Origin of the sequence: Cupriavidus neocaledonicus, from assembly GCF_000372525.1 — a bacterium.
Lineage (GTDB): Bacteria > Pseudomonadota > Gammaproteobacteria > Burkholderiales > Burkholderiaceae > Cupriavidus > Cupriavidus neocaledonicus.
Genome location: NZ_AQUR01000103.1, coordinates 1 through 55,189, shown reverse-complemented (window position 1 = coordinate 55,189; position 55,189 = coordinate 1). Strand labels below are relative to the sequence as shown.

53 protein-coding genes and 1 pseudogene (1 of these 54 cut by a window edge) are annotated in these 55,189 nt (G+C 68.9%); 27 read left to right on the top strand and 27 right to left on the bottom strand.

All coding sequences use genetic code 11. The annotated features are described in order from the left end of the window. A protein-coding gene (locus tag A3AG_RS0121570) for a tripartite tricarboxylate transporter substrate binding protein (RefSeq protein WP_018007434.1) crosses the window boundary here: on the top strand, positions 1-323 show its 3' end. It extends 682 nt beyond the left edge of the window; only the last 323 of its 1,005 coding nucleotides appear in the window; its start codon lies off the left edge, out of view; it ends in the stop codon at positions 321-323. Between the two features lie 55 nt (positions 324-378). Here the strand turns inward: A3AG_RS0121570 and A3AG_RS0121565 are convergent, their stop codons facing one another. Then, positions 379-1,440, bottom strand: coding sequence for a VWA domain-containing protein (locus A3AG_RS0121565; protein WP_018007433.1), 1,062 nt, complete (start codon positions 1,438-1,440; stop codon positions 379-381). A 74-nt stretch (positions 1,441-1,514) separates the two neighbouring features. Between A3AG_RS0121565 and A3AG_RS0121560 the strand changes: the two genes are divergently transcribed. From A3AG_RS0121560 to A3AG_RS0121545, 4 genes are read left to right on the top strand one after another with little or no spacing between them, the layout of a single operon-like run. Next, a complete protein-coding gene (locus tag A3AG_RS0121560; RefSeq protein WP_026164372.1) occupies positions 1,515-2,435 on the top strand; it encodes a S1C family serine protease in 921 nt (306 codons plus the stop codon). Positions 2,436-2,446: 11 nt separating this feature from the next. Continuing rightward, positions 2,447-3,457: an AAA family ATPase gene (locus tag A3AG_RS0121555; protein WP_018007431.1), complete on the top strand. Its 1,011-nt coding sequence runs from the start codon at positions 2,447-2,449 to the stop codon at positions 3,455-3,457. Then, positions 3,438-4,454: a DUF58 domain-containing protein gene (locus A3AG_RS0121550; RefSeq protein ID WP_018007430.1), complete on the top strand. Its 1,017-nt coding sequence runs from the start codon at positions 3,438-3,440 to the stop codon at positions 4,452-4,454. Before A3AG_RS0121555 ends, A3AG_RS0121550 begins: the two co-directional genes overlap by 20 nt. Continuing rightward, on the top strand, positions 4,451-5,521 hold the full coding sequence (locus tag A3AG_RS0121545) for a VWA domain-containing protein (protein WP_018007429.1): 1,071 nt from the start codon (positions 4,451-4,453) through the stop codon (positions 5,519-5,521). Before A3AG_RS0121550 ends, A3AG_RS0121545 begins: the two co-directional genes overlap by 4 nt. Positions 5,522-5,539: 18 nt before the next feature. Here A3AG_RS0121545 and A3AG_RS0121540 read toward each other — a convergent pair whose 3' ends face one another. The 9 genes from A3AG_RS0121540 to pdxR form a co-directional block, all read right to left on the bottom strand. Continuing rightward, the gene (locus A3AG_RS0121540) at positions 5,540-6,136 is read right to left on the bottom strand and encodes a hypothetical protein (RefSeq protein WP_018007428.1); all 597 of its coding nucleotides are present in this window, start codon (positions 6,134-6,136) and stop codon (positions 5,540-5,542) included. Positions 6,137-6,263: 127 nt separating this feature from the next. Continuing rightward, positions 6,264-7,277, bottom strand: coding sequence for a transketolase family protein (locus A3AG_RS0121535; protein ID WP_018007427.1), 1,014 nt, complete (start codon positions 7,275-7,277; stop codon positions 6,264-6,266). After that, complete coding sequence (locus A3AG_RS0121530) at positions 7,274-8,119, bottom strand: transketolase (protein WP_018007426.1); 846 nt, start codon at positions 8,117-8,119, stop codon at positions 7,274-7,276. Before A3AG_RS0121530 ends, A3AG_RS0121535 begins: the two co-directional genes overlap by 4 nt. A gap of 50 nt (positions 8,120-8,169) precedes the next feature. Then, on the bottom strand, positions 8,170-9,498 hold the full coding sequence (locus A3AG_RS0121525) for an MFS transporter (protein ID WP_018007425.1): 1,329 nt from the start codon (positions 9,496-9,498) through the stop codon (positions 8,170-8,172). Between the two features lie 82 nt (positions 9,499-9,580). Further along, entirely contained in the window at positions 9,581-10,330 is a 750-nt protein-coding gene (locus A3AG_RS0121520; RefSeq protein WP_018007424.1) for an SDR family NAD(P)-dependent oxidoreductase, read from the bottom strand. 170 nt (positions 10,331-10,500) lie between these two features. Continuing rightward, a complete protein-coding gene (locus tag A3AG_RS0121515) occupies positions 10,501-11,388 on the bottom strand; it encodes a LysR substrate-binding domain-containing protein (RefSeq protein ID WP_018007423.1) in 888 nt (295 codons plus the stop codon). Between the two features lie 136 nt (positions 11,389-11,524). Continuing rightward, positions 11,525-11,848, bottom strand: a complete 324-nt coding sequence (locus tag A3AG_RS0121510) for a hypothetical protein (protein ID WP_018007422.1) — start codon at positions 11,846-11,848, stop codon at positions 11,525-11,527. Between the two features lie 189 nt (positions 11,849-12,037). Continuing rightward, entirely contained in the window at positions 12,038-13,036 is a 999-nt protein-coding gene (locus A3AG_RS0121505; protein ID WP_035849395.1) for a tripartite tricarboxylate transporter substrate binding protein, read from the bottom strand. A gap of 156 nt (positions 13,037-13,192) precedes the next feature. Then, positions 13,193-14,689 carry a MocR-like pyridoxine biosynthesis transcription factor PdxR gene (gene pdxR, locus A3AG_RS0121500; RefSeq protein ID WP_018007420.1) on the bottom strand — a complete coding sequence of 499 codons (1,497 nt, stop codon included), beginning with the start codon at positions 14,687-14,689 and terminating at the stop codon, positions 13,193-13,195. Between the two features lie 82 nt (positions 14,690-14,771). Between pdxR and A3AG_RS0121495 the strand changes: the two genes are divergently transcribed. After that, the gene (locus A3AG_RS0121495) at positions 14,772-15,422 is read left to right on the top strand and encodes an FMN-binding negative transcriptional regulator (protein ID WP_018007419.1); all 651 of its coding nucleotides are present in this window, start codon (positions 14,772-14,774) and stop codon (positions 15,420-15,422) included. Positions 15,423-15,424: 2 nt separating this feature from the next. Beyond that, positions 15,425-16,042 (top strand): LysE family translocator, encoded by a 618-nt coding sequence (locus A3AG_RS0121490; protein ID WP_018007418.1) that lies wholly within the window; start codon positions 15,425-15,427, stop codon positions 16,040-16,042. Positions 16,043-16,066: 24 nt separating this feature from the next. Here the strand turns inward: A3AG_RS0121490 and A3AG_RS0121485 are convergent, their stop codons facing one another. Both A3AG_RS0121485 and A3AG_RS0121480 read right to left on the bottom strand, forming a co-directional pair. Further along, positions 16,067-17,566, bottom strand: a complete 1,500-nt coding sequence (locus tag A3AG_RS0121485) for a M81 family metallopeptidase (RefSeq protein WP_018007417.1) — start codon at positions 17,564-17,566, stop codon at positions 16,067-16,069. A 30-nt stretch (positions 17,567-17,596) separates the two neighbouring features. Then, positions 17,597-18,910: an MFS transporter gene (locus A3AG_RS0121480; RefSeq protein ID WP_018007416.1), complete on the bottom strand. Its 1,314-nt coding sequence runs from the start codon at positions 18,908-18,910 to the stop codon at positions 17,597-17,599. 174 nt (positions 18,911-19,084) lie between these two features. Between A3AG_RS0121480 and A3AG_RS0121475 the strand changes: the two genes are divergently transcribed. Further along, a complete protein-coding gene (locus A3AG_RS0121475) occupies positions 19,085-20,017 on the top strand; it encodes a LysR family transcriptional regulator (protein WP_018007415.1) in 933 nt (310 codons plus the stop codon). A 27-nt stretch (positions 20,018-20,044) separates the two neighbouring features. Here A3AG_RS0121475 and A3AG_RS0121470 read toward each other — a convergent pair whose 3' ends face one another. From A3AG_RS0121470 to A3AG_RS0121455, 4 genes and pseudogenes are all read right to left on the bottom strand, one after another. Next, complete coding sequence (locus tag A3AG_RS0121470) at positions 20,045-21,043, bottom strand: tripartite tricarboxylate transporter substrate binding protein (protein WP_018007414.1); 999 nt, start codon at positions 21,041-21,043, stop codon at positions 20,045-20,047. A 90-nt stretch (positions 21,044-21,133) separates the two neighbouring features. Further along, positions 21,134-22,191 (bottom strand): annotated as a pseudogene (locus A3AG_RS31850) (beta-keto acid cleavage family enzyme). 52 nt (positions 22,192-22,243) lie between these two features. Next, entirely contained in the window at positions 22,244-23,086 is an 843-nt protein-coding gene (locus A3AG_RS0121460; protein ID WP_018007413.1) for a TauD/TfdA dioxygenase family protein, read from the bottom strand. Positions 23,087-23,098: 12 nt separating this feature from the next. Then, positions 23,099-24,079 (bottom strand): quinone oxidoreductase family protein, encoded by a 981-nt coding sequence (locus tag A3AG_RS0121455; RefSeq protein ID WP_018007412.1) that lies wholly within the window; start codon positions 24,077-24,079, stop codon positions 23,099-23,101. Between the two features lie 163 nt (positions 24,080-24,242). Between A3AG_RS0121455 and A3AG_RS0121450 the strand changes: the two genes are divergently transcribed. Beyond that, on the top strand, positions 24,243-25,241 hold the full coding sequence (locus A3AG_RS0121450) for an AraC family transcriptional regulator (RefSeq protein WP_018007411.1): 999 nt from the start codon (positions 24,243-24,245) through the stop codon (positions 25,239-25,241). A 10-nt stretch (positions 25,242-25,251) separates the two neighbouring features. Here A3AG_RS0121450 and A3AG_RS0121445 read toward each other — a convergent pair whose 3' ends face one another. Beyond that, complete coding sequence (locus A3AG_RS0121445) at positions 25,252-25,668, bottom strand: PaaI family thioesterase (RefSeq protein ID WP_026164370.1); 417 nt, start codon at positions 25,666-25,668, stop codon at positions 25,252-25,254. A 242-nt stretch (positions 25,669-25,910) separates the two neighbouring features. Between A3AG_RS0121445 and A3AG_RS0121440 the strand changes: the two genes are divergently transcribed. Further along, a complete protein-coding gene (locus A3AG_RS0121440; RefSeq protein WP_018007409.1) occupies positions 25,911-27,317 on the top strand; it encodes a selenium-binding protein SBP56-related protein in 1,407 nt (468 codons plus the stop codon). Next, the gene (locus A3AG_RS0121435; protein ID WP_026164369.1) at positions 27,314-27,979 is read left to right on the top strand and encodes a hypothetical protein; all 666 of its coding nucleotides are present in this window, start codon (positions 27,314-27,316) and stop codon (positions 27,977-27,979) included. The genes A3AG_RS0121440 and A3AG_RS0121435 overlap by 4 nt, the downstream gene beginning before the upstream one ends. A 9-nt stretch (positions 27,980-27,988) precedes the next feature. Here the strand turns inward: A3AG_RS0121435 and uraD are convergent, their stop codons facing one another. Further along, positions 27,989-28,507: a 2-oxo-4-hydroxy-4-carboxy-5-ureidoimidazoline decarboxylase gene (uraD, locus tag A3AG_RS0121430; protein WP_018007407.1), complete on the bottom strand. Its 519-nt coding sequence runs from the start codon at positions 28,505-28,507 to the stop codon at positions 27,989-27,991. Between the two features lie 123 nt (positions 28,508-28,630). Continuing rightward, positions 28,631-29,575, bottom strand: coding sequence for a LysR family transcriptional regulator (locus A3AG_RS0121425; RefSeq protein WP_026164368.1), 945 nt, complete (start codon positions 29,573-29,575; stop codon positions 28,631-28,633). A gap of 390 nt (positions 29,576-29,965) precedes the next feature. Here A3AG_RS0121425 and A3AG_RS0121420 point away from each other — a divergent pair, with 390 nt between their 5' ends. Genes A3AG_RS0121420 through uraH (A3AG_RS0121410) form a run of 3 tightly spaced genes read left to right on the top strand, consistent with a single transcriptional unit; the run spans position 29,966 to position 32,201 of the window. Then, positions 29,966-31,312, top strand: a complete 1,347-nt coding sequence (locus A3AG_RS0121420; protein ID WP_018007405.1) for an MFS transporter — start codon at positions 29,966-29,968, stop codon at positions 31,310-31,312. A 13-nt stretch (positions 31,313-31,325) separates the two neighbouring features. Beyond that, a complete protein-coding gene (uraH, locus tag A3AG_RS0121415) occupies positions 31,326-31,835 on the top strand; it encodes a hydroxyisourate hydrolase (protein WP_018007404.1) in 510 nt (169 codons plus the stop codon). 30 nt (positions 31,836-31,865) lie between these two features. Next, on the top strand, positions 31,866-32,201 hold the full coding sequence (uraH, locus tag A3AG_RS0121410; RefSeq protein ID WP_012355646.1) for a hydroxyisourate hydrolase: 336 nt from the start codon (positions 31,866-31,868) through the stop codon (positions 32,199-32,201). Between the two features lie 22 nt (positions 32,202-32,223). Here uraH (A3AG_RS0121410) and A3AG_RS0121405 read toward each other — a convergent pair whose 3' ends face one another. Beyond that, positions 32,224-32,670, bottom strand: coding sequence for a winged helix-turn-helix transcriptional regulator (locus A3AG_RS0121405; RefSeq protein ID WP_018007403.1), 447 nt, complete (start codon positions 32,668-32,670; stop codon positions 32,224-32,226). Positions 32,671-32,775: 105 nt separating this feature from the next. Between A3AG_RS0121405 and A3AG_RS0121400 the strand changes: the two genes are divergently transcribed. From A3AG_RS0121400 to A3AG_RS0121370, 7 genes are all read left to right on the top strand, one after another. Next, entirely contained in the window at positions 32,776-34,020 is a 1,245-nt protein-coding gene (locus A3AG_RS0121400; RefSeq protein ID WP_018007402.1) for an MFS transporter, read from the top strand. 120 nt (positions 34,021-34,140) lie between these two features. Then, positions 34,141-34,695, top strand: a complete 555-nt coding sequence (locus A3AG_RS0121395) for a hypothetical protein (RefSeq protein WP_026164366.1) — start codon at positions 34,141-34,143, stop codon at positions 34,693-34,695. A gap of 313 nt (positions 34,696-35,008) precedes the next feature. Then, positions 35,009-36,418, top strand: coding sequence for a hypothetical protein (locus A3AG_RS0121390; protein ID WP_018007400.1), 1,410 nt, complete (start codon positions 35,009-35,011; stop codon positions 36,416-36,418). Positions 36,419-36,549: 131 nt separating this feature from the next. Beyond that, positions 36,550-37,530, top strand: coding sequence for an ABC transporter substrate-binding protein (locus tag A3AG_RS0121385; RefSeq protein ID WP_026164365.1), 981 nt, complete (start codon positions 36,550-36,552; stop codon positions 37,528-37,530). Between the two features lie 248 nt (positions 37,531-37,778). Further along, a complete protein-coding gene (tauA, locus tag A3AG_RS0121380) occupies positions 37,779-38,786 on the top strand; it encodes a taurine ABC transporter substrate-binding protein (RefSeq protein ID WP_018007398.1) in 1,008 nt (335 codons plus the stop codon). Positions 38,787-38,869: 83 nt separating this feature from the next. Continuing rightward, positions 38,870-39,646, top strand: coding sequence for a taurine ABC transporter ATP-binding protein (locus A3AG_RS0121375; RefSeq protein WP_026164364.1), 777 nt, complete (start codon positions 38,870-38,872; stop codon positions 39,644-39,646). Between the two features lie 10 nt (positions 39,647-39,656). Beyond that, positions 39,657-40,532, top strand: a complete 876-nt coding sequence (locus tag A3AG_RS0121370; protein ID WP_018007396.1) for an ABC transporter permease subunit — start codon at positions 39,657-39,659, stop codon at positions 40,530-40,532. A gap of 40 nt (positions 40,533-40,572) precedes the next feature. Here the strand turns inward: A3AG_RS0121370 and A3AG_RS0121365 are convergent, their stop codons facing one another. The 3 genes from A3AG_RS0121365 to A3AG_RS0121355 form a co-directional block, all read right to left on the bottom strand. Beyond that, positions 40,573-44,685, bottom strand: a complete 4,113-nt coding sequence (locus A3AG_RS0121365) for a CheR family methyltransferase (protein WP_018007395.1) — start codon at positions 44,683-44,685, stop codon at positions 40,573-40,575. 41 nt (positions 44,686-44,726) lie between these two features. Then, complete coding sequence (locus A3AG_RS0121360) at positions 44,727-45,695, bottom strand: chemotaxis protein CheB (protein ID WP_018007394.1); 969 nt, start codon at positions 45,693-45,695, stop codon at positions 44,727-44,729. A 102-nt stretch (positions 45,696-45,797) separates the two neighbouring features. After that, the gene (locus A3AG_RS0121355; RefSeq protein WP_018007393.1) at positions 45,798-46,364 is read right to left on the bottom strand and encodes a recombinase family protein; all 567 of its coding nucleotides are present in this window, start codon (positions 46,362-46,364) and stop codon (positions 45,798-45,800) included. Between the two features lie 334 nt (positions 46,365-46,698). On the opposite strand from A3AG_RS0121355, the gene A3AG_RS0121350 reads away from it, so the two are divergent. The 3 genes from A3AG_RS0121350 to A3AG_RS0121340 all read left to right on the top strand — a co-directional run bounded on the left by A3AG_RS0121350 (position 46,699) and on the right by A3AG_RS0121340 (position 48,132). After that, positions 46,699-46,956, top strand: a complete 258-nt coding sequence (locus A3AG_RS0121350; RefSeq protein ID WP_018007392.1) for a hypothetical protein — start codon at positions 46,699-46,701, stop codon at positions 46,954-46,956. 111 nt (positions 46,957-47,067) lie between these two features. Then, entirely contained in the window at positions 47,068-47,295 is a 228-nt protein-coding gene (locus A3AG_RS0121345) for a hypothetical protein (protein ID WP_018007391.1), read from the top strand. A 108-nt stretch (positions 47,296-47,403) separates the two neighbouring features. Then, entirely contained in the window at positions 47,404-48,132 is a 729-nt protein-coding gene (locus A3AG_RS0121340; RefSeq protein WP_018007390.1) for a ProQ/FinO family protein, read from the top strand. A gap of 27 nt (positions 48,133-48,159) precedes the next feature. Here the strand turns inward: A3AG_RS0121340 and A3AG_RS0121335 are convergent, their stop codons facing one another. Both A3AG_RS0121335 and A3AG_RS0121330 read right to left on the bottom strand, forming a co-directional pair. After that, entirely contained in the window at positions 48,160-49,299 is a 1,140-nt protein-coding gene (locus A3AG_RS0121335) for an acyl-CoA dehydrogenase family protein (protein WP_018007389.1), read from the bottom strand. Between the two features lies 1 nt (position 49,300). Next, the gene (locus A3AG_RS0121330) at positions 49,301-50,509 is read right to left on the bottom strand and encodes a CaiB/BaiF CoA transferase family protein (protein WP_051073556.1); all 1,209 of its coding nucleotides are present in this window, start codon (positions 50,507-50,509) and stop codon (positions 49,301-49,303) included. 100 nt (positions 50,510-50,609) lie between these two features. Here A3AG_RS0121330 and A3AG_RS0121325 point away from each other — a divergent pair, with 100 nt between their 5' ends. After that, positions 50,610-51,545: a LysR family transcriptional regulator gene (locus A3AG_RS0121325; RefSeq protein ID WP_018007387.1), complete on the top strand. Its 936-nt coding sequence runs from the start codon at positions 50,610-50,612 to the stop codon at positions 51,543-51,545. A gap of 58 nt (positions 51,546-51,603) precedes the next feature. After that, the gene (locus A3AG_RS0121320; protein ID WP_018007386.1) at positions 51,604-51,837 is read left to right on the top strand and encodes a DUF3820 family protein; all 234 of its coding nucleotides are present in this window, start codon (positions 51,604-51,606) and stop codon (positions 51,835-51,837) included. 9 nt (positions 51,838-51,846) lie between these two features. Here A3AG_RS0121320 and garD read toward each other — a convergent pair whose 3' ends face one another. After that, complete coding sequence (gene garD / locus A3AG_RS0121315; RefSeq protein WP_018007385.1) at positions 51,847-53,412, bottom strand: galactarate dehydratase; 1,566 nt, start codon at positions 53,410-53,412, stop codon at positions 51,847-51,849. Positions 53,413-53,783: 371 nt separating this feature from the next. Here garD and A3AG_RS0121305 point away from each other — a divergent pair, with 371 nt between their 5' ends. Next, positions 53,784-54,839, top strand: a complete 1,056-nt coding sequence (locus tag A3AG_RS0121305) for a cyclase family protein (protein WP_018007383.1) — start codon at positions 53,784-53,786, stop codon at positions 54,837-54,839. A gap of 125 nt (positions 54,840-54,964) precedes the next feature. Here the strand turns inward: A3AG_RS0121305 and A3AG_RS31845 are convergent. Further along, a partial coding sequence (locus tag A3AG_RS31845; protein ID WP_018007382.1) for a transposase occupies positions 54,965-55,189 on the bottom strand: 225 nt, incomplete at its 5' end.

Sequence of the window (55,189 nt, the reverse complement as noted above, 5' to 3'; positions counted from 1 at the left end):
TACGTGCCATCGCTGTTACCACCCCACGCCGCGCGAGCGCGTTGCCCGACATCCCGACGGTTGCGGAGTCCGGCTTGCCCGGCTTCGACATCAGTACCTGGTATGGCTTGTGGGCGCCGCGCGGCACGCCGGCAGCGGTGGTCGAGAAGCTTGCCACGCATGCGGCTGCCGCATTGAAACGGCCCGATGTGCGCCAGCAATACGCGGACATGGGCGCTGAGCCGGTGGGCTCGTCACCCGCCGACTTTGCCCGCTACAACGCTGCTGAGGGCAGGAAATGGGCGGAAATCGTGCGGCGTTCGGGCGCGAAGGCAGACCAGTAGCAATAGCGGCGGCCGTCGCCTCCTCACCTGACTCCGCCATCGCTTGCCACCGCCGTCACCGCCTGAACCACAACATCGACAGCCCGCAAGCCAGCGCCAGCAACACCACCGCCCCTGCGGCGAACAAGGCACCCAACTCGGTTTCCCTGCGCTCCAGCGCAAAGCGCGCGCTGAGCTGGCGGTACACCTGGCTCAGGTCGGCCGCCGAGCCGGCGTGGAAGTATTCGCCGCCGGTGATGCTGGCGACCGCGCGCAGCGCCGGTTCGTCCAGTTGCATGAAGTACGCAAGGCTGGATTCCGGCGCGGCCATGATCTGCTGCGAGCCAAAGCCGACGGTGTAGACGCGCACGCCGCGCTGCGCCGCCATGCGTGCGGCGTCGAGCGGGTCCGGGCCGGTGGTGCGCCGGCCATCGCTGAGCAGGATCACGGCGCCGTGGCGGTATGAGCCCGGCTGCGCCGCCTGCTGGGTCTGTTCGCGCCGGCGCGCGGCATCGGCGGCGGCGGACTCGTCGAGCGAGGTGCCGCGGCCGGCGCGGTCGGAGCGGCTGCCGAACAGGATCACTTCGAGGTCGATGCCGTCTTCGGGAAACAGCACCGCCAGCGCCTGGAACAGGCCGCTGCCGGTGGCGGTGCCGCGCTGCAGCTGGAAGCGCTCGATCGCGTCGAGCATGTCCTGCCGGTTGTCGGTGGGCGGCAGCACCACCGCCGCGGTGCCGGCGAAGGACACGATGCCCAGCCGCACGCTGGCCGGCAGCCCGACCACGAGGTCGCGCGCGGCCTGCTGGGCGGCGCTGATGCGGTTGGGCGGCACGTCGGCGGCCTCCATGCTGCGCGAGGTGTCCATCGCCAGCACCAGGGTCACGGTATCGGCCGGCAGCGTGATGGTGGCGCTGGGGCGCGCGCAGGCCAGCAGCGCGGCGGCCAGCGCGAGAAAAAACAGCAACGGGGGAATGTGGCGCCGCAGGCGTTGGCGCGGGCCGAGCGCGGCGCGCGGCAATGCAAGGCTTGCATACAGCACCGCGGCCTTCTTGCGCCGCGCGAGCAGGTACAGGTAAGCCGCTGCCAGCACCGGAAGCGCAAGCAGCAACCAGAGCATCTGCGGCCAGAGAAACTGCATGCCCTGCTCCTTGGCGCGTGGGTAAGAGGATGGTACTGTATTTTTTAAGGCGGGACGGGACCTCGGGGGCTGCGATGAAACGGGTGACGATCTACGGATGGGTCTCGGGGGCCGTCGCGCTGGTTCTCGCCGCCGGCGTCGGCTCGGCATGGCTGTTGCAGCCCAAGCCGCGCGCGCTGACGCAGAAGGACATCGACGCGGCCGTGCTGCACACGCTCGAGACCAAGCCCCTGCCCTCGCGCACCGCCATGGCGGCCGAGGCGGTGCGCGAATCGGTGGTCGAAATCCGCAATTACCCCGCGCCGGAAAAGGCCCCCGAGGCGGCGTCCGCGCCGCAGGCCGGACGTGATGCCCCGGCCACGCCGCCCGAAGCCCCGCCCTCGGCGCCCCCCGCCCCGGCCGTCCCGCCCCTGCCCAACGAGCGCCCGCCCGGCAACAGCGCGGACAACAAGCCGGAATCCCGCCACATCGGCTCGGGCGTGGTGGTGACGGAGCGCGGCGTGATCCTGACCAGCCTCCACGTGATTGCGGGGGCGCGGCGCCTGGAGCTGACCTTCCACGACGGACACACGTCCGAAGCCACCGTGCTGCAGACGATTCCGGAGAAAGACCTGGCGGTGATCCAGGCCAGGTCGATACCCGACGACCTGCCCGCGGCCACGCTGGGTTCCAGCCGCGACCTGCTGCCCGGCTCCGAGGTGGTCGCGGTGGGCTTTCCGTTCGGCATCGGCCCGTCGGTGTCCGCCGGCGTGGTGTCCGGGCTGGACCGCGAGTTCGTCGCGTCGGACAACAAGCGGACCCTGGACAAGCTGATCCAGTTCGACGCCGCGGTCAATCCGGGCAATTCGGGCGGTCCGCTGGTGAACATGAACGGCGAGGTGGTGGGCATCGTCACCGCCATCCTCAATCCAGGCAACAGCGGCACCTTCATCGGCATCGGCTTCGCCACCACGATCGAAAGTGCCGGTGTATCCATCGGAACTTCTCCTTTCTGACGCGGGGACCTATGAACGACCAAGCCAGGGGCGCCGCCGACAGCGCCAACTTGATGGAACGCCTGCTGTACGAGGTGAAACGCGTGGTGGTCGGGCAGGACCACTTTCTCGAACGCGTGCTGGTGGCCATCCTGTCCGGCGGCCACCTGCTGGTCGAGGGCGTGCCGGGACTGGCCAAGACCCTGACCGTCAACACGCTGGCGCGGACCATGAGCGGCACCTTCAAGCGCATCCAGTTCACGCCGGACCTGTTGCCCGCCGACCTGGTCGGCACGCGCATGTACAACCAGGGCACCGGCGAGTTCTCCACGGTGCGCGGCCCGGTCTTTGCAAACCTGCTGCTGGCCGACGAGATCAACCGCGCGCCGGCCAAGGTGCAGAGCGCGCTGCTGGAAGTGATGCAGGAAAAACAGGTCACCATCGCCGGCGAAAGCCATCGCGTGCCCGCGCCGTTCCTGGTCATGGCGACGCAGAACCCGATCGAGACCGAAGGCACCTACCCGCTGCCCGAGGCGCAGGTCGACCGCTTCATGATGAAGGTGCTGGTGGGCTACCCGTCGGAAGAGGAAGAGGTGGTGATCGTCAACCGCGTCACCGGCCCGCGCATCAACGTCAGCCCGGTGGCCACCCCCGAGCACCTGACCGCGCTGCAGGAGGCCTGCCGCAAGGTGTACGTCGATCCCAGCCTGGTCCAGTACGCGGTGCGCGTGGTCGCGGCCACGCGCAAGCCGGGCGACTACGGCCTCGCTGACCTGGACCGCTACGTGTCGTTCGGCGCCAGCCCGCGCGCCACCATCGGCCTGGTCGAAGGCGCGCGCGCGCTGGCCTACCTGCGCGGCCGCCACTACGCGCTGCCCGAGGACGTCGCCGACCTGGTGCCGGACGTGTTGCGCCATCGCCTGTCGCTCTCGTACGAGGCCATGTCCGACGGCGTCACGGCCGACCAGCTCATCACCCGCATCTCGCAGGCGCTGCCGGTTCCCGAGCGGCCCATGGAATCCCATGTTCGGGCGGCGGACTAGGCGGCGCGAGCCAGGCAGCGCGACCGGCGCCACACCTTGCGCCGCGCCCGCCGTCGCGCTGGCCGGCACCGGCGCGAACCAGACCGACGCCCTGCTGCGGCGCCTGGAATGGACCGTGGTGCGCCGCCTCGACGGGCTGCTGCAAGGCGACTACCGCACGCTGTTCCGCGGCTTCGGCCTCGACCTGGCCGACCTGCGCGAATACCACCCCGGCGACGACGTGCGCCATATCGACTGGAACGTGACCGCGCGGCTGCAGACGCCGCATGTCCGCGAGTACCAGGAAGACCGCGAAGTCGCGGCCTGGTTCTTGCTGGACCTGAGCGGCTCGATCGACTTCGGCTCGGGCAGCGTGCGCAAGCGCGACCTGCTGAGCGACTTCACCACCGTGATGGCGCTGCTGCTGACGCGTTACGGCAACCGGGTGGGCGCCGTGCTCTATGGCGGCGCCACCAACGTCGACGCCACGGTGGTGCCGGCGCGCGCCGGACGCCGCCAGCTGCTGCACCTGCTGCACCGCATGCGCGCCACGCCCGCCGCATCGCCGGGCGACACCCGCCTGCGTGACCTGCTCGAGCGTGCCCGCGCGGTGGCAAGGCGGCGCTCGGTGGTGTTCGTGGTATCGGATTTCATCAGCGCGCCGGGCTGGCAGGCATCGCTGGGGATGCTGGCGCGGCGGCATGAAGTGGTCGCGGTGCGGCTGGTCGATCCGCTCGAAACCGCGTTACCCGACCTGGGACTGGTGGTGCTGCAGGATGCCGAAAGCGGCGAGCAGCTGTTCGTCGATACCCATGACCCGTCCTTCCGCAAGCGCTTCGCCGCCGCCGCGGAGGCGCGCGAGGCGGAGCTGCGCCAGGCGTTCGCGCGCGCCGGGGTGGCGTGCCTGACGCTGTCGACCTACGCCCGGCTCGACCTCGCGCTGCTGAGCTTCGCGCGCCAGCGCCGGCGCCAGCAAGGCAGCGCCAGGGCCGCCAACATTGCCAGGGGAGCCGCATGATCGATGCCATCAGCCGCCTGCCCGTGTTCAGCTTCCTGTGGCCAGGCATGCTGTGGGGCTTCGCGCTGGTCGGCGGGCTGGCGGCGGGCTATGTCTGGCTCGACCGGCGCAGGCGGCACGCCGCCGTGCATTACCCGGCGCTGAAGACCGCGGGCGTTGCCGCCCGCGGCGGCGCCGGCTGGCGCCGCCACGTGGCACCCGTGCTGATCCTGCTGGCACTGGCCGCGCTGATCGCCGCGGTCGCGCGGCCCCAGGCCGTGATGATGCTGCCATCGCGCATCGAGACGGTGGTGCTGGTGATGGACCTGTCGGGCAGCATGCGGGCCCAGGATGTCAAGCCCAGCCGGCTGCGCGCCGCCCAGCAGGCCGCCACCATCCTGCTGGAAGCGCAGCCCGCCGGCGTCAGCGTCGGCGTGGTGGCGATGGCCGGCACCGCCGCCGTGGCGCAGGCGCCCACCCGCGCCAGGGAGGCCGTTGCCACCGCGATCGAGCGCCTGCAGCCGCAAGGCGGCACCGCGCTCGGCAACGGCATGCTGATTGCGCTGACCACGCTGCTGCCGGATCTCACGCCCGATGCCGAGCGGCTGATGAACGACGACACCCCGCCGCCGAGGCGCTCGCGCAGCCTGGCCAGTCCGCCCGGCGACAGCGAGCCGGTGAAGCCGGGCTCCTATTCCGCCGGTGCGATCGTGCTGTTCTCGGACGGCGAAAGCAACGCCGGCCCGGCCGCGCTGCGTGCGGCGCAGCTTGCCGCCGAGCACGGCGTGCGGGTCTATACCGTGGGCGTGGGCACGCCCGAAGGCGTGGTGCTCTCGGTCGACGGCTGGTCGGCGCGCGTCAGGCTGGACGAAAAGGTGCTGAAGGAAGTCGCCGACGCCACCGGCGCCGAGTACTTCCGCCTGGAGGACGCCGCCGAACTGAAGCGGGTGTACCGCGCGCTCAACGCGCGGCTGGCGTTCGACAAGCGCAGCCAGGTCGAGATCACCGCCCTGTTCGCCGCGCTGGGCGCGCTGCTAGCGGCCTGCGCGGGGCTGTTGTCGCTGTGGTGGTTCGGGCGCGTGATGTAGCGGGCGGCGGCCGGCAAGTCAGCGCGCATTGCGCGGCGTGACCGAGATCGCGATCGCCTCGGTATAGACCGCCTGCACCTGCTCGCCGGCGCGGACCGCCTTCAGCTGCTTCGGATCCGCGACGTGCACGTCCACCATCCTGCCCTGCGGGCCTTTCAGCGTGACCATGCCGGTCTTGGGGTCGACCGCCACCACGTCGGCGGTGACCGTGACCTCGCGCCCTACCATGCCGCCCGGCTTCGCGCCCGGCGCGGCGCGCTGCGTGATCTCGCGCTCGCTGCTGGAGCGGATGCCGCTCTGGCGGTTCAGGCTCACCGACAAGGCCTGCGTGTATTCCGCCGTGACCGCATCGCCCACGCGCAGCTGCCCGAAGTTGCGCACGTCGTCGCCCACCTGCACGTCGGTGAGCTTGCCCTGCTCGTCCTTGAGGGTAATGGTGCGTGTCGCGGCATCGATGGCCGCCACCGTGGCGGTGGCCTTGACCGTGCCGGTGGTGCGCGACGCGCCCACGCCGGACACCGAGTCGACGCGGGTTTCGGGTTGCGCCATCGCCATGCCGGACGCGGCGGACGCGGCGGCAAGCGCCGCCGCCACGATGAGCTTGCCGGGTTTCATGCCGTTCTCCCTGGTTTCGAGTTTGCCGTGGGCCACCGCGCGCGATGCCGGCGAGGCGCCGGCACGTGGCGGACAGGCCTGTTAACCATAGCAGAGGGAAAGGCAGTCTGTCGCCCGCGCCCCTGGGCTAGCCGAGCCAGCCCCGGATCGTGCCCGCCATCACGTTCGCCGAGATGCCGTAGCGATCGTGCAGCGTGGGCAGCGCCCCGGCATCGAGGAAGGCATCCGGCAGTCCCACCTGCCGGAACGGCACGCACGCGCCGGCGCGCATCAGCGTGGCGGCCACGGCTTCTCCCAGGCCGCCGATGACGCTATGGTTCTCGGCCACTACCACCAGGCGGCCCGTGCGCCGGGCCTCGCGCAGGATGGTTTCGGTATCGAGCGGCTTGATGGTCGGCACGTGCAGCACCGCTACGCCGATGCGGTCCTTTGCCAGCGCGTCGGCCACTTCGAGCGCGCGCATGGTCATGATGCCCGACGAGATCACCAGCACCTCGGCGCCGTCGCGCAGCAGCCTGGCCTTGCCGAGTTCGAACTGGTAGTCGTACCGGTCCAGCACCACCGGCACGTTGCCGCGCAGCAGGCGCGCGTACACCGGACCATTGTGCGCGGCAATGGCCGGCACCATCTGCTCGATCTCGACCGCATCGCACGGGTCGATCACGGTCATGTTGGGCATGGCACGCATCAGCGCCAGGTCTTCGGCGGCCTGGTGGCTGGGGCCGTAGCCGGTGGTCAGCCCCGGCAGCGCGCAGACGATCTTTACGTCGAGATTGTCCTCGGCGATGGCCTGGTGCATGAAGTCGTAGGCGCGCCGGGTCGCGAACACCGCGTAGGTGGTGACGAAGGGCTGCGCCCCTTCATGCGCGAAGCCGGCGGCCGCGCCCATCAGCAGCTGCTCGGCCATGCCCATCTGGTAATAGCGCTCGGGGAATGCCTGCGCAAAGATATGCAGGTCGGTGTACTTGCCCAGGTCGGCGGTCATGCCGATCACGTTCTGCTTGTGGCGGCCCAGCTCGGCCAGCGCGTGGCCGAACGGGGCCGGGCGGGTGGCCTGCCCTTCGCCGGCGATGGAGGCGATCATCGCCGAGGTCTTCAGCTTCGGCTTGGCGGCGGTGGTGGTGGCGGTGGTGGTGCTCATGCTTGTCTCCCGGCTTCCAGGGCCTGCAGCGCGAGTTGCCATTCGTGGGCATCGACGCGGATAAAGTGGTTCTTCTCGCGCTGCTCGAGGAACGGCACGCCGTACCCCATGCGCGTATCGCAGACGATCATGCGCGGCTGCGCGCCGCGGTGCTCGCGCGCCGCGCGGAAGGCGGCGGCGACGGCGTCGATATCGTTGCCGTCGACGCGCTGCGTGAACCAGCCGAACGCTTCCAGCTTGGGCACCAGCGGCTCGAACGCCATCACCTGCGTGGACGGACCGTCGGCCTGCTGGTTGTTGACGTCGACGATGGCGATCAGGTTGTCGAGCTTCCAGTGCGCGGCGGAAAGGATGCCCTCCCAGATCGCGCCCTCGTCCAGCTCGCCGTCCGAGAACAGCGTGTAGACGAAGTTATCGGAGCCCTTGCGCTTGAGGCCCAGGCAGCGGCCCACGGCGATGGTCAGGCCCTGCCCCAGCGAGCCGCCGGACATTTCCATGCCAGGCGTGTAGCTGGCCATGCCCGACATCGGCAGGCGGCTGTCGTCGCTGCCATAGGTCTCCAGCTCTTCGGCGGGCAGGATGCCGGCCTCCAGCAGGGCCGCGTACAGCGCGATGGCGTAGTGGCCGTTGGACAGCAGGAAGCGGTCGCGCCCTTCCCATTGCGGGTCTGCGGGGCGGTAGCGCATGGCATCGAAGTAGGCCACGGCGAGCACGTCGGCGATATCTAGCGCCTGGCCGATATAGCCCTGGCCCTGGACCTCGCCCATCAGCAAGGCGTTGCGGCGGATGCGGTAGGCGCGTTCCCGCAAGGACACGGCCTTGTCGGTGGTGGCTTGTTGCATGGTGTCTCCAGCAATCGGTTGGATCAGCATTTCAGGAAAAGGAAGCGGCATCAGCGGTTCACCGACCTGGCCGGCACCAGCAGCACCAGCACGGCGCCGAAGACCACGGTGGCCGAGATGAACAACAGCCCGGCGGTGGACTTGCCGGTCAGGTCGTTGAGCCAGCCGACGATGGCGGGCGAGAAGAAGCCGGCCAGGTTGGCGACGCAGTTGACCGCGGCGATGCCCGCCGCGGCGGACATGCCGCCCAGCAGCGCGGTGGGCAGCGCCCAGAACTGCGACGACGAGGCCAGGATGCCGGCGGCGGCGATGCACAGGCACACCAGCGACGCGCTGACACTTCCCAGCAGCGGCAAGGTGGAAAAGCCGGCGGCAGCGACCATCATCGGCACGATCAGGTGGAAGCGGCGTTCGCGGCGGCGGTCCGCGCTCATGCCCACCAGCGGCAGCGCGACGATGGCGCACAGGTACGGCAGCGCGGTATAGATGCCCACCCACAGCGGGTCGGCCACGCCGGCCTTGCGGATGATGGTCGGCAGCCAGAAGGTCAGCCCGTACTGGCCCAGCACCACGCAGAAGTAGATCGCTGCCATCAGCCACAGGCGGCGGTCGGCCATGAACGCGCGGATCGACATGTGCTCCATCTTGTGCGCGTTGTCGCCTTCGATATTGCGCTTGAGCAGCGCCTTCTCGACGTCGCTGAGCCAGTGCGCCTGGTCGATGCCGTTGTCGAGGTAGTACAGGATCGCCACGCCCAGGCACAGCGACGGCAGCGCCTCGATCAGGAACAGCCACTTCCACCCGGCCAGGTCGCCCACGCCGTGGAAGGCATGCATGATCCAGCCCGACAGCGGCCCGCCCACGATGCCGGCCAGCGGGATCGCCATGAAGAACATCGACAAGGCCTTGGCGCGCCGCTCCGACGGGAACCAGTACGTCATGTACAGGATCACGCCCGGTGCGAAGCCGGCCTCCGCCACGCCCAGCAGGAAGCGCAGCACGTAGAACTGGGTCGGCGTGGTGACAAAGGCGAAGCACGCCGAGATCACCGCCCAGGTCAGCATGATGCGCGCCAGCCAGCGCTTGGCGCCGACCCGGTGCAGGATCACGTTGCTCGGCACTTCGAAGATGAAGTAGCCGAGGAAGAAGATGCCGGCGCCCAGGCCGTAGACGGTTTCGCTGAACTGCAGGTCGCTCAGCATCTGCAGCTTGGCGAAGCCGACATTGACCCGGTCCAGGTAGGCGCCGAGGTAGCACAGCATCAGGAACGGGATCAGCCGCTTCACCACCCTGGCGTAGGTGCGGGTCTCGAAGGTGGCGGCATCGCCGTGCAGCGTCGTTTCGCCGCCAATGGGCGAAGCCGCGTATTTGGTCTTCATCGGTTGTCTCCTGCCTGGTGGCACCGCGCTGCGGTGCCCCGGCTGTTGAAGGCGGCGCCTCTGTCGGGCGGCTTCTTCGAATTTAGTGGATCAGCATGCCGCCGTTGACGTCCAGCGTGATGCCGGTCAGGTAGGCGGACATGTCGCTGGCGAGGAACACGCACGCGTTGGCGACGTCGGCGGCGTTGCCCAGCCGGCCCAGCGGGATGCCCTTGATGATCTCGGCGCGCATCTCGGGGGTGAGCTTGTCGCCGGTGATGTCGGTCTGGATCAGGCCCGGCGCGATCGAATTGACACGGATGCCGTCCGGCCCGAACTCGCGCGCCATGGCGCGTGCCAGCCCCAGCACGCCGGCCTTGGCGGCGCTGTAGTGCGCCCCGCCGAAGATGCCGCCGCCGCGCTGCGCCGACACCGACGACATGCATACGATGCTGCCGCGCTCCTGTTCGCGCATCTGCGGCAGCACCGCCTGCGACATGTACAGCGTGCCGCGCAGGTTGACGTCGAGCACGGCGTCGTAGTTGGCCGCCTGGATCTCGAGCGTGCGCACCGGCTGGGTGATGCCGGCGTTGTTGACGAGCGCGTCGATGCGGCCGTAGCGCTGCAGCACGGCCTGCGCCGCGCGTTCGCAGGCGGCCTTGTCGGTCACGTCGCAGGCCAGGCCCAGGTGTTGGTCACCCAGTTCACCGGCGGCAGCCTGCGCGTCCTCCAGGCGCAGGTCCAGGATCACCACGCTCGCGCCCTGCGCGGCGAAGGCCCTGGCGGTGGCCTTGCCGATGCCCCGCGCCGAGGCGGCGCCGGTGATGATGACTACGTTGTTCTCGACCAGCATCTTTGTCTCCTTGGAATTGGACTTGGGATGGGTCGAGTTTTGTCGCTGGCCGCCTGACGATCAACGCGGTCTGCCTCAGCTATGGCTGAGAAATTTTCAAACGTCGGCGGCGGGCGCCCCGAAGCGAGCCGCTTCGGTCACTTGTCCGGCCGTGCCCGGCGTGCGCGCGTTCAGCGCGGCGCCGGCAACTGGCGCTCGAGCCAGGCCAGGAAGCGCGCCACCCGTGGCAGCTCGGCGTTCTGCGCGGGGCACACCACGTGGTGGCTGCCCACCTCCAGCGCGTGGCTGTCGTCGAACACCGGCACCAGCGCGCCCTTGCGGATCTGCACCGATGCCAGCAGCGTGCTTTCCAGCGCCACGCCCAGCCCCAGCGCGGCCGTTTCCAGCGACATGTAGGAGCGATCGAAGCTGAAGTCGAAGGTCTTGTGCGAAGCCGGCACGCCGAAGCGCGCGAACCACTGCTGCCACTGCACCAGCGGCGTTTCGGAATAGATCAGGCGCTGCGCGAGCAAGTCCTCCGGGGTCCGGATCGGATGCTTTTCGAGATAGGCGGGAGAGGCCAGCGGCGTGATCGTCTCGCGCCGCAGCGTCTTCACCTGCAGGTCGCGCCAGTGCGCGTAGCCATGCCGGATATCGACGTCGTAGTAGCCGCTGGTGAACGACACGTCCTCATACGAGCACGACAGGTTGAGCTGGATGTCGCCATTGTCGGCCTGGAACGATTCCAGCCGCGGCAGCAGCCACATCAGGCCAAAGCTGGGACTGGAATGCACCCGCAGGATCTCGATGCTGGCCGGGCTGGAAGCGCGCTCGGTGGCGCGGTTCAGGTCCGCCAGCACGCCGGTGATATCGCGCAGGTATTGCTGCCCCACCGGCGTCAGCGCCAGCCCGCGCCCCTGGCGGAAAAACAGCGCCTGCCCCAGCGCCTCTTCCAGGTTGCCGATCTGGTGGCTGACCGCGGATGCGGTCAGGCCCAGCTCCTCGGCGGCGCGGCTGACGCTCTTGGTTCGGGCAACGCTTTCAAAGGCGATGATCGCCTTCACCGGTGGAATTCGCATGGGCGGCAAGGATCGGCGCGGGAGCGCGCCGAGACACCCTCCATCCCGATCGCGGTCAGGAACATCACCGGATTCTACTTCGGCGGCGTCACCGCGCCGGCGCGATCCCTGCCGGCGACGCGCCATACCGGCGCGTTCACAGCGGCCCGGGCAACGTCTTCAGGCCCAGCCACAGCACGCCGATGACAACGTTGACCGGCACGCACAGCGCGCCGGGCACGTAAAAAAGCGCCGACAGCGCCGGCGCGGACAACATCAGCTCCACCGCGCCGCCCAGCGCGTAGCACAACACGCCGCACCAGAGCCAGCGCCGCATGTAGGTCAGCAGCCAATGCGCGCGCGCCTGGTTGAAGTGCCAGGCGCGCGTGCGTTCGGCGCGGTTGCCGCGGCTGGCGTCCCGGAACAGCCAGCCGAAGAAGAAATAGCGGTACAGCAGGGCGCTAAAGCTCAGCTCTTGCATGATCACTCCTTTGGCCGCTGCCAGCCGGGTAGTGCGGAAGGCAGGCACGCTCGGGGCGCAAGCAGCGATGGCAGCGGCAGGCATACCACCAGCGTACCAAAGAAGCGGCGCTAACCCGAGCCAAGGATGCCCCTGCGTGACTGGCCGCACTAAGACAGTGCAGCCAGCCACGCGGCGATCGCACGCCGATCACTGCAGGCTGATATCGAGCTGCTGCACCACGCGTTTCTCGCGCTCGAACTGTTCGGCCGCGAACCTGGTGTAGTCCGCGCTGTTGAGGTGGACCGGCTCCAGGTCGATGGCCTCGAGCGAACGCAGGTAGGCCGGGTCCTGCGCGGCGCGGAAGAACGCGTCGTGCAGTTTCCTGACCACCGCCGGATCCATGCCGCGCGGGCCGACGATGCCCACCAGCGAGCTGGCGGTGATGTCGTAGCCCCGCTCCTTCAGGGTCGGCACATCCTTGAAGCGCGCAAAGCGCGCGTTGCCGACGATGGCCAGCGGCCGCACCTTGCCGGCCACGGCGAATTGTCCCCAGCCCGGGTCCAGCACCGCGTCGATGTCGCCGCCCATCAACGCTATCATTTCCTCGGCGCCGCCCTTGTAGGGCACGAAGGTGAATCTAGCGCCGGCGGCCCGGCCCAGCTTTTCCATCGAGATATGCCCCGAACTGCCGATGCCGACGGCACCGTAGGTCACTTTGCCGGGGTTCGCCCTGGCGTAGGCGAGGAATTCTTCCAGCGTCTTCCAGCGCGCGTCGGCGCGGACCACCAGGCCATAGCGGTAGTTGGTCAGGCCGATGATGTAGGTAAAGTCCCTGAGCGGGTCGTACGGCGTCTTTTGCAGGTGCGGCATGCGAAAGATGTTGGCCGCGACCATCGACAGCGTGTAGCCGTTCGGCGCCGCGGTCTGGGACATCACCTGGGCCGCCAGCGTGGCGCCCGCGCCCGGCTTGTTGATCGGCACCACGCGCTGGTCCAGTTCCTTGCCGGCGGCTGCCAGCAGCGTGCGCAGCGAGCCGTCGGTGGGACCGCCGGGCGGGAACGGAATCCAGAACTCGATGGGCTTGGCCGGGAATTCCCCCGCCGCCGTCGCGGCCGGCGCTGCCGCCGCGCAGATCGCCACTGCCGCCATGGCTGTGGCCACGACCGATAGCAAACGCCCCCCCATTCCACGCTTTGCGATAGCCATGCGCTGTCTCCTGGTTGTCGTTCTTTGCCGCCCCGTGTGCCGGCCGCGGTCGTTTTCGACAGACGTTAGAGCGTTGCGCCGGGCCGGCCAATTGCCGTTCTGTTCAATGTCATTGGCAGAAACGCCCGGCATGCCGGGCCGGACGGGCCGGCCGCTTCAGGCCATCGCGGCAAGCACCATGCCGAGCACGCGCACGCCCTGCTCGATCTGCGCGGTGGTCAGGCTGGCGTAGCCCAGCACCAGGCCGGCCGCGCGGGGCCGGCCCGCCCCGTGCGGCCGGACATACAGGGCCGATACCGGGTAGACGCCCACGCCGGCGCCGCGCGCGGCGGCCACCAGTGCCGGCTCGTCCCGCGGCCGCAGCGACGGCAGCCACAGCACCACGTGCAGCCCGGCGGCGGTGCCGCTGACCTCGGCATCGCCGGGCAGGTGGCGCGCAATGCCATCGAGCAGGGCCGCGCGGCGGCGCTCGTTCTCGCGGCGCATGCGGCGCACGTGGCGCTCGTAGGCGCCGCTGTCGATCAGCGCGGCCAGCACGCGCTGCTCCAGCACCGGCGCGTGGCGGTCGGCCAGCCGCTTGGCCTGCCGGAACACCGGCACCAGCTCCGGCGGCAGCACCAGGTAGCCGAGCCGCAGCTGCGGCGACAGCGCCTTGGAGAAGGTGCCGACATAGATCACGCGGCCATCGGTGTCGATCGCGCGCAGGGTGTCGATCGGGCGCTGGCCGTAGCGGAATTCGCCGTCGTAGTCGTCCTCGACGATCCACGCGTCATGGCGCCGCGCCCATTGCAGCAAGGCCTGGCGGCGGCCGATGGGCAGCACCCCGCCCAGCGGGAACTGGTGCGACGGCGTCACGTACGCCAGCCGCACCCGGTTGTCCGCGGGAAGGCTGGCGGTGTCCATGCCCTGCCCGTCCACCGGGACCGGCAGGCACGTCGCGCCGGTGGCCTCGAAGCAGCGCCTCGCCATCAGGTAGCCGGGGTCTTCGAAGGCAAAGGTATCGCCGTGGTCCAGCAACAGCCGCGCGCACAGGTCGATGGCCTGCTGCGAGCCATGCACCACCACGATCTGGCCGGCGTCGCAGGCCAGCCCGCGCGCGCGGCGCAGATAGCCCTGCAGCGCGCGCCGCAGCGATGCCTCGCCTTCCGGCGCGGCATAGGACAGGCTGTCATGCTGGCGCAGCAGCTCGGCCTGCCAGGCGCGCCGCCAGGCCAGTGCCGGGAAGTCGCGCCAGGCCACCGCGCCGTACAGGAAATCGAAGCGCACCGGCTCGGCCGGCGGCGGTGCCGGCAGCCCCAGTGCCGCCACGCGGCGGCCGAACTGCGACAGCACCGGTACCCTGGCGCGGCGCGCGGCAGCGGGCCGCGCCGGCGGGGCAGCCGCCAGCGGGCTGGCGATGCGGGCCGCCCGCCCCCTCGCCGTGACCAGGAATCCCTCCGCCGCCAGCTGTTCGTAGGCGGCCGTCACGGTGGTGCGCGATACCCCCAGCTCGGCCGCGAGGCCGCGCGTGGACGGCGCCGCCGCGCCCGGCTGCAGCGTGCCGTCGGCGATCTGGGCGCGCAGCAGGTCATAGATGCGGCGTCCCGCGCCCGTAGCACCCGTAGCACCCGTAGCATCGGAACGCCGGCCGGCGGGCTGGTCGAACTGGCCCATTAAAATTCCTGGAAACTGGACCTTCCGATTGTGCCAGTTGTCGGCGACAGTAGCGAGCATCCGATCGCCCCGAGCCCCCACGATGTACGTTCCCGACCATTTCGCCGAGCCCCGCCCCGACGCCCTTGCCCGCATCATCCATGCGCACCCGCTGGGCATGCTGGTCACGCACGGCCAGCACGGCCTGGACGCCGACCATCTTCCCTTCGAATTCGACCCCGGCGCCGGCGTACACGGCGTGCTCACCGCGCACGTGGCGCGGGCCAACCCGGTCTGGCAGCGGTGCCCGACCGGCACGCCGGTGATGGTGGTGTTCCGCGGCGCCGAGGCCTATGTCTCGCCAAACTGGTACCCGAGCAAGCACGAGACGCACCGCCAGGTGCCGACCTGGAACTACGAGGTGGTGCACGCCCACGGCACCCTCACCGTGCGCGACGACGAGCGCTTCGTGCGCGGCCTGGTGGCGCGCCTGACGCGGCGGCACGAGGCCGCCGAACCCAGTCCGTGGAAGATGGGCGATGCCCCGCCCGACTACCTCGACGCCATGCTGCGCGGCATCGTCGGCCTCGAGATCGCCGTCACGTCGCTGGTGGGCAAGCGCAAGCTCGGCCAGAACAAGGACACGCGCGACCGCCTTGGCGTGGTCGACGCGCTGCAGGCGCGCGGCTGCCCGGAACTGGCGCAGTCGATGCGCAACGCCCTCGACCCTTCCTCACCAGCAAGGAACCCGTAACCATGTCGCTGATCCCCTTCCTGATCGCCGCCGTCGTGCTTGCCATCACCCCCGGCCCAGCCATCGCCTATGTCGTCGCGCGCACGGTCGCCGGCGGACGGCCGGAGGGCCTGGCCTCATGCCTGGGCACCGGCCTGGGCGGATTGCTGCACGTGCTGGCCGCGGCTGCGGGCCTGTCGCTGGTCATCGCCCAGTCCGCGGTGGCGTTCAGCGTGCTCAAGTACCTGGGGGCGGCCTATCTGGTGTACCTGGGCGTGCGCATGCTGCTGCGCAAGGAGCCGCCGGCCACGGTCGCTGCGGTGCCGTCGCGCGGCGCACGCCGCGCGCTGGTCGAAGGCGTGGTGGTCGAGGTGCTGAACGTCAAGACCGCGCTGTTTTTCCTGGCGTTCCTGCCGCAGTTCGTTACGCCCGGCGGGGCGGCCGTGTCGCAACTGGCGCTGCTGGGCTGCATCTGCGTCGCGCTCAACACGCTGGTCGACGTGGTGGTGGTGTTTGCCGCGCACCGCCTGCTCAGGTCCGGGGCCGCGAGCGCGGCACGCGCGCGGCTGATGACCCGTGCCTCCGGCGTCACGATGGTGGGCCTGGGCACCTTCCTGGCGCTGGCGCGGCGCGAGGCATAGCAGACCTCGCGCCCCTTGCCGCCCTCATCCGGGCCGGAAAGGCCTGCCCATCGGCTTGAGCCGGATGCCCGGGGCCAGCCGGGTCCAGGGCAGGTCGGCCGGATCGGCCGTCATCGGGCCCGGCGCCTTGGCCACCAGCACGGCCTGCGCGATGCCCTGGAAATCGGCGCGGAAGTGCACCGAGCTCTTGTTGACCAGGATCTTCATCGCCTCGGGCTCGACCCCGCCCACGCGGAACAGGTTGCGGTCGAGCATCTGGGCCTTGCCGGCGCTGACCACCACCTGCACATCGTCGATGCGCAACAGTGCCACCGGGCCCACATCGGCCAGCATGCCGTGCATCATCGGCCCGCCGTAGCGGCATACGCCATCGGACAGCTTCAGCACCTCGAAGCGGCCCCGCAGCGGCGCGTCGCCGGGCACCCCGGATACGCCGCCCAGCGCCACCTCGATGGTCGCGCCAACGCCGGCACGGTGCGCCTCGGCCACCACCGCCGGGTCCCAGATCAGCCCGATCGCCGCCTGCCGCGCGCCATGGCGCAGCAGTGCGCGCAGCATGCCCATGGTGTTCGAATCGCCGCCCGCGCCGGGATTGTCCTGCGTGTCGGCGATGACCACCGGGCGCGCGGCCCCCGCGGCCAGCCGCATGGCCTCGAGCACGGCCTCGTCGGGCGAGAGGAACGGCACCTCCCAGGCGGGCTCGTCGGCCAGCATCCGGTCGTACAGCGCCTGCACCGCCGCTTCGGCCGCGCCGGCGTCCTCGCCATAGCCCCAGATCACCGGCCCGCATTCCGGGAAATCGGCGGCCGGGAAGCCCGGCGCGAACGACAGCGACGCCACCTCGCCGCGTTCGCGCTGCTGCAACAACGCGTACATGGCGCGCGCCGGCTCCAGCAGCGTGCACATGCCGTTGATCGGGATCAGGAACGGCAACCGTCGCACCGCGCGGTGCAGCGGCCCCTTGCGCGCCAGCAGGCGCTGCAGCAGCGCCGCGGCGCGCGCGCCGGTCTCGGCCATGTCCACGTGCGGGTAGGTGCGGTAGGCCACCAGCGCGTCGGCCGCCTGCAGCATGGCCTGCGTGACGTTGGCATGCAGGTCGAGCGAGGCAACCACCGGCACCCCGGGGCCCACCGCCGCGCGGATGCGCGCGAGCAGCGTGCCCTCGCCATCATCGGTGTGCTCGGCCACCATCGCGCCGTGCAGGTCGAGATAGACCGCGTCGAAGCCGCCCGCGCGCGCCGCGTCGACGATCTCGCCGGCGATGCGCTCGTACGCGTCCTCGGTCACGTGGGCCGACGGGCTGGCGCCGGCCCAGATCACCGGCAGCAGGGTCCAGCCGTAGCGCCCGGCGGCGGCCATGAAGCCGCCGGCGGGGATGTTGACGTCGCGCAGCGCGCGCATGTCGTCGCCGCGCACCATCGCGGGAAAGCCTTCGCCGCGCTCGAAGCTGGCGTAAGTCGCCTTTGACGGCGCAAAGGTATTGGTCTCGTGCTGGAAGCCGGCGACCAGGATCCGTGTTGCCAAGGTTCTTCTCCGTGAAACAAAAGTCCGGCGTCAGGCCGGCGACACCGCGCCCTGCGGCGCCGGCATCCGGTTGGCCACCAGCACCGCCGCGCCGGCCAGCAGCAGCGCCACCATCACCAGCAGGCCGGCCTGCATGCTGCCGGTGGCGGTGCGCACGGCGCCGATGATGGTGGGGCTGAGGAAGCCGCCGATCAGTCCGATGGTGTTGATCAGCGCAATGCCGCCGGCCGCGGCGTCGCCCTTCAGGTATTGCGACGGGATCGCCCAGAACACGGTATAGGCGGCCCACATCATCGCCGTGGCGATGGTCATGCACAGCAGCGACACCGGCAGGTTGCCGCTGGACTGCGTGGCCGCGGCCAGCGCCACCGCGCCGGTAAAGGCCGGCACCGCGCTGTGCCAGCGGCGCTCGCCGCGGCGGTCGGAACTGCGCCCGATCACAAGCATGGCGATCGCCGCGGCAATATAGGGAATCATCGAATACAGCCCGATCTGCATGGTGTCGGTGACGCCGTCCGCCTTCAGGATAGACGGCAGCCAGAAGCTCACCGCGTAGATGCCGCAGATCATGGTGAAGTAGGCAAAGGCCAGCAGGTACACGCGCGGATCGCGCGCGACCTGGCCGAACGAGTGATGCCCGCCCGCCGGTGCCCGCAACTCGGCGGCCAGCATGCGCTTTTCCGCGTCGCTGAGCCAGCTTGCCTCGGCGGGCCGGTCTGCCAGCACGCGCAGCGCCAGCGCGCCGAGCAGCACGCATGGCAGCCCTTCCACCAGGAACATCCATTGCCATCCCGCCAGCCCGTGCGCGCCGGACAGCGCCGTCATCAGCCAGGTCGACAGCGGCGAGCCGAAAATGCCGCCGATGGGCCCGGCCAGCATCACCACCGCCATCACCCGGGCCATGCGTTGCTGCCCGTACCAGTAGGTCAGGTAAAAGATCATCCCGGGGGCAAAGCCGGCCTCGAACACGCCAAGCAGGAAGCGCAGCACGTAGAACGTGGTTTCGTCGCGCACGAACATCATGCCCGCCGAGGTCAGGCCCCACAGCACCAGGATGCGGCTGATGGTCTTGCGCGCACCGATCCGGGGCAGCAGCAGGTTGCTCGGGATCTCGAACAGCACGTAGCCAAAGAAGAAGATGCCGGCGCCCAGCCCGTACACCGCGTCGGAAAAACCCAGGTCGCTCTGCATCTGCAGCTTGGCGAAGCCGATGTTGACGCGATCCAGGTAGGCAAAGGTGTAGCACAGCAGCAGGAACGGCAACAGGCGCCAGTTCAGCTTGCGGTACAGCGCCCGCTGCGCGGCGGCTTCCGTGGGGGTGCGTGGGGGCAGGGTTGCGGACATGTCGATCTCTCCCGTGGTGGTCGGCTTTTTGTGGACGCGATGTCTTTGGCTGGCAGGCATTGATCGTCTGGCATCTGAAAAAACAGAGCAAGAGCAACTTAAGTCGGCTATCGTTGCCCGGCCGGCAACACCACGACACGCCGGCGCCCTCCACGCCAGACAGCGAGAACCGACATGCGGGAACTGAACCAGCGCAGGCTGCGCTATTTCCACGAGGTACTGACGCACGGCTCGATCCGTGGCGCGGCCGACAGCATCAACACCTCGCCGTCGGTGATCACGCGCCAGATCCGCCTGCTGGAAGAAGAAGTGGGCGCGCCGCTGTTCGACCGCCATGCGCGCGGCGTGCAGCCGACCGAAGCGGCGCAGCACCTGCTGGAATACTGGCGCGGCTGCCGCGCCCAGCAGGAACTGTTCGAAGACCGCCTGCAGGCCCTGCGCGGGCTGCAGCACGGCCAGGTGCGCATCGCCACCAGCGAGGGCTATGTCGACGGCCTGATGGATGAAGTGCTGACGGATTTCTGCGCGCGCTATCCGCGGCTGGACGTGACCGTCGACATCCTGCCGGTGAACAACGTGCTGCAGGAGGTGGCCGAAAGCCGCGCCCATATCGGCCTGGCCTACAATCCGCCCGGCCATGCGGACATTGCCTGGGTGGCCACGTCGTCGCAGCCGGTGGTGCTGCTGGTGCATGCCGGGCATCCGCTGGCGCGCCGCGGCGGCAAGGTCCAGGTGCAGGAACTGGCCGACTATCCGCTGGCCATGATGCCGCCGGCATTCGGCCTGGGCCAGGTGGTGCAGATGCTGGCGTACGCGGAGAACATCCAGATCCGCCCGACGCTGACCACCAACTCGCTGGCGGTGCTGCGCCACTTCGTGAAGCGCCATGACGGCATCACGCTGATCGGCGGCTTTGCGGCCTACCGGGAATTGCAGTCCGGCGAACTGGTGACCTTGCCGATCGCCCATCCGCTGTTCGAAGCCGCCAAGGCGCGCCTGCTGGTCAAGGCGGGCCGGCCGATGGGCGTGGCCGCCAAGACGCTGCTCGACTGCATCCTGCGCGACATGTCGATGTTCGCCGGCGCGCGCCGGCGCAGGAAGCGTTAGCCCCGGCCTGACCGCTCCGGTGCGCGCTTACTCCGGCACGAAGCCAATCGACCGCAGCAGTTCCGCCTGCCGCTCATACGCCGCGCGCGCTTCCTTTGACAGCGCCTCGCTGCCGAGCGGCTGCCCGTTGTCCATGCCCATGTCTTCGACGTGCTTGCGGTAGCCTTGCTGCTGCACGATCGCCAGCGTGGCGTTGCGGATCTTTTCCTGCACCGCCGCGGGCACGTCCGACGGCAGCCACAGGCCCATCCAGCCGGGCTCCGTCATCGCCGGGAAGCCGACCTCGGCGAAGGTCGGCACGTCCGGCAGCGCGGGGATGCGCTTCGGGTAGGCCACGGCATAGGCCCTGAGCTTGCCGGCCTTGATCAGAGGCAATGAGGTCGCCAGGCCGTCGAACATCAGCGGCACGTGCCCGCCCATCACGTCCTGCAACGCGGGCGGCGAGCCCTTGTAGCCGACGTGGCTCATGTTGACGCCCGCCAGCCGGTTGAACTGGACCCCGAGGGTCTGCCCGCGCATGCCGGCGGCATACGAGGCGTAGTCGATCTGTCCCGGCTTGCTCTTGATGTAGGCCAGCAGCTCGCTGAAGTTCTTCGCCGGCAGTTTCGGGTTGCCGACCAGCACCAGGCCGGTGCGCGCCACCTGGGCAATCGGCTTCAGGTCCCTGAACGGATCGAACGAGACCTTCAGCGCCAGCGGCGTCTCGGAAACGATGCCGCCCTGGATCAGCAGCACGGTATGCCCGTCGTGCGGCGCCGACAGCAGCGTGCCGACCGCGATCGCACCGGCACCGCCGGGCTTCTGCTCGACGATCACCGGCTTGCCCAGCGCTTGCGTCAGCCCCTCGGCCAGCAGGCGCGCGAGGATGTCGGCGGTGCCGCCGGCAGGGCCGCCGACCACGATCCTGACCACCTTGGTCGGCCACGCCTGCGCATGGGCGGGCGCGGGGAACGCAGCCGGCAGCGCCAGGCCGAGCATGCCTGTCAGCAATGCCCTGCGGCGCGCCGACGGTTGTGCTTGCTTCATGGTTGTCTCTCCGTATATGCGAGGGCTCGGGGCAGCCCGCTGCCGCCCCTGCCCTTCTGCGGGCCGCTTGCCGGTGGCAGGCGGACCGGTTCAGGCAGCCTTGCGCAGGAAGCCCTGGTTGCCGCCATTGCGGTTCGGCGCGAAGCCGTTGGCCGCCAGCGTCTCTTCGACCGTGTCGTAGAACACGCCGATCCTCTGGATCTCGCGCGCTTCCTGCGCGGTAGCCACCTTGCGGCCGAACTCGCCGGCGATGCGCACCAACTGCTCGATCTGCCTGACGGTGCTCATCTTGGCCGTGCGCGACTGGTTCCACAGGCAGTCCTCGGTGCCGCAGCGCACATGCAGCCCCAGCGCGATACCCATCATGTTCACCGGCAGCACGTTGCGCACCGAGCTTTCGACGGTCAGCACCGCACCATCCGGCACCGCACGGACCATATTGGCCAGGTTGAACACGCTCGCGCATCCATGCCGCCGCTGATGGCGACCCAGTTCATCACCAGCGGGCCCTTGTAGATGCCGCGCCGGATCAGCCGCTCGACGGATTCGAAGCTATTGATGTTGTAGCACTGGAATGCGCTCTGGATGCCGGCGGCGGACAGGCGGCGGATATGCTCCTCGACCCAGCCGGGCTGGGCGGGCACCGTCATTTCCTTGTACGCGTTGAAGATGGCGGGGTTCTCGCGCGACGTGCCCCGGAAATCCGCCAGTTCGGCATGCTCGGTGACGTTCATCTGCGAGGTGTTCACCGTCACGGTGACCTGGTCCGGCACCGGATCGAGTTCGGCCAGCATGTGGCGCGTGTCGTCGGACAGCCACTTCGCGGCATCGCCCTCGTTCTCCGGGGCGAAACTGATCGACCCGCCCACCTGGATCACCATCTCCGGCACCGCCTTGCGCACGCCGGCGATCAGTTCGTTGAACTTGGACAGGCGCTTCGAGCCCTTGCCGTCGAGTTCGCGCACATGCAGGTGCAGCACCGTCGCGCCGGCGTTGTAGCAGTCAACGGCCTTCTGGATCTGGTCTTCCATCGTCAGCGGGATATCTTCCGGAAAGTCGGACGGCAGCCAGCCGGGCGCGTAAGGGGCCGCGGTGATGATCAGCGGCTGCTGGTTTTCAGGGAACAGGGACCCATCTAGGTAATGCACGGCATGTCTCCTTTCATCGTGGTGCTGGCCAGGCTTGCGGCGCTGGCGTGGCTCAGAACGGCTTGTCGCCGATGATCGCGGCGCGCTCCATCTTGCGCGGCGCCGGCCAGTAGTCCTGCACCGCGTAGTGCTGGGTGCAGCGGTTGTCCCAGATCGCCACGCTGTTGGGCTGCCAGCGGAAACGCACCTGGTACTCGGGAATCGCCGCCTGGCTGATCAGGTAGTTCAGCAGATGGCTCGCACCCGGGGTCTTGTCCTGCCCGTAGCGCACGTTCTCGGGCGTGTGGAAATTGACGAAGTGGGTGGAAAAGCCGCAGACATAGAGCACCTTCTCGCCGGTCTCCGGATGCGTGCGCACCACCGGGTGCTCGACCGCGGGGTACTGCGCGGCCAGCCTGGCACGGTTCTCCGGGCTCATCGCCGCGCCGAAGGAATGCTCGATGCCGTGCTTGGCGCGCAGGCCGCCGATGCGCTGCCTGATTTCCTCGGGCAAGTGCTCGTACGCCGCGGCCATGTTGACCCAGATGGTGTCGCCCCCGACCGGTGGCGACTCGATGCAGCGCAGCACGCAGCCCATCGGCGGGCATTCGCGCCAGCTGCCGTCGGTGTGGTAACTGTTCTCGTAGTTCTCGCGCTTGTCGCTGCGGTAGATCTGCACCAGGCCGGGATGGTCGGGATCGCTGCCCGCCACCGGATGGTCTTCCAGTTCGCCGAAGCGCCGCGCGAACGCCACGTGGTCGGCGCGCGAGATCTGCTGGTCGCGCAGGAACAGCACCTTGTGCTCGAGCAGCAGCGACCTGATCTCGGCAAACAGCGCCGCATCGCGCGCGGCATCGGCCAGGCTGACGCCGCTCAGTTCGGCGCCGATGCTGCAGGTAAGTTGTTGGACTTGCATGAAGACGCTCCTTTACAGCACGAAGATCGATGAGCCGGTGGTCCGGCGCGACTCCAGGTCGCGGTGGGCCTGGACCGCATCCTGCAGCGCGTAGCGCTGGTTGATGCCGATGCGAAGTCGCCCGGCGGCCACGTGGCCGAACACTTCCGCGGCCAGTTCGGCCTTCTCGGCGGGATCGGCGATGTAGTCGGCCAGCGCCGGACGGGTCAGGTAGAGCGAGCCTTTCCGCGCCAGCAGTTGCGGATCGAACGGCGGAATCGTTCCCGAGGCGGTGCCGACGCAGACCATCAGGCCGCGCCGCCTGAGTGAATCCAGCGAGGCCTGGAAGGTGCTGCGGCCGACGCTGTCGAACACCACCGACACGCCCGCGCCGTCGGTCAGCTCGCGCACCCGCGTTGCCACGTCCTCGCGGCTGTAGTCGATGACGTGGTCGCAGCCATGCGCGCGCGCCAGCTCGGCCTTGGCTTCGGTCGAGACCGTGCCGATCACGGTCAGGCCGAGCAGCTTCGCCCACTGCGAGACGATCAGGCCGACGCCGCCGGCGGCCGCGTGCAGCAGGATGGTCTCGCCGCCGCTGAATGGATAGATGCGGCGCATCAGGTAGGCCGAGGTCAGGCCGCGCATGGTCATCGCCGCGGCGGTCTCGAAGGAAATCGCATCCGGCAGGTGGATCAGCGGCGCGGCCGGCACCAGGCGCTCGCTGCAGTAGGCACCCAGTGTGTTGGTGAAGCCGGTATAGGTGACGCGGTCGCCCTCCGCGATGTGGGTCACGCCCGGGCCCACCGCCTGCACCACGCCGGCCGCCTCGACCCCCATGCCGCTGGGCAGCGGCACCGGGTAGGTGCCGTTGCGGAAGTAAGTGTCGGCATAGTTGAGGCCGACCGCGACGTGGCGGATCCGTACCTCGCCCGGGCCCGGATCGCCGACTTCGGCGTCCTCGTAGCGGAGGACTTCGGGGCCTCCGGTCTCGTACATGCGAATGGCTTTGGCCAAGGCTGTCTCCTGATTGTGGTGTCCTGCGCGCGCCGCTATCATTGGCGCGGCGCAGTCGATTGTGAGACAGCCGGGGCGCGGCGCCCTTGACCGATCGCGCCACGATTTGCCATTTGACGACAGCCACGACCGACGCCCCCACCCCACTCTCGCGGCAGCCCCCATGACCGTCCTCGTTCGCAGCGCATCGCTGACCAAATACCTGGGAATCGCCCGGGGCGCGGGCCTGGATCCGGTGCGGATGGTGGCCCGGGCAGGCCTGGACCAGGCGTGCCTGTACACGCCCGACCTGCGCATCCCCGAGCAGCGCCTGGCGCAAGTGCTGGAGGCCTCGGCGCGCGAGACCAGCTGCCATTCGCTTGGCCTGATGGTGGGTGAATCGTGGCGCCTGTCGGACTTCGGCCCGGTCAGCCTGCTGTTGCAGCACCAGCCCACGCTGCGCGACGCGCTGGCCGAGATCGAGCGCTACCGCCACTGGCTCAGCGACTCCATCGCCATCCTGGTCACCGAGCATCCCGGTGTCGCGGTGCTGCACGTGACGCTGCAGACCGGGCGGCAACAGCCCGGCAGGCAGGCGATGGAACTGACCGTGGCCGCATTGCACAGCCTGATCCGCGCCATGCTGGGCGAGTCGTGGATGCCGCACAGCGTGCATTTCGCGCATGCGGCGCCGGCCGACCTGCGCCTCCACCGGCGCCTGTTCGGGCCGCGCATCGAATTTGGTTCGGACTTCGACGGGCTGGTGCTTGCCGGCGGCGACCTCGACCGCGTCAATCCCCTGGCCGATGCCAGCCTGGCCGGCTACGCGCGGGGTTTCCTTGACCTGCAACCGGGCGCCGGCAAGCCATCCATCGCCGCGGACGTGCGGCGCACCCTCAACCAGCTGCTGCCGCGCGGACGTGGCGCGGTGGAACAGGTCGCGCAAAGCCTCGGCACCAGCCCGCGCACCTTGCAGCGCCAGCTGGAACAGGATGGGCTGACGTTTTCCGCACTGGTCAATGAGGTGCGCCGCGAGCTGGCGCAGCGCCATCTGCAGGCTCCGGGGCGCCCGCTGGCGCAGGTCGCCACCTTGCTGGGATTTTCGGAACCGAGCGCCTTCTCGCGCTGGTTCGCGGCGCAGTTCGGCAAGTCGCCGACGCGCTGGCGCCAGGACGGCGCCTGAGGCGGGCCGCTTACTTCAGGTACTTCATCGTGGCGACACCGGTGGCCACCAGCAGTTCGCCATCCAGCCACACCTCCGCCCGGGAAAAGAAGATCGAACGCCCGCGCCGGTCGACCATGCCTTTCGCCGTCAGAAGCTTGCCAGTCCCGTTGCTGAGGAAGTTCGACGTCAGCGACAGCGTGACCGCGTGCCGCGGGTTCTCGCCCGGCGCGGCGTAGAGGCCGGCATAGCCGGTGGCGGCATCGAGCAAGGTGCAGATCGTGCCGCCATGCACGACGCGGCTGCGGTTGAGCATGCTGCGCGCCAGCGGCAGTTCCAGCTCGACATGGTCGTCGCGCCAATGGGTGATCCTGACCCCGATGCTTTCCAGTGCCGGATTGTCGAGGCCGTAAGCCTGGTCCTTGCCTTCCACGATTGCCGCGTCCATCGCCCGGATGTTCCTTTGCCTGATCAAGCCTCCTTTGTGCGCGATCCGCGTGTTTCCGACCATCTGTATTTCGCAAACCGGACCTTCCGCGTGCATGAATCCACGCCCGTGGCCCGGTACGCGCGGCTTTGACTCGGCATGCAGAACGACCTAGGCTAGGTAGGCTTACCGCGCACTCGGCCACGCGCCAGGTGACGTACCGGCGATGTCGCAAGGTCCGCCAGGACCAGGGAGGGCACACCATGAACATGCGGCCAGATCCGACGTTTCACGCCTCGCCGGAGCTAGCGATCAGCGCGCCAGCGGAATCCTTTGCCTATACCGTGCTGCTCAGCCCCGATGGCGCGCAGCCCGACGCGCTTGCGGTGATCGACGTCAAGCCCGGATCGCCGACCTACAGCCAGGTGGTGCATACCGTGCCGATGACGCACAAGGGCGACGAGCTCCATCACTTCGGCTGGAATGCGTGTTCGTCGGCGCTGTCGCCGCTGACCGGCCATGCGTTCCTGGAGCGGCGCTACCTGATCATCCCGGGGATGCGCTCGTCGCGCCTGTATATCGTCGACACCAGGCCGCATCCGACCCAGGCGCGCATCCACAAGATCGTCGAGCCCGACGAGATCTTCCGCAAGACCGGCTATTCGCGGCCGCATACCGTGCACTGCGGCCCGGAGGGCATCTATGTCAGCACACTGGGCGGCAGCGGGCCGGATGGCACCGATGGCCCGCCCGGGATCTTCATCATGGACTGCGAGACCTTCGAGGTGCTGGGCCGCTGGGAGATCGACCGCGGCGCGCAGGAGAAGCACTACGATTTCTGGTGGAACCTGCCGCGCGACTACATGGTGTCGAGCGAATGGGCCCTGCCGCCGCAGTTCGAGAACGGTCTGGTGCCCGAGGACCTGCTCGGCAACCGCTACGGCCACAAGCTGCATTTCTGGGACCTGCGCGCGCGCCGCAACGTGCAGACCATCGACCTCGGCGCCAATCACCAGATGGCGCTGGAAGTGCGGCCCGCGCATGATCCGGTGCGCGAGTACGGCTTCGTCGGCGTGGTGGTCGACACCACCAACCTGGAAGGCTCGATCTGGACCTGGTGGCGCGAGGACGGCAAGTTCCACGCCGAGAAGACGGCGACGATCCCGGCCGAGCCCGCCGATCCCAGCCAGCTGCCGCCGCTGCTGCAAGGCTTCGGCGCGGTGCCGCCGCTGGTGACCGATATCGACCTGTCGCTGGACGACAAATTCCTCTATGTGTCGTGCTGGGGCACGGGCGAGATGCGCCAGTACGACGTCACCGATCCGCGCAAGCCCCGGCTGGCGGGCTCGGTCCATCTCGGCGGCATGGTCCGGCGCACCCCGCACCCCAATGGCAAGCCCTTCGCCGGCGGCCCGCAGATGGTGGAGATCAGCCGCGACGGCGAGCGCGTCTACTGGACCAACTCGCTGTATTCCAGCTGGGACCAGCAGTTCTACCCCGACGGCATTCCCGGCGCGCAGGTCATGGCGCGGGCCGCAGCGGACGGCGGCCTGACGCTGGCCGACGATTACTGGGTCGAGTTTCCCGAAGGCTACCGCGCGCACCAGATCCGGCTGGAAGGCGGCGACTGCTCGACCGATTCGTTTTGCTATCCCTCGGCCAGGGCTTGACCGGTCACGCGTGGGAACAGCTTGGCCTGTGGTCGGCGGTGCTGGCCAGCGGGCTCTATCACGGCGTCAACCCGGCGATGGGATGGCCTCTGGCCGTATCGAACGGGCTGCTGGCGCACAGCGGCCGAGCGCTCGTCGCCGCGCTCGGGTATCTGGCGGCCGGGCACGCGCTGGCGGTGCTGGCGGTGACGTTGCCGTTCGGCATGCTGGCCGCGCTGGTCGCCTGGCAGGCGCAGATCCGCATCGGCGCCAGCGTGCTGCTGATCGGCTGCGGCATCGCGCTGCTGCTCAGGCGCGGCCATCCGCGCGCGCTGGTGCGCATCGCGCCGTCGCGCCTGGCACTGTGGTCGTTCGCGGTGGCGATCGCGCATGGTGCCGGGCTGATGCTGGTGCCGATCTATCTTGGCCTGTGCCGCACCGATAGCGAGCCGGGGCACCAGGCCGCCGCCACGCTCGCCGGTGCTAACCTCGGCATGGCGCTGGCGGTGGCGCTGCTGCATACGCTGGCGATGTTTGCCATGGGCGGCGGCATGGCGTGGCTGGTCTACCGCTACCTGGGGCTGCAGTTCGTCTCGCGCAGCTGGTTCAACCTGGAGGCGCTCTGGGCCCTGAGCCTGATGCTGGTGGGGATGCTGGCGCTGGGCCTGGAAGCGGCTGGATAGCCGCCGTGCTCAGCCGGCCAGGCGCGCCGCCAGCCGTGCCCGCGTGATGGCCGCGATCTGGGCCAGCGCCTCGTCCAGCTCCTGCTGCGTGCTGCGGCCGATGCGGCGCTCGAACGCGGCAAAGATGCCTTCGCGGGTGTAGTGGCGCACGCAGATGATGAAGGGGAAGCCGTGGCGGGCCTGGTAGTCGGCATTGAGCCGGTCCAGCGCGGCTTCCTGCTGCACCGACATCGCATCCAGTCCGGCGCTCTTCTGCTCGGCGTTGGAATCCGCCGTCATGGTGCCCGCGCGGATATTGCGCGCCGACAGCTGCGGGTGCAGGTTCAGGAAATCGCACTGACGCGGCGCGTCCAGCTTGCGCACCACGTCCATCATCGCGCCATGCAGTGCTGCCACCGAGGCGAACGGCCGCTGCGCCCAGGCGCCTGCCGCGGCCTGCGGAAAGTGTTCGAACACGCTGCCGAAGGCCTCGGCAAAGGCCGCTTCGTCCAGCGCGTTGACCGACGCCAGGTCGAGGGGTTGAGACATGGAGGCTTCTCCCGTAGGGATTCCCGCAAGGGCAATCGTTGAATACGGGGCCGAGTATAGGAACGCCCCGCCGCAGCGGCGAGAGCCCGCGCCCTATAGATCGCATAACAGAAACCGATACCGCTAACGGTGCAGGTCGCGCAGGTCGCGCAGTTCCTGCGAGGCCGCGCTCAGCATGCCGCGCAGCCACACATGCGCGGCCGAGCGGTGGCGCGACGGGTGCCACAGCTGGTAGAAGCGCATGAAGGGGAACTCGATCGGCGGTTCCAGCACCGCCAGCGGCACATGCTGCGCGTGGTAGTTGGCGAAGTGGCGCGCGGTGGTCAGGATCAGATCGGTGCCGGGGATCAGGCTGGGCGCGAGGTTGAAGTAAGGACAGCTGACCCGGTTGTCGCGATGCACGCGCATGGTGCTCAGGCCCGCATCCACCAGCCCGCGCTGGTCGCGCGAATACGGCGTCGGCACGATATGCGATGCGCCCAGGTAGGCCTGCGCGGTGAACTTGCCGGGCTGCGCGTGCACGCTGTCCTGCGCCACCACGCACACCACCTCGTCTTCCAGCAGCACCGACAGGTGCAGGTGCTCGGGCGGATTGGGCCAGTTGCCGATCACGATATCGACCGCGCCCGCCGACAGCGCCTGCTCATAGTCGAAGCTGGCCCCGAGCGGCAGCGCCGACAGCCGCGCATGCGGCGCGGCGCGGCGCACCGCGCGCACCACGTGCGCAAAGAACGGCGGCGCCAGGTAGTCCGGCATCGCCACCACGAAGCTCTGCTCGGTGGTGGCCGGATCGAAGCGGTCGTCCGAGACCAGCAGGTTGTCGAGCGCGCTGAGCGCGGCCTGGGCGTTGCGCGCCAGCTGCAGCGCGCGCTCGGTCGGCACCATCACGTTCTTCTCGCGCGTCAGCAGCGGGTCGTTGAAGATCGCGCGCAGGCGCTTGAGCGCGGCGCTGATGGCCGGCTGCGACTGGTTCAGGCGGATCGCCGTGCGCGACACGCTCTGCTCGGCGATCAGGATGCACAGCACGCGCAGCAGGTAGGTGTCGAACGGGTCGTCGGCGCGAATCATGTTGAGTCCGTGGCAAGAAAAAGGAAGGCATGGCGAGTGCGGCTGCCGCCGCTCGCGGCGGTGCCGGTATGCCAGGCCATGGCGACTTTGTAGCGTGTCGCGCACCGCACGGCAACCGGTGGAACCCGCACAGGCGCCGCCGCTGCGCATGCGCGGCATCCCCGCCGCGGGCCGGTCAGGGTAATCCATAGGTCCGCCGGCAGCCGCCGCCGCTGCCCGCAAACCCGCGCCAGGCAAGGGATGGCGGCCCATATCGACGCTGCTATGGGGCCTATACCAGCCCCCTCGTTTCGCATCGGCGGGCCATTCATATACTTGCTCCCAACCCGGCGGAGCGCATGCACCGCCACCAGGCCCGGCCTGGCAGAACACCACAAGACAGGAGACATCATGTCGATCACGAAACAAGGCATACCGGTCTTCGCCGGCACCGCCGAAGACGCCGAGGACAGCGTCTACCGCAAGGTAACCTGGCGCCTGCTGCCCTTCCTCGGGGTGCTGTGGGTGCTGGCGTGGCTGGACCGCGTCAACATCGGCTTCGCCAAGCTGCAGATGCTGGACGCGCTGCGCTTCAGCGAAGCCGTGTACGGGCTGGGCGCGGGCATCTTTTTCCTGGGCTACTTCTTCTTCGAAGTGCCGTCGAACATGCTGCTGCAGAAGATCGGCGCCAAGAAGACGATCATGCGCATCACCATCTGCTGGGGCGTGATCTGCATGCTGCAGAGCTACGTCACCACGCCCACGCAGTTCTACATCCTGCGCTTCCTGCTGGGCGCGTTCGAGGCCGGCTTCTACCCCGGCGTGATCCTGTACCTGACCTACTGGTACCCCTCGCAGCGCCGCGCGCGCGCCTTCGGCACCTTCATGTCGGCGTCCGCCATCGCCGGCGTGCTGGGCGGCCCGCTGGCCGGCTGGATCATGACCGGCATGGCGGGTGTCAACGGCATGCACGGCTGGCAGTGGCTGTTCATCCTGGAAGGCATCCCGTCGGTGCTGGCCGGCATCTTTGCCTGGTTCTACATGACCGACAAGCCCGAGCAGGCGCGCTGGCTGTCCGACGCCGAGAAGCGCGTGGTGCAGGACGCGCTCAGGCGCGACCACGCGGCGATGGGCGAGCGCGGCCACGACTGGCGCACGCCCTTCACCAATCCTAAGGTCTGGCTGCTGATCGCGATCTTCTTCTGCCTGCTGTGCGCCAACTCGACGCTGACCTTCTGGATCCCGACCATCATCAAGGACGTGGGCTTCACCACACCGATGGCGGTGGGCTGGATCGCCGCGGTGGCCTACCTGTGCGGCGCCGCCGGCATGATCCTCAACGGCGCGCATTCCGACCGCCGCAACGAAGTGCGCTGGCATTTCAGCGGCGCGGCGCTGGTCGGCGGCGGTGCCATGGCCGTGCTGGCGGTGCTGCTGGGCGCGCAGGTGCTGTCGCCGGTGATCGCGCTGCTGGCCATGACCGCCGCGCTGGTGGGCACCATGAGCGCGATCCCGGTGTTCTGGCAGCTGCCCAACCGCTACTTGGCCGGCAGCGCCGCCGCGGTGGGCGTGGCGCTGATCAACTCGGTGGCCAACCTGGCCGGCTTCGGCGCCCCGTACGTGATGGGGCTGGTCAAGAACACCACCGGCAAGCTCACCTCGGGGCTGTACCTGGTGGCAGTGATCGAAGTGCTGGCCGCGGTGCTGGTGCTGGTGGGCATCCGCCAGCTGCGCGGCAAGCCGGCACCGGCACGTTAAGGAGGAGCCCGAGATGGACGACCATACCTTTGATCCCTCGCGCCGGCGCTTTGCGCTGCGATCGATGACGCTGGGCGGCGGCGCGCTGCTGGCCGGCACTAGCTGGGGCGCCACGCCCGACGCGCCCGCGCCCAACCAGACCGCGGCGCCGGTGCAGCAAGGCGGCCTGGGCCCGCGCCTGACAATGCATGCGCTCGACACCTACCACGGCACGCCCGCGGCCGGCATGCGCGTGGAGATGTTCCGCATCGACCATGGCCAGCGCACGCCGCTGCAGACCATCACGCTGGCCGCCAACGGCCGCAGCGAGCCGCCGCTGCTGGTCGGCGACAGTTACCGCACCGGCACCTACGAGCTGATCCTGCATGCCGACGAATACTTCGCCGCGCGCAAGGCCAGCCTGCCGCAACCGTCGTTCCTGTCGAAGATCCCGCTGCGCGTGCGCGTCACCGACGCCGGCCAGCGCATCCACCTGCCCGTGCTGTTCGGGCCGTGGAGCTACAACTACTACCGCGGCAGCTGAGCGCGCGGCCCAACCCAGAGAGATCGCATCATGGCAGGTATCAGCACCCATGTGCTCGACGTATCGCTGGGCCGCCCGGTGGCCGGCATGCAGGTCGAGCTGTTCGACGTCGCGGTGCAGCCGCCCCGGCTGCTCGCGCGCACCCGCACCAACCACGACGGCCGCACCGACGCGCCGATGCTGCCGCCGGCGCAGGCGCGCACCGGCGAGTTCGAGCTGCGCTTCTGGGTGGCGGACTATTTCCGCACCCCCGACGTGTTCGCCGACATCGTGCCGGTACGCTTTACCATCGCCGATGCCGCGCAGCACTACCACGTGCCGCTGCTGTGTTCGCCGTGGAGCTTCGGCACCTATCGCGGCAGCTGAACGCGGGGGCGCAGGGCCGCGCCTACCGCGGCTTGCGCACCTGCGCCTCGTCGGGCGACAGCACCTTGCCGTCGCCGGAGCGCGGCATCATCGGCGGCACCGGCTTGCCGGTGCGCTTTTCCACCAGTTGCGAGCGGCGCTCGCCGCGTGCGAACAGGTGGTGTTCCCCCCATTGGCGCAACGCCACCACGATGGGGAACAGGCTCTTCCCCATTTCCGTCAGTACGTATTCCTGGTAGGCACTGCCGTCCGAGGCCGGACGCGTCGCCAGGATGCCGGCGTCCACCAGCCGGCGCAGGCGGTCCGACAGGATATTGCGCGCCACCGCCAGGCTGCGCTGGAAGTCGCTGAAGCGGTGCATGCCGTCGAAGGCATCGCGCACGATCATCAGCGACCAGCGGTCGCCGACCAGCGCCAGCGCGCGCGCCACGGGGCAGGTCTCTTCGCTCGGGTCCTTGCGGGTGACCATGTCAGGAAAGCCTTGGGCGCATCGCGCGCTGTCGAAGTGGTTGCATTTTAAAACCGGCAGGCTTACGCTTCAACTGGTTTTGATTTGCAACTACTTGGAAGCGCTATGGAATCCTGCTCGCGCGCGCCGGATACGGCATCGCCCACCGCTCGCCCCGCGGCCTTGCCCGCGCCGCTGCCGCGCGCCGCGGTGCTGTTGTTCGCCTGCGCCAGCGGGCTGAGCGTGGCCAACGTCTACTACGCGCAGCCGCTGCTGGACGCGCTGATGGCGGACTTCGGCATCGGTGCCGCCGCCATCGGCGGCGTGGTCACCGCCACCCAGGCCGGCTGCGCACTGGCGTTGCTGTTGCTGGTGCCGCTGGGCGACCTGCTGCCGCGCCGCCGCCTGATGCTGGCGCAAGTGCTGGCGCTGGCCGGCGCGCTGGCCGTGGTGGCGCTGGCGCCATCGGTGCCGATGCTGCTGGCGGGCATGCTGCTGACCGGCCTGCTCGGTACCGCCATGACGCAGGGACTGATCGCCTATGCGGCCGCCGCCGCGGCGCCGCGGGAACGCGGGCACGTGGTCGGCACCGCGCAGGGCGGCGTGTTTGCCGGCTTGCTGCTGGCGCGCGTGGTCGCCGGCGGCGTCAGCGACCTGGGCGGCTGGCGCAGCGTCTACGTCTGCGCCGCCGCCGCCATGCTGGTGCTGGCCTGGCTGCTGTGGCGCTCGCTGCCAGTGCTGCCAGGCCCGGCGCAGCGGATGCGCTATGCCAGCCTGGTGTGGTCGATGTTCGCGCTGCTGCGGCGCGACCGGGTTTTGCAGATCCGCGGCATGATCGCGCTGCTGATGTTCGCCGCGTTCAATATCTTCTGGAGCGCGCTGGTGCTGCCGCTGAGCGCCCCGCCCTACCAGTTGTCGCACACGGCCATCGGCGCCTTCGGGCTGGTCGGCGCGGCCGGTGCCCTGGCCGCGGCGCGCGCGGGGCGCTGGGCGGACCAGGGCCTAGGCCAGCGCACCACCTTCGCGGCCCTTGTGCTGCTGGTGGCCGCATGGCTACCGCTGTCATGGCTGGGCACCTCGCTGTGGCCGCTGGCGCTTGGTATCGTGCTGCTCGACCTGGGCGGCCAGGCCATCCATGTCACCAACCAGAGCATGATCTTCCGCGCCGACGCCACCGCGCACAGCCGGCTGGTCGGCGCCTACATGCTGTTCTATGCGAGCGGCAGCGGCGTGGGCGCGCTGGCCACCACGGCGACCTATGACATTGCCGGATGGCGCGGCGTGTGCATGCTCGGCGCGGGGGTCAGCTTGCTGGCGCTATTGTTCTGGGCCGGCACGCGACGATGGATGCCGGCGCGGGCCGCGTCATAGCGTGGCCTCACCCGTTCAGGCCAAAGCAGCGCGAAAGCCGGGGAAAGATCCGTGCAAGAAGGCTTTAGAATCTCGCATCCAACCCGAATGCAAAACGTGAAAGCCTTTTCCCGCCTCAACATGAAGCAACTGTCCCTGCTCTGCGCCGCACTGCTGGCCTCGGTTTCCGTCCAAGCCGCCACCGCTGCCGCCCCGCCGGAAGCGGCCGGCAACACTGCCGCGCCACTTGGGCTCGAACTCGGCAAGGCCCGCTGCTCGCGCCTGGCGCCGCCGCAGAACCATGCAAAAACCGGCACCTCCGAGTGGGCCGGCGGCGATACGGTGGAACTGAAGCACCTGGAGCGCTTCCATCTGCCCGGCCTGTCGCGCGTGGTGCTGAACTGCGATGCGCAGGATGCGGTGGCGCTGGTCACCATGACCTTCGAGCGCTCTGTCATGGAAGACGTACGCAGGAAGCTGGACGAGCGCTATGCCGCCGTGCGCAAGACCGAAGGCGCGGCCGAGAACGGCTATGCCGAATGGAGCGCGGCCAATGGCAGCCTGGAACTGCTCTACGGGCGCGACAGCAAGCACTTCACCGTGGCTTACTGGGCCAGGGGCGCCAAGGCCAGGTACTTCGCCTACAGCGGCGCCGGCAAGAAGCCCGCGGCCCCGCCCCAGCCTGCGCCGCTGTAGCGGCGGGCCGCGGCGCGGACCGGCCGAGCCGTGTCGCCAGGCGCTTCCGGGCGCCGAGATCATCACTGCACGACTTTGATGCGCTGGACGATTCCTTTGTATGGAAGCCGCCGTCTCGCCTATGCTGTCCAGTGCGGCAACGAAAAAAAAACCGCAGCATCACATGCACTGAAAACAAGAAGGGGCAAGTCCCCACGAGCGGGAAGCGCAGCGGCTGGCGCCTCCCTGCTTTTGCCTTGGCCTGGTCACGGGGTGAGTCGATCGCACGCGAGCTTGTGGGGGCTCATGGGCGGGATTCACCGTTGACGACAACATGACAGACCAATTCCTGTTCAGCAAGCCGTTCACGTTTCTCGCCTGTGCCGGCATGACCGAAGTCAGGGACGGCATCGAGGCACTGGAAGCGCTTCCGGGCCACCTGTTCTGGCTGGAGAACGAGGATTTCATCCGCCGGGTCTACGTGCCCGATTTCCTGGCGCAGAGCCGCGCCGCCCTCGAGGCCGCGATGCCGGGCGGGCCGGAGCTGATCGACGCGCTTGCGCCCGAGATCCGCCGCAGCACGGGCGTGCTGCCGGCGCTGCGCCAGCTGTCCTCGGACCAGGCCGCGCTGGCCCACTCGTACTGCTACTGGTGCTATTGCGCCGATGTGGTCGGGCGCGCCCAGGGCATACCGCGCAGCGCCATCGCGCGCCAGTTCGAGCGCGCCGTGGCGCCGCGCGACGGTGCGCACAAGCTGCAATGGCTGTGCCCATGCTGCGGCGGCCGGGCGCAGTATCAGGTCGATGGTCTGCTGGCGTCGCAGCGGCCGGTGCGCCAGGGCGGCTTTTCGCTCGAATGCGCGCATTGCGGACACCAGGAGCGGCTCTATGCCGGCTTCCTGCACGCGGGCCGGCTCGAATGCCGCTGCGCGCTGTGCACCGGTTTTGTCCAGTCGCTGGCCGGCCAGCTCGCCCGCGCCGCGCGCAAGCTGTGCGCCAGCCTGGAAGACTATGCGTGGATGCACGCGGTGGACACCGCCGCGGAAATCGGCGAACTCAAGGATGCCTCGCTGCAACGGATTGCACACGGGGACAAGCCTTCCGCCAACGCCATGGCGTTCGCGGCGGCGGCCCAGTCCGGCGAGGTGCGCACCATGCCGGAACTGCTCGCCCGCATCGACCCCACGCTGGAAAGCCGGCTCGACAAGAACCCCAGGGCCTGGGCGCTCTTGTGCGAGCTGCTGCGCGAAGGCGTGGTCGATGGCGACTGCACCATCTATGACCACGACGGCCGCAAGCACGTGGCGCTTGAAATTGCCTTGCTCGACGACGACCCGGCGCTCGACGGCCGCACGGCGCAGGACTATCTCGCGACCCTGCTGCGCGGCTACCAGCCCGCCGAGCCCGACGCCTTCGTCGGCTGGCTGAAAGCGCTGAAGCGGCTGCGCCTTTGCACCGGCCGGTTCAATGCGGCCGTCGACGTGTCATGGAAACCCAACCTCGAGCACTGCCGCATCCTGACCGCGCGCTGGTTGCAGGAGACGGCGCCAGCGGCGCCATTGGCAGCGCATGGCAGCGGCCCGTGGCCACTGCCAGCGCAGCGCGCGCGCACCCCGGAACGCCCGGTGTATCTCGACGCCGAACTGGAGGCCGTGCAGCTGCTCAAGTCGCTGGGCTATATCCTGCTCAGCCCGGAAGACATCCGCTCGCAACGGGATCCCGCCGAGTCCGCCGGACTCGACTGAGCGCATCCGCGGCGGCCATGGCCCGCCGCTTGCCACGCATATCGAAGCGCGGATTTATTCGTTGGTATGAGGGCGCGGCGCGCGTAGGTTCGGGGGTTCCGATATTGATCACCCCGAACCCCCGAAGAGCCATGACCGCTTCCCGACGCCAGTTCCTGCGCCGCGGCGCCGCCGCCACGGCCGCGCTTGCCTCCGGCCCCGTTCTGACCTTTACCACCTTCGCCGCCGGCCATGCATATGCCCAGGGCCGGCCGGTATTGAAGGCCGGCGACCAGAAGGGCGGCCTGCGCGCGTTGCTCGAATCCGCCAACGCGCTCGAGGGCCTGGCCTACGACATCCAGTGGACCGAGTTCCCCGCCGCGGCACCGCTGGCCGAGGCGCTCAACGCGGGGGCGGTCGACAGCGGCCCGATCGGCGATGCGCCGGCCATCTTCGCGCTGGCCGCCGGCACGCGCATCCGGCTGATCGGCGCCAACCGCTCCGACCCCTACGGCACCGCGGTGCTGGTGCGGCCCGACTCACCGTTGCAGCAGGCGGCGGACCTGAAAGGCAAGCGCATCGGCACCAACCGTGGCTCGATCGGGCACCTGATCGCGCTCAAGGCGCTCGAATCCGCTGGGCTGAAACCAGAGGACGCCGACCTGCGCTTCCTGCCGCCCGCGGACGCCAAGCTGGCGCTGAGCAGCGGCTCGATCGATGCCTGGGCCACATGGGAGCCCTATACCGCGATGGCGGAAACCAGCCAGCACGCGCGCGTGCTGGTCAACGGCCGCGGGCTGTGGTCCGGCCTCAGCTACCTGGCCGCGACCGACGCGGCGCTGGCGGCCAAGCGCCCGGTGCTGCAGGACTTCCTGCATCGCGTGGTGCGCGCGCAGCAGTGGTCCTACCAGCATGTGCCGGAGTTCTCGGCGACGCTGGCGCGCATCATCGGCATCTCGCCGCAGGCGGCGCGGCTGCAGTTCGAGCGGCGCCGCACGCAGTGGCGCAGCATCGACGCGGCGTTGATCGCCGAACAGCAGCGCACCGCGGATTTCTACCTGAATTCCGGCCTGCTCAAGCAGCGGCTCGAGGTGCGCCAGACCTTCGACTCCGGGTTCTCCCTGAGCGCCTGAGCGACCGCGCCCGTCGCGTTGACGCCGCAAGCGACGCCGGCGAGGCCCCGGCCCCCGCCGCGGCCGGTACAGGAATTCCATGATTGACGCAGCCCCGTGCCAGCGCTCCCCGCGGCCCGGCGCGGGCTGCGCGTGCGCGGCCGGCTCTGGCCCCACCGAATTGCGGCAACTGGTCCTATAGGACCGGAATCGGGCTCACCTATAAAGCCGTCACCCCCAAACCCATTTCTCATCCGAGGAGCACAACCATGCGGTGGATCAGGCAGATCGCGATGTATTTCGCCCTGGCGGCGGCGCTGGCACCGGCCGCACCGGCCGTCCAGGCCCAGAGCAAGAATGTAGTGATTGCTTACCAGGACATGGTCGTGCCCTGGCGCTATGCACAGGACATGAAGGAGCTGGAAAAGCAGACCGGCTACACGGTCTCGTTCCGGCAGTTCGGCGGCGGCGGCGACGTGATCCGCGCCATGGCGTCGGGCCAGATCGCCATCGGAGAAGCCGGCACCTCGCCGATCGCCTCGGCGCTGTCGCAGGGACTGGATGTCGAGCTGTTCTGGATCCTGGACGACATCAACGCGGCCGAAGCCATGGTCGCGCGCAACGGCAGCAAGATTGCCAGCGTTGCCGACCTGAAGGGCAAGCGCATCGGCGTGCCGTTCGTGTCGACCACGCACTACCACACGCTGGTCGCACTGGAGCGCGCCAAAATCAATCCGAAGGACGTGCGCATCGTCAACATGCGCCCGCCCGAGGTGGCCGCCGCCTGGGAGCGCGGCGATATCGACGCCACCTTCATCTGGGATCCGGTGCTGGCCAAGCTCAAGCAGTCCGGCACGGTGCTGACCACCTCGGGACAGATCGCCGCCGACACCGGCAAGGCGACCTTCGACGGCATGATCGCCAACAAGAAGTTCGCACGCGAGAACCCCGAGTTCATGGTCAAGCTGGTGCGCGTGCTGGCCGCGGCGGATGACAACTACCGCAAGAACAAGGCGTCGTGGACCGCCGATTCGCCCATGGTGAAGGCCGTGGCCAAGGTCTCTGGCGCCAAGCCCGAGACCGTGCCCGCCAGCATGGCGCTGTACGGCTTCCCCACGCTGCAGGAGCAGGTCTCCGAGCGCTGGCTCGGCGGCGGCGCGGCGCGCGCGCTGCAGTCGGCGGCGCAGTTCCTCAAGGAGCAGGGCACCATCCAGACCGTGCTGCCGGACTATGGCCCCGGCGTCAACGCGGAATGGGCCAGGCGGGCGCTGCGCTGACCACCCACCCCAGTTGCCGAAGCTGGCCGCCGCTTCCCCTGTTTCATGCGGCGGTCCCGTCGATCCTGTTGCGGAAGCCCATCATGTATCAACTCGAAATCGATAATGTCAGTGTCAACTACGGCACGGCCGGCGGCGCGAAGACGCTGGCACTGTCGCAGGTCAACCTCACCATGGAGCGCGGCGATTTCGTGGTCGCGCTGGGTGCCTCGGGCTGCGGCAAGACCACCCTGCTGTCATGCATTGCAGGCTTCATGGAGCCGTCGGAGGGCGAGATCCGGCTGAGCGGCAAGCCCGTGCATGGCCCCGGCGCCGAGCGCGGCGTGGTGTTCCAGAAGCATGCGCTGATGCCGTGGCTCAGCGTCGAGGACAACGTCGCGCTGGGCCTGCGCCTGCGCGGCGTCAACCGTGCCGAGCGGCTGCGCATCGCCCATGAGAAGCTGGCCGCGGTCGGGCTGGAAAGCGTCGCCGCCAAGCCGGTCTACCAGCTCTCGGGCGGCATGCAGCAGCGCGTGGGCATTGCCCGCGCGCTCGCCTGCGATCCGGCGGTGATGCTGATGGACGAGCCGCTGGGCGCGCTCGACGCGCTCACGCGCGAGTCGATCCAGGCGCTGATCCTGAAGCTATGGGCGCGCGAGCAGAAGATCGTCTTCTTCATCACGCACAGCGTGGAAGAGGCGCTGTTCCTGGCCACGCGGCTGATCGTGATGACGCCTTCGCCCGGACGCATCGCCCATACCTATGAACTGCCGTTCGCGCGCCGCTTCATCGCATGCGGCGACGCCCGCGCGGTCAAGTCCGACCCGGAGTTCATCCGCTACCGCGAAGAGATCGTCGACCTGATCCATGCCACCGCCTGAGGAGAACCAGATGTCCGCAACCGTCCAACGCATCGAGCCGCCGCCGCATGCCGGCGCGGCGCCCGCGGCCCCGCCCGGCCGCCCCATGAAGACCGTGTCGGGCTACCGCCTGCCTGGCGAAGGGTCCAGCTCGCGCATTTCCACCATCACCGTGGTGCTGCTGCTGGCGCTATGGTGGCTGGCCAGCCACCTGCGCTGGCTGCCGCCGCTGTTCCTGCCCACGCCCGAGTCGATCTTCACCGCCTTCATCGATGCCTGGCAGGGCAACCTGCAGGGCGGCCAGCCGCTGACCGAGCATTTCGCCGCCAGCATGCTGCGCGTGTTCGGCGCCTTCGCGCTGGCGGTCGCCACCGCGGTGCCGATCGGCGTGATGATGGGCGTGTCGCGCATCGCCCGGGGCATCTTCGATCCGCCGATCGAGTTCTACCGCCCGCTGCCGCCGCTGGCCTACCTGCCGCTGATCGTGATCTGGTTCGGCATCGACGAGACCTCGAAGGTGCTGCTGATCTTCCTGGCCTGCTTCGCGCCGCTGGCGATGTCGGCGCAGGCGGGGGTGCGCTCGGTCACCATCGAGCAGATCAACGCCGCCTATTCGATGGGCGCGAGCCCGTGGCAGGTGGTGCGCCATGTGGTGATCCCGGCGGCGTTGCCCGATATCCTGACCGGCATGCGCATCGCCATCGGCTTCGGCTGGACCACGCTGGTGGCCGCCGAGATGGTGGCGGCCACCGCCGGGCTGGGCCAGATGGTGCTGAACGCCTCCAACTTCCTGCGCACCGACGTGGTGATCATGGGCATCGTGCTGATCGGGCTGATCGCCTATGTGTTCGACCTGCTGATGCGAAAGCTGGCCCGGTGGCTGGTGCCCTGGAAGGGCCGGATGTAAGCAGCGCGGCAGCGCATGCGCTGCCGCGCGGGACTGCGCGCTAGCTGGCGCGCAGTTCGTCGATGGCGTTGATCAGCGCATCGAGCGATACCGGCTTGGTCAGGTGGGCGTCGAAGCCCGCATGCATCGAGCGCCGAATATCGTCGGGCCGCCCGTACCCGCTGAGCGCAAACGCGGTCAGCTGGCTCAGCTGCGGGTCGTTGCGGATCGCCCGGATGAATTCCAGGCCGTCCATGTCGGGCATGCCGATGTCTGACAGCAGCAGGTCGGGCCGCAGCGTCTCCAGCTGGCGCATGGCATCCTGCGCGCTGGTGGCAACGTTGACGTGCGCGCCTTCCATCTCCAGCAGCAGCTTGAAGGTCTCGACCGTGCCGGGATCGTCGTCGACCAGCATGATGGTGGTGTTTTCGAGCGGCCGCGTCGAGGTCTGGCTGGCGCCGTTCTGCAGCGGGACGCTGGCGCAAAGCGGGAAGGTCACGGTAAACAGCGCCCCCTTGCCCTGCCCTTCCGATTCGGCCCGGACGGTACCGCCCTGCACCGTGACCAGTTCCCGCACCAGCGACAGGCCGATGCCCAGTCCGCCCTTGCGCGCGGACGGTGCGGCCCCCTGGCGGAACATGTCGAAGATGTGCGGCAGGCTTTGCGCATCGATGCCGGCGCCGGTGTCGCGCACCTCCAGCACGCCCTCGCCTTGCGCAGGCTTCAGCGACACCGTGATGACGCCGCCGGCACCGGTGTACTTGATGGCGTTGCTGACCAGGTTCCACACGATCTGCTCGATGCGCGTCAGGTCCGCGTCGATCATCACCGGCCGCGCCGGCAGTGATCGCTCCAGCGTGATCTGCTTGCGCGCGACCTCCTCCTCGATGGCGCTGCAGACCCGGGCGACCACCTCGCTCCAGTCGAGCGGCGCATGCGCGATCGACAGCTTGCCGGTACGCAGGCGCGACATGTCGAGCAGATCGTCGATGATATGCGCCTGGCTCATCACCGTGCGGCGGATGGTGGCGGCGGCGCGCTGGATCACGTCGCTGCCACGCGCATCGGGCGCACGGCTGATCAGTTCCGCGCTTGCGCTGATCAGGTTGAGCGGATGCTTCAGTTCGTGCGACACCACCGCGAGGAATTCGTCGCGCAGCCGTTCCGCGCGCCGGTCGATGGATTCGTTGCCCGGCACGCTGGCGGCATCGCCTGGACGCACGGTGCGGGTAGCAATGCGGGTCAGCGCCAGTTCGTCGAGGTCGCGCATGATCTTGGCAAAGCCGCTGACCCCGCCCTTGTCCAGGCGCGACAGCACGCCGGTGGTGCGGAAGCGGCTGCCGTCCTTGCGTACGTGCCAGCGGTCCTCCTCGACCCGGCCGTACATGCGCGCCTGCGCCATCTCTTCCTGCGGCACGCCCGCGGCGCGGTCCTCCGGCGTGTACAGCACGTCCGCCGGCGCGCCCAGCATGTCGGCCTCGCTGAGGCCGAAGATACGCTCGGCACCGGTGTTCCAGCTGTTGACGCGGCCCTGGTCGTCGAAAGTGATGATGGCGTAGTCGCGCGTGCTCTCGGCGACGATGTTCATGCGCTTCTCGCCTTCGCGCAGGCGCTCTTCGGCGGCACGCCGCGAGGTGATGTCGATGAAGGAAAGCACCGCGCCGTCGATGCGGTCCTCGGTGGTGCGATAGGGCAGGAAGCGCGCCAGGTACCAGCGGCCGTCGTTGCTGCGCACTTCGCGTTCGATCAGGCGCAGCGAGTCGAAGGCCTCGGCGGCGTCGTCGGCGAGCTTGTCGTACTCGAGCCGGTGGGTGATGTCGAGCAGCGATCGGCCGATGTCGGAGGGAATGATGCTGAACACATCGATCGCGCGCGGCGTAAAGCGCTTGATGCACATGCTGCGGTCGACGAACACGGTGCCGATGTCGTTGGCCGTGATCAGGTTCTGCAGGTCGTCGTTGATCTTGCCGGTTTCCTCGACCTTGGACTTCAGCTCGGCATTGACCGTGGTGAGTTCCTCGTTGATCGACTGCAGCTCTTCTTTGCTGGTTTCCAGTTCCTCGGTGGCAGAGCGCAGCTCTTCGTTGATCGCCTGCAGCTCTTCGTTGGAGGCCTTGAGCTCTTCGGTCGAAGTCTCGGACTGCTCGATGGTGGCTTGCAGCTGTTCCTTGGTACGCTGCAGCTCGCGCTCCAGCTGCGCGATCATCGGATCGCGCTCCTCGCCCGGCTGGCCGGCCGGCGCGGCGCTCATGCTGTCTTCGACCTCGTCGAACAGCACCAGCACGAAGTCGCCATTGGCTTCGGCGTCGTGCACCGGGCGCGCGGTCATGTTGACGAAGAAGTGCTTGCCGTCCCGTTCCAGCTGCACGCGCCTGGCCTCGACGCTATGGTTGGTCTGCAGGGCCTGGTAGATCGCGGTGCGCAGCTCCAGCCGCAGCTCGGGCCGCACCACCGCGATGATGTTGTGCGAGGGTTCGCCACCGACGTACTGCAGGAAGCGCCCGGCGCGGTCCGACAGGTGCACGATCTCGGATTCGCGGCTGACCAGCACGCTGGGCGGCGCATGCTGCTCGATCAGACGCTGGTGCAGGTCGCCGAAGGAAAACTTGCGCTTGCCCGAAGGCTGCAGCACCGATACGGAAGGACGGGCCGCGCTGATGCCGGCGATGGCGAGCGGCAGCGGCGTGTCGGCGCGCACCGCGACGTTGGCGCGGTAGATGCGCGCCTTCTTGTCGACCACTGAAAACAGGTTGCTGACGCTGTCTGCCGCTTCGGAGTTGCCGAGGAACAGATAGCCGCCGGGCCGCAGCGCGAAATGGAAGGTACGCAGGATCTCGGTCTGCGCGTCGCGGTCCAGGTAGATCAGCAGGTTGCGGCAGCAGACCAGGTCCAGCCGCGAAAACGGCGGGTCGCTCAGCACGTTGTGCAGCGCGAACAATACCCGCTCGCGCAGCTCCTTGCGCACGCGCAGGTGCGAGCCTTCCTTGGTGAAGAACTGCCGGATCCGGGCCGGATCGATGTCGTTCGCGATCGGCTCCGGGTACAGGCCGTTGCGCGCGATGGCCACGGCGCGCTCGTCGATATCCGTGGCGAAGACCTGGAACGACACCTGCTGGGGCGCATGCGCCGACGCCTCCTGCAGCAGCATGGCAAGCGAGTACGCTTCCTCGCCGGTGGCGCAGCCCGGGGTCCAGACGCGAATCACTTCGCCTTCGGCACGGTTCTCGAACAGCTGCGGCAACACCTGCGTGCGCAGCGCGTCGAACGCCTCCTTGTCGCGGAAGAAGTTCGTCACGCTGATCAGCATGTCCTGCAGCAGCGCCGGGGTCTCGTCGGGGTGCAGGTGCAGGTAGTCGCGGTACTGCTGCAGGTCGGTCAATCCGTTGACCTGCAGCCGCCGCTCGATGCGGCGCAGCACCGTGGCGCGCTTGTAGTGCCGGAAATCGTGCGAGGTGCGGCTGCGCAGGATCACCATGATCTCGCGCAGCGCCCGCTCGCTGCTTTCGGATTGCGGCGTAGGGTGCGTGGTGGGTTCCGCGTCGTCGATCGCCGCGGGCAGCCGGATATGGCTGGCGGCGCTCCACAGGTCCATCAGGCGCTGCGGGATGTCGCTGGCGCGGACGATGAAGTCGACCATGCCGGTACTGATCGCGGAGCGCGGCATGCTGGAATACGCGGCATCGTCCGGCTCCTGGGCAATGGCGATGCCGCCCAGCTCCTTGACGCGCGTCAGGCCCACCGAGCCGTCCGAGCCAGCGCCCGACAGCACCACCGACACCGCGCGCCGCTGGTGCGCTTCGGCAAGCGAGCGGAAGAACAGGTCGATGTTGGCGGTGCTGCGATTGCGGCCGGGCTCTTGCGGGCTTACGCGCAGATAGCCGTCCACCTTGGTCAGATGGTGGTTCGGCGCGATGACGTAAACGTGGTTGGCCTCGATCGGCATCGACGCGGTGACCTGCTGGACCCGCATGCTGGTGCGCGACTGCAGCAGGTCGGCGAGGTGGCTGGCGTGGTCGGGAGCGAGATGAACCACCAGCACGTAGGCCGCCCCGGTAGTGCTGGGCAGTCCTTCAAAAATCTGGATCAGGGCTTCGATACCACCGGCCGACGCGCCGATCCCCACCACGGGAAAGGCGAGCTGGCTCGGCAAAGAGCGTTCGCGGTGTTTGGCCATTGCTGCACGGAAAGAAGGGAATGCGCCGGCCGCTCGGGGCGCTAGCTCTCGCGAAGCCAATCTGCGATACGCTTCGCGGACGCTGCCGCGCGGCCAGCTGCCTCGGTGAACTGACGTGCCACGTCATTGTCCCCAATTTGCATATGATACGCCGCAATACGTGTATAAAGTTCACTCTGCTCGTGCAGCGCCCGCAGCGAATCGTAAAGCCTGTGCTCGAGTGCGTTACTGCAAGTGTGGCGCAGCGTGAACAGCCCGAAGGTGTGCCCGGTGTGGCAGCGAAAGCGCGGCGGCACGGCGTCGCGTATCTCCCAGAGCGCACCGCCGCACTCCGGGCAGGTCAGCGCCGATGGCAGCGCAATCTGCCGGACCTTGTCGATCGAGGTCGGCCCCATCGACACGGCATGCTCGCGCACCAGCGACGCGCGCGGCTCGGGCGCCGCAGACGCGGTGCTGCCCGCCAGCCGCGCCAGCTCGGGCGCAATGCCGCTCAGCGGCAGCACGTAATGCGGTGTGACGGCCCGCAGCGCGTTGCGCGGCATGTCGGGAGCGTAGGCGCTGTCGGGATCCTGCACGATGGTGATGCCCCCGCATTCGTGCACCGCGTGCAGGCCGGCGGAGCCGTCGTCGAGCTGGCCGGTCAGGATGGCTCCGATGACACGGTTGCGCCGACTGACCGCCGCGCTGCGGAACAACGGGTCGATGGCCGGGCGCGCGAAGTTCTCCTTCGGGCCGCGCCGCAGCATGGTGCGCTCGCCGTCAATCATGAGGTGGTGGTCGGGTGGCGCGACATAGATGTTCCCGGGCAGCACCGCTTCGCCGTCGCGCGCGTGGCGTGCCGGCAGCGGCCCTGCCTGCATCAGCATCTGCGGCAGCATGCTCTGGTTGGCGCCAATGTGCAGGACCACAAGGATTGCCGCCTCGAAGCGGGCCGGAAGGTCTGCGGCAAGCTGCCGCAAGGCATCTACCCCGCCGCTCGAGGTGCCGACCACAACCGTGTCGCGCAGCATAGGGAACTCCGCTACTTCGCGTGGGAATACGCGGGTTCACGCAAGTATCGTTCCAAACGCAATGTCGCGGCCGGCCATGGTGCCGGCCCGGCCAGCTTCGGATCAGGCCTTGCCGGACTTGGTGGCCGCGGGCGCCGGCGCGGCGCTGCCGGCGCGGATGCGCATCACGGTCTGGCGCGTGGTATGGAAGCGCCGCGCGGCGGCGCTGACCGATTCCCCGGCGTGCAATGCCTGCAGGATGGCCGCGCGCTGCTCGGCCGTGTGTTTCGGCGGACGGCCGACCGGATGGCCCACCGCCTTGGCCGCGGCCAGGCTCTCGCGTATGCGCGCGCTGCGCCGGGAACCTTCCAGCGTGGCCGCGGCGCGCAGCACCTTCACCGCTTGCGGCGGCGTGGCACTGGCCAGGTTGACCTGGCCGAGCTGCAGGCAATACAGCGCCGCACCCAGCTGCCGCACGCGGCCGATGGTGTCCAGCGTTTCGGCCACGGTCGAACCCAGGCAGCGCAATGCCATCACCACCACCGTGTCGCCGTGCCGGACCTGCCGCAGCATCGACTGCAGCCTGGGCCGATCCGCGATCAGCACGGATGGCGGCTGGTGTTCCCAGAAGGTCCGACGCAGATCCACGGTATAGCCGGCGCGGTATGCGAGGTGCAGTTCGGCTTCCATCGCCTCCGGGTTGCGGACTCGGTTTGAATAAACAAAGGTCGACGGCATGGGGCAGGAACGCGGATGCAGGCTCAGGGCCGCGGATCGTGGCTGGCGCACGATTGCAGCCAATGCAGGCAATGTACCTCAGCGTGCGCGCTCGCGCCGGCAACCGCCATCGGTTCGCCAGCGCCCGGCCTGGGTACGAAAGGAAAAATTCCGTACATGCCCGCCATGCACCGGCAGCCAGCGGAGTTCGCTAGCATCGCAAGGAAGGCGACCCACCCTGGCACCCGTCGCACCGGCATGCCGATGGCGCGAGGCCGCACAGGATGGGTAGACAAGGAGAGCAGCGATGGCCACACAGAACTATTTTGGCTACGTCGTGCGCGGCAGCGCCCGCCCGCTGGCCGATGCCCTGTTCGAAGCTTCCGTATCCGTCGAGCGCGACGGCCAGACCGTGATCCTCTCGGGTCCGCTCGGCAGCCACCGCACGCTGGAACGCGCCATGGCGGAAGGCATTGCCTGGGGCAAGGTGTGGATCGACATGCGCGAGCTTGGCTATACCGACATTCGCGGGTCGCAGCGCAAGACCGGCCTGCGCACCAACTGATCGCGTCGGCGGGCGACTTTGCCTGCCATGCCGGAACCCGCCCGGCACCAGCCAGGGCATGGTGTTCCCTGGATGTCTCGGGTGGCTCGGGCGTCTCAATCGGGAGCGGATGTGTCCAATATCGTCAAGTTCATCCTGCAGGGACCGTTGTGCGGCCGCTGGTATGCCACGCCGGTCTTTGCCGACGGGTCCCGCGGCGGCGTGACCGGCTTTGACTCCTTCGCCAGCGTCGAAGCGCATGCCTCGCGCCACCATGGCGCGGCCATCATCTACGCAGGCCCGCATGCAGCCAGCTGCCGGATATCCCGCCCGCGTGCCCGCGTGGACCTGGCCGCCTGAGACTGCGGCGGCACCTGCCCTGCGCTGGCCAGCCGGCGCCGTCACCGGGCGCCGCCGCCCCGCTCTGCCGGCCTTGATACAATCCCGGTTCACACAACGGCAGACATCATGGGCTTCGAACAACTGGCAGCACTCAGGGACCAACTCGCCAAGAAGGCGGCCGCCGAATCCAGCAAGGGCGAGCGCAAGGGCCCGCGCAAGGGCGCGACCGGCGCCACCACCGGCGACGCGTCCAAGGGCGCACCCAAGGGCGCATCCAAGGGCGCGCCGAACCGTCCGCGTGACGGCGAGCGTACCGGCGCGGGTGCGGGCGCACCCGCGGGCGCCAAGGGCCGCCGTGCGGCGCCTGCCGCCGCGCCGGCCAGGCCGGTCGATCCGGTGGTGCACTCCATTGCCCGGCTGCAGAAGCACTTCCCCAAGGCCTTCCCCAAGAACCCGGCGCCCAAGGTGCCGCTGAAGATCGGCACCTTCGAAGACCTGACCCAGCACGCCGGCAAGCTCGGCCTGGACGAGGCCGAACTGCGCGAGGCAATCCGCACCTGGTGCAGCGGCGCGCGCTACTGGTCGTGCATGGTGGAAGGCGCCAAGCGGCTGGACCTGGACGGCAACGAAGCCGGCGTGGTCACGCAGGCGGACGCCAAGCGCGCCCAGCAACTGAAGGCGCGCCGCGCCGGCGCCGCACGCCAGAAGGCCAAGGCTGCCGCGCCTGCCGTCACTGCGGCGCCCGCCGCCGGCGCCGCGTCGGAGTCGGCCGAGGCGCCTGCCGAGGCGCAGGCACCGGCTACGCCCGATACCCCGGTAACGCCTGCTACGCCCGATACCCCGGCAACGCCCTGATCCGCGCCGCCGGCCGTCCGGCGGCGCCTAACCCAGCACCGCGCGCGCGATCACCGTGCGCTGGATCTCCGACGAGCCCTCGTAGATGCGCAGGATGCGCGCATCGCGCACCAGCCGCTCCAGCGGCATCTCGCGGGTGAAGCCGTAGCCGCCGTGGATCTGCAGCGCGGCATCGGTGACGAAGCCCACCATCTCCGACGCATAGAGCTTGGCCATCGATGCCTGCTCGGTAAAGGGCTCGCCGTCGCGGCGCCGCGCCGCGGCCTGCAGCGTCAGCAGCCAGGCCGCCTCCAGCCGCGTGCGCATGTCCGCGAACATCCATTGCAGGCCCTGCTTGCGCGCCAGCGGCTCGCCGCCCACCTGGCGCTGCCGGGCCCAGTCCACCGCGCAGGCCAGTGCCGCCTCGGCAATGCCCAGGCTGGTGGCGGCGACGTCGAGCCGGCTGTTGTCCAGCACCTTCATCGCGGTGCGGAATCCCGTGCCCTCGGCCCCGAGCCGGTTGGCGGCGGGCACGAAGCAGTCGAGCGCCACCTCGTGGGCCGGGGCGCCGTGGATGCCCATCAGCTTCTCCGCCGGCGCCACCTGCACACCGTCGCTGTGGCGGTCCACCACGAAGGCGCTGATGCCGCGCGTGCCCGCGGCCGGGTCGGTCCTGGCATAGACCACGACAAAGTCCGCCGCCTCGGCGTTTGAAATAAAGTGCTTGACCCCGCGCAGCCGGTAGCCATCGCCTTCGGGCGTGGCGCGCGTGGCCATGTCGGCCGGGTTGGAGCCGGCGCGCGGCTCGGTCAGTGCGAATGCACCCAGCCGCGTGCCGGCCGCCGCGTCAGGCAGGTAGCGCGCACGCTGGCTGTCATCGCCGCCGATCAGGATGGAATCGGTGGCAAGGTAGTGCGCGCCGAGCATCGATGACGTCGAAGCGCAGGCTTTGGCGACCTCCACCAGCGACAGGATCAGCGCCACCGGCGAAGTCTCCGTGCCGCCCCAGCGTTCCGGCAAGTTCATCCCCATCAGGCCGAGTTCGGCCAGTTGCGGCACATAGCGCGTGGTGGAGGTCTCGGCGCGGTCCACCTCGGCCGCTTTCGGCGCCAGCTCGCTCTGCGCGTAGCGGCCGATGGCATCGGCGATTTCCAGGTCCGCCGGCTCGACCCCTAGTCGCTTAAGCATATTAAGCATGTCGTGTCTCCTTGCTGAAATCGTGCGCGGCCAGGATGGCCGCGGTGTGCTGCCCCAGCGCCGGCGCGGGCGTGACGCGATTGGGGCCATACCCCGAGAACTTCACCGGCTGCGACGGCAGCCGCACGGTGCCGCCCTCCGGACGCGCCACCTCGGTGAGCAGGCCGCGATGGGCGGCATGCTCGCTTTCCAGCGCCTGCCTGACATTGCGGATCGGCGCGACCGGAATGCCCGCCGCGCCCAGCAGACGGTTCACCTCGGCCACGGTGAGGCCTGCCGACCAGGCTTCGAGCCCGGCGCGCAGCGCGGGCTCGAAGCGGCAGCGCGATTCGTCATCGGCAAAGCGCGGGTCATGCGCCATCTCCGGGCAGCCGATGGTCTCGGCCAGCGTGTGGAACAGCTTGTTGTTGAGCACCGCCACCACGTAGAAGCCATCCGCGGCGCGGTACACGCCGAACGGCGCCGACGACGGATGGCGGTTGCCCACCCGTTGCGGCGCGCGCCCGGTGGCGGCATAGCGCGCCACCAGCGTCGCACTCAGGCTCAGCGTGGCGTCGAACATCGACACGTCGACATGCGTGCCGCGCCCGTTCTGCTCGCGCGCCAGCAGCGCGGCCAGCACGCCCCACGAGGCAAAAAGCCCGCTGACCACATCGGAGACCGCCTCGCCAAGCATGGTCGGCGCACCGTCGGGCGCGCCAGTGGCGTCCATCAGCCCGCACATCGCCTGCAGGATGATGTCGTAGGCCGGCCGGTGCGATTCCGGCCCGGTCTGGCCGAAGCCCGACACGCTCGCATAGACCAGCGACGGATTCAGCGCCCGCAGCGCCTCGTAGCCAATGCCGAGCTTGTCCGCCACGCCGGGGCGGAAGTTCTCCACCACCACGTCGGCGCGCGCGCACAGCGCGCGGGCCAGCTCCAGCCCAGCCGCAGTCTTGAGGTCGATGACGATGCTCTGCTTGTTGCGGTTCATCGCCGAGAACAGCCCGCTGCTGCCGTCAACGAAGGGCCCTACGCCGCGGTAGTCGTCGCCGCCCGGCGGCTCGATCTTGATCACCTCGGCGCCCAGGTCGCCCAGCAGCGCGGTGCAGTAAGGGCCGGCCAGGACCCGCGAAAAGTCGATTACGCGGATGCCGGCGAGCGGCAGGTTGGAATGGCTGGAAGGGTCCAAGGCTTGCTCCTCGATGGCTTGCAAGCGCATGGCTTGCAAGCGCATGGCTTGCGTTTCAGTGGCTCGATTCTGCGCAGCCCAGGCTATCAAGTAAAATATGGAATTCGACTAGCGCCTATAGGATTTCCTGATGCCTGTCTCCCGCATCTCGCTGCGGCGGTTGCGCTACTTCACCGCGACCGCGGAAACCGGCAGCACCACTGCGGCGGCCCGGCTGCTGAACGTCTCGCAGCCGTCGATCTCGGTGGCCATCCGCGAGCTGGAAGCGCTGTTCGACGAAGCCCTGTTTGCCCGCGACGCCGGCGCACGCATGACCCTGACCCGCTTCGGCGTGCGCAAGCTGGCCGAAGCCCGCCACATCCTGGGCGCGGCGACGGCGTTCGAGGTCGACAAGCGCGGTGACGGCGCGGCCGGCGAAGTGCAGATCGGGGTCTTCCGCACGCTGGCGCCGGTCTACCTGCCGGTGCTGCTGCGCCTGGCGCGCGAGCGCTATCCGAACCTGGCAGTGCGTTTTGTCGAAGGCGACCTGGCCCAGCTGGAAGACTGGCTGCACGGCGGACAGATCGAACTGGCGCTGAGCTATGACGTCGGCATGCCCGACGAGCTGGAGCGCGAATTGCTGGCTGAACTGCGGCCCTACGGCCTGGTGCCGGCGGGCTCGCGGCTGGCGCGGCGACGCGGCAGCCTCTCGCTGCACGAGCTGGCGCAGGAACCGCTGATCCTGATCGACCTGCCGCACAGTCGCGAATTCCTGATGGCGCCGTTCTGGCAATTCGGGCTGCAGCCCGAGGTGCGCTACCGCGCCACCTCGCTGGAACTGGCGCGTGGCATGGTCGCCAACGGCCTCGGCGTGGCGCTGCTGATCACGCAGGCGCCCGCGTCATCGCAGATCACCGCCGTGGTGGAGAAACCGATACGCGAAGACACCGTGCGCCAGCCGCTGGTGATCGCGCGCGCGGCGCGCGCCACGCGGTCGCGCGCGTCGGAATTGCTGGCAGAATGCGTGCGCGCCGCCGTGGCGGAGGCAACCGCGGCCCCGGCCCGTGCGCGCCCGCGCGCCTCCTGAGCCCAGCTATTGCCAGCACGACTGTGGTAGCGTGGCGCTTTCCGACTGGCTTGCTTCCATGACCGATTTCGACGCCGACGCACTGAAGCGCCTGGTCACCGTCACCATGCCCTTTGGCAAGCACAAGGGCACGCTGATCGCGGACCTGCCCGGCAACTACCTGAACTGGTTCGCGCGCGAAGGCTTTCCGCCGGGACAGATCGGCGCGCTGCTGGCGCTGATGCATGAACTGGATCACAACGGGCTGGCGTATTTGCTGAAGCCGTTGCGGTGCCACGCATCGCCCGAATAAACCCAGCCTTCAGGTCACCGGCGCCGGATTGAACAACACCAGCGCATTGCGGATCTTCCAATGCTCCGCCCACGACTTCCTGCCGCTGGCCACGGCCAGCAGCGTGTGGAACAGCTCCCAGCCCACTTCCTCGATGGTGGCTTCGCCGGTGGCGATGCGGCCGGCGTTGATGTCCATCAGGTCGTGCCAGCGCCGCGCCAGGTCATTGCGGGTGGAGACCTTGACCACCGGCACTTCCGCCAGCCCGTACGGCGTGCCGCGCCCGGTAGTGAACACATGCAGGTTCATGCCGGCGGCCAGTTGCAGCGTGCCGCAGACAAAGTCGCCGGCGGGCGTGGCGGCGTAGATCAGCCCTTTCTGCGTGACCTTTTCTCCCGGGCCGCTGACGCCGTGGATCGGCCCGGTGCCGGACTTGACGATCGAGCCCATCGCCTTCTCGACGATATTGGACAGGCCACCCTTCTTGTTGCCCGGGGTGGTGTTGGCACTCCGGTCGACCTGGCCTTGCTCCAGGTAGCGGTCATACCAGGCCATCTGGCGCACCAGCGCCTCGGCCACCTCGGGCGTGGCGGCGCGTGCGGTGAGCTGGTCGATGCCGTCACGCACCTCGGTCACCTCGGAGAACATCACGGTGGCGCCGGCGCGCACCAGCAGGTCGGTGGCAAAGCCCACCGCCGGGTTGGCGGTGACGCCGGAGAACGCATCGCTGCCGCCGCACTGGACCCCCACCACCAGCTCCGACGCCGGGCAGGTCTCGCGCCGGCGCGCATTCAGGCGCGCGAGATGCTTTTCCGCCGTGACCATGATCGATTCGATCATCGAGGCGAAGCCCACGTGCTGCTCGTCCTGCAGGCACACCACGTCGGGCTCGCCCGCCTTCTGGATCGGAATGGTGCCGGCGCCGATCAGGCGCGCCGGCTGCAGCTTCTCGCAGCCCAGGCTGACGATCATCACCTCGCCGCCGAAGTTGGGGTTCAGCGCGATATTGCGGATGGTGCGGATGGGTATGCCGGCGTCGGGCGCGTCGATGGCAACGCCGCAGCCATAGGTATGCTCCAGGCCGACCACGTCGTCGACGTTGGGGTACTTCGGCAGCAGTTCTTCCTTGATGCGTCGCACCGCGAACTCGACCACGCCCTCGACGCACTGCACCGTGGTGGTAATGCCCAGGATGTTGCGGGTGCCGACCGAGCCGTCGGCATTGCGGTAGCCCTCGAAGGTATAGCCTTCCAGCGGCGGCAGCGGCGTCACGCGCGTGCCGACCGGCAGGTCCTTTAGCCCGGGCGCATCGGGCATCCTGATTACGCGTTCGTTGACCCAGCTGCCGCGTGGCAGGTCCCTGAGCGCGTAGCCGATCACCACGTTGTAGCGGATCACCGCATCGCCTTCGCGCAGGTCGGCCAGCGCCACCTTGTGGCCTTGCGGGACGGCTTCGGCCAGCACCAGGCCGCACGGGAACGCGGTGCCTGCCGGCAGGCCGCCGTCATTGGCGACGATGGCGACGTTGTCGGCGGCGTGCATCGCAATGTAGAGGGGGCGCACCGCCCGCGGGGTCGCTGTAGGTGCTGGTGCCATGTTCTCTCCGGCCCCGAAACCCGTTCAGAGCATGTGTTACGTTGTCGGACAACATTTTAGCTGGTTCCTTATCATTTTAGCTGCGGGTTATCCCTAGTCGCTTGGCAATTCGGCGCGAAACGGAGTCTAGATGATGGCGATGTTGTACGACAACATATGAAAGAAGGCGGAGGCCATCTTCGGAGGCGAGGGCCTTGTGCTGCACCGCAAAATGACCGCCGCCTCCGACATGGCCTATAAGGGTGCAACCGGTTTCATGCAGGCGAGGCCGGCGACTCGACGCGCCGGGCATGCGCAACGTTTCGGTCCGGCTCGCATTCCATTCCGCTGGTCGTTCAGCACGGCCACCTACACGCAAGGAGGCAAGACTCATGCGCTGGAAGCAACGTCCGCAAGGTTCCAACTGGGGCGACTTCGGCCCCGACGACCAGCTCGGCCGCATCAACCTGATCGGGCCCGAACAGGTCATCAAGGGCGCGCGCGAGGTGCAGGCCGGGCTGAGCTTCTGCCTGTCGCTGCCGCTGGACTACCCCGGCGGCAACAAGCTCAATCCGCGCCGCCATCCGCCGGTGCTGCGGCCGACCTTCCGCGACGACGCGCCGTACACCAACTTCCCGCTGGCGAAGATGGATCCTGCCGCCACCGATGTCATCAGCGACGACCAGGTGCTGATGTGCCTGCAGTACAGCACGCAATGGGACGCGCTGGCGCATGTGGGCGCGCTCTTCGACGCCGACGGCGATGGCCGCGCCGAGCGGGTCTACTACAACGGCTACCGCGCCAACGAGCATATCGTCGGTCCGGTCGACTATGCCGAGGACGACAACTTCGCGGCGCATCCCTGCGGCCACGACCACAGCGCGGCGCACGCGCTCGGCATCGAGAACTTCGCGGTCAAGGGCATGCAGGGACGCGGCGTGCTGGTGGACCTGGCGCATGTCTTTGGCATGGACTTCCGCAACGTCGGCTACGACGACCTGATGCGCGCGATGGACGCCGCCAAGGCGGAAGTCGAACGCGGCGACATGCTGCTGCTGCGGACGGGCTTTGCCGAAGTGGTGCTGTCGATGCAGCGCGAGCCTGATGAGGGAGTGCTGCATCACAGCTGCTGCGCGCTCGACGGGCGTGACGACAAGCTGCTGGACTGGATCACCGATGCGGGCATCGCGGCGCTGATCGCGGATAACTATGCGGTGGAACGCTACCCTGCCCGGCCGGCGCCCGACGGCGAATCGCACCATCCTTTGCTGCCGCTGCATCACCATTGCCTGTTCAAGCTGGGATTGCCGCTGGGGGAGCTTTGGTATTTGCGGGAACTGGCTGACTGGTTGCGAGCGAATGGGCGTACGCGGTTTCAGTTGACGGCGCCGCCGTTGAGGTTGCCCGGGGCGGTGGGGTCGCCGGTTACGCCGGTTGCTACGGTGTGAGTGTTTGGGATTCGTTGGAACTGCGGTCGGTGGTCGTGCTTGTCCGGCGCTGCGGGCCTGTCAGTTTTTTTGTGTGCAGGGCAGGTAAAGGCTCACCGTCGATGGAACGGTGAGCCAGCAATATCTTAACGATAAGGGTGGGTGAAGCGTTCCTCGTAGAGGATCGCAAACTGGTTCATGGCAGCCTTCCAGTCATGGGTTGAACTGCCCCACTTCACCGTGATGTTTCGCAGCGCCAGCCACAGCAGCTTGGTCGCCGCCTCGTCGCTGGGGAAGTGACCGCGCGTCTTGATGATCTTGCGCAGCTGCGCGTTGATGCTCTCGATCGCGTTGGTAACCGGCATGATAGG

What these genes read in the sequence shown, in the direction of transcription:
- A3AG_RS0121565 (WP_018007433.1), bottom strand. Translation starts at nt 1,440, where the DNA reads ATGCAGTTTCTCTGGCCGCAGATGCTCTGGTTGCTGCTTGCGCTTCCG.
- A3AG_RS0121560 (WP_026164372.1), top strand. Translation starts at nt 1,515, where the DNA reads ATGAAACGGGTGACGATCTACGGATGGGTCTCGGGGGCCGTCGCGCTG.
- A3AG_RS0121555 (WP_018007431.1), top strand. Translation starts at nt 2,447, where the DNA reads ATGAACGACCAAGCCAGGGGCGCCGCCGACAGCGCCAACTTGATGGAA.
- A3AG_RS0121550 (WP_018007430.1), top strand. Translation starts at nt 3,438, where the DNA reads ATGTTCGGGCGGCGGACTAGGCGGCGCGAGCCAGGCAGCGCGACCGGC.
- A3AG_RS0121545 (WP_018007429.1), top strand. Translation starts at nt 4,451, where the DNA reads ATGATCGATGCCATCAGCCGCCTGCCCGTGTTCAGCTTCCTGTGGCCA.
- A3AG_RS0121540 (WP_018007428.1), bottom strand. Translation starts at nt 6,136, where the DNA reads ATGAAACCCGGCAAGCTCATCGTGGCGGCGGCGCTTGCCGCCGCGTCC.
- A3AG_RS0121535 (WP_018007427.1), bottom strand. Translation starts at nt 7,277, where the DNA reads ATGAGCACCACCACCGCCACCACCACCGCCGCCAAGCCGAAGCTGAAG.
- A3AG_RS0121530 (WP_018007426.1), bottom strand. Translation starts at nt 8,119, where the DNA reads ATGCAACAAGCCACCACCGACAAGGCCGTGTCCTTGCGGGAACGCGCC.
- A3AG_RS0121525 (WP_018007425.1), bottom strand. Translation starts at nt 9,498, where the DNA reads ATGAAGACCAAATACGCGGCTTCGCCCATTGGCGGCGAAACGACGCTG.
- A3AG_RS0121520 (WP_018007424.1), bottom strand. Translation starts at nt 10,330, where the DNA reads ATGCTGGTCGAGAACAACGTAGTCATCATCACCGGCGCCGCCTCGGCG.
- A3AG_RS0121515 (WP_018007423.1), bottom strand. Translation starts at nt 11,388, where the DNA reads ATGCGAATTCCACCGGTGAAGGCGATCATCGCCTTTGAAAGCGTTGCC.
- A3AG_RS0121510 (WP_018007422.1), bottom strand. Translation starts at nt 11,848, where the DNA reads ATGCAAGAGCTGAGCTTTAGCGCCCTGCTGTACCGCTATTTCTTCTTC.
- A3AG_RS0121505 (WP_035849395.1), bottom strand. Translation starts at nt 13,036, where the DNA reads ATGGCTATCGCAAAGCGTGGAATGGGGGGGCGTTTGCTATCGGTCGTG.
- pdxR (WP_018007420.1), bottom strand. Translation starts at nt 14,689, where the DNA reads ATGGGCCAGTTCGACCAGCCCGCCGGCCGGCGTTCCGATGCTACGGGT.
- A3AG_RS0121495 (WP_018007419.1), top strand. Translation starts at nt 14,772, where the DNA reads ATGTACGTTCCCGACCATTTCGCCGAGCCCCGCCCCGACGCCCTTGCC.
- A3AG_RS0121490 (WP_018007418.1), top strand. Translation starts at nt 15,425, where the DNA reads ATGTCGCTGATCCCCTTCCTGATCGCCGCCGTCGTGCTTGCCATCACC.
- A3AG_RS0121480 (WP_018007416.1), bottom strand. Translation starts at nt 18,910, where the DNA reads ATGTCCGCAACCCTGCCCCCACGCACCCCCACGGAAGCCGCCGCGCAG.
- A3AG_RS0121475 (WP_018007415.1), top strand. Translation starts at nt 19,085, where the DNA reads ATGCGGGAACTGAACCAGCGCAGGCTGCGCTATTTCCACGAGGTACTG.
- A3AG_RS0121470 (WP_018007414.1), bottom strand. Translation starts at nt 21,043, where the DNA reads ATGAAGCAAGCACAACCGTCGGCGCGCCGCAGGGCATTGCTGACAGGC.
- A3AG_RS0121460 (WP_018007413.1), bottom strand. Translation starts at nt 23,086, where the DNA reads ATGCAAGTCCAACAACTTACCTGCAGCATCGGCGCCGAACTGAGCGGC.
- A3AG_RS0121450 (WP_018007411.1), top strand. Translation starts at nt 24,243, where the DNA reads ATGACCGTCCTCGTTCGCAGCGCATCGCTGACCAAATACCTGGGAATC.
- A3AG_RS0121445 (WP_026164370.1), bottom strand. Translation starts at nt 25,668, where the DNA reads ATGGACGCGGCAATCGTGGAAGGCAAGGACCAGGCTTACGGCCTCGAC.
- A3AG_RS0121440 (WP_018007409.1), top strand. Translation starts at nt 25,911, where the DNA reads ATGAACATGCGGCCAGATCCGACGTTTCACGCCTCGCCGGAGCTAGCG.
- uraD (WP_018007407.1), bottom strand. Translation starts at nt 28,507, where the DNA reads ATGTCTCAACCCCTCGACCTGGCGTCGGTCAACGCGCTGGACGAAGCG.
- A3AG_RS0121425 (WP_026164368.1), bottom strand. Translation starts at nt 29,575, where the DNA reads ATGATTCGCGCCGACGACCCGTTCGACACCTACCTGCTGCGCGTGCTG.
- A3AG_RS0121420 (WP_018007405.1), top strand. Translation starts at nt 29,966, where the DNA reads ATGTCGATCACGAAACAAGGCATACCGGTCTTCGCCGGCACCGCCGAA.
- uraH (WP_018007404.1), top strand. Translation starts at nt 31,326, where the DNA reads ATGGACGACCATACCTTTGATCCCTCGCGCCGGCGCTTTGCGCTGCGA.
- uraH (WP_012355646.1), top strand. Translation starts at nt 31,866, where the DNA reads ATGGCAGGTATCAGCACCCATGTGCTCGACGTATCGCTGGGCCGCCCG.
- A3AG_RS0121405 (WP_018007403.1), bottom strand. Translation starts at nt 32,670, where the DNA reads ATGGTCACCCGCAAGGACCCGAGCGAAGAGACCTGCCCCGTGGCGCGC.
- A3AG_RS0121400 (WP_018007402.1), top strand. Translation starts at nt 32,776, where the DNA reads ATGGAATCCTGCTCGCGCGCGCCGGATACGGCATCGCCCACCGCTCGC.
- A3AG_RS0121395 (WP_026164366.1), top strand. Translation starts at nt 34,141, where the DNA reads ATGAAGCAACTGTCCCTGCTCTGCGCCGCACTGCTGGCCTCGGTTTCC.
- A3AG_RS0121390 (WP_018007400.1), top strand. Translation starts at nt 35,009, where the DNA reads ATGACAGACCAATTCCTGTTCAGCAAGCCGTTCACGTTTCTCGCCTGT.
- A3AG_RS0121385 (WP_026164365.1), top strand. Translation starts at nt 36,550, where the DNA reads ATGACCGCTTCCCGACGCCAGTTCCTGCGCCGCGGCGCCGCCGCCACG.
- tauA (WP_018007398.1), top strand. Translation starts at nt 37,779, where the DNA reads ATGCGGTGGATCAGGCAGATCGCGATGTATTTCGCCCTGGCGGCGGCG.
- A3AG_RS0121375 (WP_026164364.1), top strand. Translation starts at nt 38,870, where the DNA reads ATGTATCAACTCGAAATCGATAATGTCAGTGTCAACTACGGCACGGCC.
- A3AG_RS0121370 (WP_018007396.1), top strand. Translation starts at nt 39,657, where the DNA reads ATGTCCGCAACCGTCCAACGCATCGAGCCGCCGCCGCATGCCGGCGCG.
- A3AG_RS0121365 (WP_018007395.1), bottom strand. Translation starts at nt 44,685, where the DNA reads ATGGCCAAACACCGCGAACGCTCTTTGCCGAGCCAGCTCGCCTTTCCC.
- A3AG_RS0121360 (WP_018007394.1), bottom strand. Translation starts at nt 45,695, where the DNA reads ATGCTGCGCGACACGGTTGTGGTCGGCACCTCGAGCGGCGGGGTAGAT.
- A3AG_RS0121355 (WP_018007393.1), bottom strand. Translation starts at nt 46,364, where the DNA reads ATGGAAGCCGAACTGCACCTCGCATACCGCGCCGGCTATACCGTGGAT.
- A3AG_RS0121350 (WP_018007392.1), top strand. Translation starts at nt 46,699, where the DNA reads ATGGCCACACAGAACTATTTTGGCTACGTCGTGCGCGGCAGCGCCCGC.
- A3AG_RS0121340 (WP_018007390.1), top strand. Translation starts at nt 47,404, where the DNA reads ATGGGCTTCGAACAACTGGCAGCACTCAGGGACCAACTCGCCAAGAAG.
- A3AG_RS0121335 (WP_018007389.1), bottom strand. Translation starts at nt 49,299, where the DNA reads ATGCTTAAGCGACTAGGGGTCGAGCCGGCGGACCTGGAAATCGCCGAT.
- A3AG_RS0121330 (WP_051073556.1), bottom strand. Translation starts at nt 50,509, where the DNA reads ATGCGCTTGCAAGCCATCGAGGAGCAAGCCTTGGACCCTTCCAGCCAT.
- A3AG_RS0121325 (WP_018007387.1), top strand. Translation starts at nt 50,610, where the DNA reads ATGCCTGTCTCCCGCATCTCGCTGCGGCGGTTGCGCTACTTCACCGCG.
- A3AG_RS0121320 (WP_018007386.1), top strand. Translation starts at nt 51,604, where the DNA reads ATGACCGATTTCGACGCCGACGCACTGAAGCGCCTGGTCACCGTCACC.
- garD (WP_018007385.1), bottom strand. Translation starts at nt 53,412, where the DNA reads ATGGCACCAGCACCTACAGCGACCCCGCGGGCGGTGCGCCCCCTCTAC.
- A3AG_RS0121305 (WP_018007383.1), top strand. Translation starts at nt 53,784, where the DNA reads ATGCGCTGGAAGCAACGTCCGCAAGGTTCCAACTGGGGCGACTTCGGC.